The organism is Streptomyces sp. BF23-19, assembly GCF_041106355.1.
GTDB lineage: Bacteria > Actinomycetota > Actinomycetes > Streptomycetales > Streptomycetaceae > Streptomyces > Streptomyces virginiae_A.
On sequence record NZ_JBGBPT010000016.1, the window covers coordinates 55,960 to 109,886 of the forward strand.

56 protein-coding genes and 1 pseudogene (2 of these 57 only partly in view) are annotated in these 53,927 nt (G+C 71.0%); 32 read left to right on the forward strand and 25 right to left on the reverse strand.

The genetic code is table 11. The features are described 5' to 3' along the window. Positions 1-208: the 5' portion of a DUF4307 domain-containing protein gene (locus tag AB8A24_RS12095; RefSeq protein WP_369475503.1), read on the reverse strand. It extends 206 nt beyond the left edge of the window; 208 of the gene's 414 nt are visible here — the first part of the coding sequence; the start codon lies at positions 206-208; its stop codon lies off the left edge, out of view. 107 nt (positions 209-315) lie between these two features. Here AB8A24_RS12095 and mca point away from each other — a divergent pair, with 107 nt between their 5' ends. Together mca and AB8A24_RS12105 are read left to right on the forward strand one after the other, a co-directional pair. After that, complete coding sequence (gene mca, locus AB8A24_RS12100; RefSeq protein WP_161293738.1) at positions 316-1,197, forward strand: mycothiol conjugate amidase Mca; 882 nt, start codon at positions 316-318, stop codon at positions 1,195-1,197. Positions 1,198-1,199: 2 nt separating this feature from the next. Then, entirely contained in the window at positions 1,200-1,433 is a 234-nt protein-coding gene (locus AB8A24_RS12105) for a hypothetical protein (RefSeq protein ID WP_266380780.1), read from the forward strand. 162 nt (positions 1,434-1,595) lie between these two features. On the opposite strand, the gene AB8A24_RS12110 is transcribed toward AB8A24_RS12105, so the two are convergent. Continuing rightward, entirely contained in the window at positions 1,596-4,835 is a 3,240-nt protein-coding gene (locus AB8A24_RS12110) for a tetratricopeptide repeat protein (protein WP_369475504.1), read from the reverse strand. 152 nt (positions 4,836-4,987) lie between these two features. Between AB8A24_RS12110 and AB8A24_RS12115 the strand changes: the two genes are divergently transcribed. Continuing rightward, positions 4,988-5,764: a DUF4344 domain-containing metallopeptidase gene (locus tag AB8A24_RS12115; protein WP_369475505.1), complete on the forward strand. Its 777-nt coding sequence runs from the start codon at positions 4,988-4,990 to the stop codon at positions 5,762-5,764. 52 nt (positions 5,765-5,816) lie between these two features. On the opposite strand, the gene AB8A24_RS12120 is transcribed toward AB8A24_RS12115, so the two are convergent. Continuing rightward, positions 5,817-6,236 (reverse strand): PIN domain nuclease, encoded by a 420-nt coding sequence (locus tag AB8A24_RS12120; RefSeq protein ID WP_328961921.1) that lies wholly within the window; start codon positions 6,234-6,236, stop codon positions 5,817-5,819. Next, on the reverse strand, positions 6,236-6,478 hold the full coding sequence (locus tag AB8A24_RS12125) for a type II toxin-antitoxin system VapB family antitoxin (protein ID WP_266353134.1): 243 nt from the start codon (positions 6,476-6,478) through the stop codon (positions 6,236-6,238). Before AB8A24_RS12125 ends, AB8A24_RS12120 begins: the two co-directional genes overlap by 1 nt. Before the next feature lie 198 nt (positions 6,479-6,676). On the opposite strand from AB8A24_RS12125, the gene AB8A24_RS12130 reads away from it, so the two are divergent. From AB8A24_RS12130 to AB8A24_RS12155, 6 genes are all read left to right on the forward strand, one after another. Next, entirely contained in the window at positions 6,677-8,731 is a 2,055-nt protein-coding gene (locus AB8A24_RS12130) for a thioredoxin domain-containing protein (protein ID WP_369475506.1), read from the forward strand. 225 nt (positions 8,732-8,956) lie between these two features. Then, entirely contained in the window at positions 8,957-10,345 is a 1,389-nt protein-coding gene (locus AB8A24_RS12135; RefSeq protein WP_369475507.1) for a glycosyltransferase, read from the forward strand. After that, a complete protein-coding gene (locus tag AB8A24_RS12140) occupies positions 10,342-12,018 on the forward strand; it encodes an ArnT family glycosyltransferase (protein ID WP_369475508.1) in 1,677 nt (558 codons plus the stop codon). The genes AB8A24_RS12135 and AB8A24_RS12140 overlap by 4 nt, the downstream gene beginning before the upstream one ends. A 6-nt stretch (positions 12,019-12,024) precedes the next feature. Further along, entirely contained in the window at positions 12,025-13,257 is a 1,233-nt protein-coding gene (locus AB8A24_RS12145; RefSeq protein ID WP_369475509.1) for a glycosyltransferase, read from the forward strand. 23 nt (positions 13,258-13,280) lie between these two features. After that, positions 13,281-15,695: a galactose oxidase-like domain-containing protein gene (locus AB8A24_RS12150; protein ID WP_369475510.1), complete on the forward strand. Its 2,415-nt coding sequence runs from the start codon at positions 13,281-13,283 to the stop codon at positions 15,693-15,695. A 140-nt stretch (positions 15,696-15,835) separates the two neighbouring features. Next, entirely contained in the window at positions 15,836-16,375 is a 540-nt protein-coding gene (locus AB8A24_RS12155) for a hypothetical protein (RefSeq protein WP_369475511.1), read from the forward strand. Position 16,376: 1 nt separating this feature from the next. On the opposite strand, the gene AB8A24_RS12160 is transcribed toward AB8A24_RS12155, so the two are convergent. Then, positions 16,377-16,994 carry a hemolysin III family protein gene (locus tag AB8A24_RS12160; protein WP_266384822.1) on the reverse strand — a complete coding sequence of 206 codons (618 nt, stop codon included), beginning with the start codon at positions 16,992-16,994 and terminating at the stop codon, positions 16,377-16,379. Positions 16,995-17,310: 316 nt separating this feature from the next. On the opposite strand from AB8A24_RS12160, the gene AB8A24_RS12165 reads away from it, so the two are divergent. Continuing rightward, positions 17,311-19,140, forward strand: coding sequence for a phosphoenolpyruvate carboxykinase (GTP) (locus tag AB8A24_RS12165; RefSeq protein ID WP_328961914.1), 1,830 nt, complete (start codon positions 17,311-17,313; stop codon positions 19,138-19,140). 113 nt (positions 19,141-19,253) lie between these two features. Here AB8A24_RS12165 and AB8A24_RS12170 read toward each other — a convergent pair whose 3' ends face one another. The 4 genes from AB8A24_RS12170 to AB8A24_RS12185 form a co-directional block, all read right to left on the reverse strand. Beyond that, positions 19,254-19,865: a hypothetical protein gene (locus tag AB8A24_RS12170; protein ID WP_369475512.1), complete on the reverse strand. Its 612-nt coding sequence runs from the start codon at positions 19,863-19,865 to the stop codon at positions 19,254-19,256. After that, complete coding sequence (locus AB8A24_RS12175; RefSeq protein ID WP_369475547.1) at positions 19,852-21,411, reverse strand: substrate-binding domain-containing protein; 1,560 nt, start codon at positions 21,409-21,411, stop codon at positions 19,852-19,854. The genes AB8A24_RS12170 and AB8A24_RS12175 overlap by 14 nt, the downstream gene beginning before the upstream one ends. A gap of 62 nt (positions 21,412-21,473) precedes the next feature. After that, entirely contained in the window at positions 21,474-22,661 is a 1,188-nt protein-coding gene (locus tag AB8A24_RS12180; protein ID WP_369475513.1) for a toxic anion resistance protein, read from the reverse strand. Next, on the reverse strand, positions 22,658-23,752 hold the full coding sequence (locus AB8A24_RS12185; RefSeq protein ID WP_328961911.1) for a hypothetical protein: 1,095 nt from the start codon (positions 23,750-23,752) through the stop codon (positions 22,658-22,660). Before AB8A24_RS12185 ends, AB8A24_RS12180 begins: the two co-directional genes overlap by 4 nt. A 137-nt stretch (positions 23,753-23,889) precedes the next feature. On the opposite strand from AB8A24_RS12185, the gene AB8A24_RS12190 reads away from it, so the two are divergent. Further along, the gene (locus tag AB8A24_RS12190) at positions 23,890-24,318 is read left to right on the forward strand and encodes a hypothetical protein (RefSeq protein ID WP_266380747.1); all 429 of its coding nucleotides are present in this window, start codon (positions 23,890-23,892) and stop codon (positions 24,316-24,318) included. Between the two features lie 57 nt (positions 24,319-24,375). Here AB8A24_RS12190 and AB8A24_RS12195 read toward each other — a convergent pair whose 3' ends face one another. The 3 genes from AB8A24_RS12195 to AB8A24_RS12205 form a co-directional block, all read right to left on the reverse strand. Continuing rightward, the gene (locus AB8A24_RS12195; RefSeq protein ID WP_328961910.1) at positions 24,376-25,026 is read right to left on the reverse strand and encodes an RDD family protein; all 651 of its coding nucleotides are present in this window, start codon (positions 25,024-25,026) and stop codon (positions 24,376-24,378) included. Between the two features lie 210 nt (positions 25,027-25,236). Further along, positions 25,237-25,629, reverse strand: coding sequence for a hypothetical protein (locus tag AB8A24_RS12200; protein ID WP_328961909.1), 393 nt, complete (start codon positions 25,627-25,629; stop codon positions 25,237-25,239). A 123-nt stretch (positions 25,630-25,752) separates the two neighbouring features. Beyond that, the gene (locus tag AB8A24_RS12205) at positions 25,753-26,964 is read right to left on the reverse strand and encodes a pyridoxal phosphate-dependent aminotransferase (protein WP_328961908.1); all 1,212 of its coding nucleotides are present in this window, start codon (positions 26,962-26,964) and stop codon (positions 25,753-25,755) included. A gap of 300 nt (positions 26,965-27,264) precedes the next feature. Here AB8A24_RS12205 and AB8A24_RS12210 point away from each other — a divergent pair, with 300 nt between their 5' ends. Both AB8A24_RS12210 and AB8A24_RS12215 read left to right on the forward strand, forming a co-directional pair. Further along, positions 27,265-27,414 (forward strand): hypothetical protein, encoded by a 150-nt coding sequence (locus AB8A24_RS12210; protein WP_328961907.1) that lies wholly within the window; start codon positions 27,265-27,267, stop codon positions 27,412-27,414. A gap of 13 nt (positions 27,415-27,427) precedes the next feature. Further along, positions 27,428-27,661: a hypothetical protein gene (locus AB8A24_RS12215; protein ID WP_158711812.1), complete on the forward strand. Its 234-nt coding sequence runs from the start codon at positions 27,428-27,430 to the stop codon at positions 27,659-27,661. A 33-nt stretch (positions 27,662-27,694) separates the two neighbouring features. Here the strand turns inward: AB8A24_RS12215 and AB8A24_RS12220 are convergent, their stop codons facing one another. Next, positions 27,695-28,054: a hypothetical protein gene (locus AB8A24_RS12220; protein WP_369475514.1), complete on the reverse strand. Its 360-nt coding sequence runs from the start codon at positions 28,052-28,054 to the stop codon at positions 27,695-27,697. Between the two features lie 192 nt (positions 28,055-28,246). On the opposite strand from AB8A24_RS12220, the gene AB8A24_RS12225 reads away from it, so the two are divergent. After that, positions 28,247-28,798 carry a GNAT family N-acetyltransferase gene (locus AB8A24_RS12225; RefSeq protein ID WP_328961905.1) on the forward strand — a complete coding sequence of 184 codons (552 nt, stop codon included), beginning with the start codon at positions 28,247-28,249 and terminating at the stop codon, positions 28,796-28,798. A gap of 15 nt (positions 28,799-28,813) precedes the next feature. Here AB8A24_RS12225 and AB8A24_RS12230 read toward each other — a convergent pair whose 3' ends face one another. After that, entirely contained in the window at positions 28,814-29,266 is a 453-nt protein-coding gene (locus AB8A24_RS12230; RefSeq protein WP_328961904.1) for a nitroreductase/quinone reductase family protein, read from the reverse strand. A gap of 105 nt (positions 29,267-29,371) precedes the next feature. On the opposite strand from AB8A24_RS12230, the pseudogene AB8A24_RS12235 reads away from it, so the two are divergent. Further along, positions 29,372-29,599 (forward strand): annotated as a pseudogene (locus AB8A24_RS12235) (LysR family transcriptional regulator); the annotation flags it as partial. Positions 29,600-29,774: 175 nt separating this feature from the next. Here AB8A24_RS12235 and AB8A24_RS12240 read toward each other — a convergent pair. The 4 genes from AB8A24_RS12240 to AB8A24_RS12255 all read right to left on the reverse strand — a co-directional run bounded on the left by AB8A24_RS12240 (position 29,775) and on the right by AB8A24_RS12255 (position 34,095). Then, entirely contained in the window at positions 29,775-29,960 is a 186-nt protein-coding gene (locus AB8A24_RS12240; protein WP_030712263.1) for a hypothetical protein, read from the reverse strand. A gap of 208 nt (positions 29,961-30,168) precedes the next feature. Further along, the gene (locus AB8A24_RS12245) at positions 30,169-31,185 is read right to left on the reverse strand and encodes a YdcF family protein (protein ID WP_369475515.1); all 1,017 of its coding nucleotides are present in this window, start codon (positions 31,183-31,185) and stop codon (positions 30,169-30,171) included. A gap of 23 nt (positions 31,186-31,208) precedes the next feature. Further along, on the reverse strand, positions 31,209-32,792 hold the full coding sequence (locus AB8A24_RS12250; protein WP_369475516.1) for an amidohydrolase family protein: 1,584 nt from the start codon (positions 32,790-32,792) through the stop codon (positions 31,209-31,211). A gap of 10 nt (positions 32,793-32,802) precedes the next feature. Further along, on the reverse strand, positions 32,803-34,095 hold the full coding sequence (locus AB8A24_RS12255) for an alanine racemase (protein WP_369475517.1): 1,293 nt from the start codon (positions 34,093-34,095) through the stop codon (positions 32,803-32,805). 283 nt (positions 34,096-34,378) lie between these two features. On the opposite strand from AB8A24_RS12255, the gene AB8A24_RS12260 reads away from it, so the two are divergent. Together AB8A24_RS12260 and AB8A24_RS12265 are read left to right on the forward strand one after the other, a co-directional pair. Beyond that, a complete protein-coding gene (locus tag AB8A24_RS12260; RefSeq protein ID WP_369475518.1) occupies positions 34,379-35,131 on the forward strand; it encodes an IclR family transcriptional regulator in 753 nt (250 codons plus the stop codon). After that, complete coding sequence (locus AB8A24_RS12265; protein WP_030712246.1) at positions 35,128-35,538, forward strand: RidA family protein; 411 nt, start codon at positions 35,128-35,130, stop codon at positions 35,536-35,538. The genes AB8A24_RS12260 and AB8A24_RS12265 overlap by 4 nt, the downstream gene beginning before the upstream one ends. A 120-nt stretch (positions 35,539-35,658) precedes the next feature. Here AB8A24_RS12265 and AB8A24_RS12270 read toward each other — a convergent pair whose 3' ends face one another. Further along, positions 35,659-36,996: a M14 family metallopeptidase gene (locus AB8A24_RS12270; protein ID WP_369475519.1), complete on the reverse strand. Its 1,338-nt coding sequence runs from the start codon at positions 36,994-36,996 to the stop codon at positions 35,659-35,661. A 125-nt stretch (positions 36,997-37,121) separates the two neighbouring features. Continuing rightward, entirely contained in the window at positions 37,122-38,795 is a 1,674-nt protein-coding gene (locus AB8A24_RS12275; RefSeq protein ID WP_369475549.1) for a chitinase, read from the reverse strand. Between the two features lie 449 nt (positions 38,796-39,244). Here AB8A24_RS12275 and AB8A24_RS12280 point away from each other — a divergent pair, with 449 nt between their 5' ends. From AB8A24_RS12280 to AB8A24_RS12340, 13 genes are all read left to right on the forward strand, one after another. Further along, a complete protein-coding gene (locus tag AB8A24_RS12280) occupies positions 39,245-40,147 on the forward strand; it encodes a hypothetical protein (RefSeq protein WP_328961897.1) in 903 nt (300 codons plus the stop codon). A gap of 48 nt (positions 40,148-40,195) precedes the next feature. After that, positions 40,196-40,897 (forward strand): Flp pilus assembly protein CpaB, encoded by a 702-nt coding sequence (gene cpaB / locus AB8A24_RS12285; protein WP_328961896.1) that lies wholly within the window; start codon positions 40,196-40,198, stop codon positions 40,895-40,897. A 7-nt stretch (positions 40,898-40,904) separates the two neighbouring features. After that, positions 40,905-42,179 carry a CpaE family protein gene (locus tag AB8A24_RS12290; protein ID WP_369475520.1) on the forward strand — a complete coding sequence of 425 codons (1,275 nt, stop codon included), beginning with the start codon at positions 40,905-40,907 and terminating at the stop codon, positions 42,177-42,179. Between the two features lie 3 nt (positions 42,180-42,182). Continuing rightward, positions 42,183-42,554, forward strand: coding sequence for a TadE/TadG family type IV pilus assembly protein (locus AB8A24_RS12295; RefSeq protein ID WP_369475521.1), 372 nt, complete (start codon positions 42,183-42,185; stop codon positions 42,552-42,554). A gap of 1 nt (position 42,555) precedes the next feature. After that, positions 42,556-42,924, forward strand: a complete 369-nt coding sequence (locus tag AB8A24_RS12300) for a TadE/TadG family type IV pilus assembly protein (RefSeq protein WP_369475522.1) — start codon at positions 42,556-42,558, stop codon at positions 42,922-42,924. Next, positions 42,921-44,264, forward strand: a complete 1,344-nt coding sequence (locus AB8A24_RS12305; protein ID WP_301366960.1) for a CpaF family protein — start codon at positions 42,921-42,923, stop codon at positions 44,262-44,264. The genes AB8A24_RS12300 and AB8A24_RS12305 overlap by 4 nt, the downstream gene beginning before the upstream one ends. Continuing rightward, a complete protein-coding gene (locus tag AB8A24_RS12310; protein WP_369475523.1) occupies positions 44,261-45,199 on the forward strand; it encodes a type II secretion system F family protein in 939 nt (312 codons plus the stop codon). Before AB8A24_RS12305 ends, AB8A24_RS12310 begins: the two co-directional genes overlap by 4 nt. Before the next feature lie 19 nt (positions 45,200-45,218). Further along, positions 45,219-46,109 (forward strand): DUF5936 domain-containing protein, encoded by an 891-nt coding sequence (locus AB8A24_RS12315; protein ID WP_369475551.1) that lies wholly within the window; start codon positions 45,219-45,221, stop codon positions 46,107-46,109. Between the two features lie 3 nt (positions 46,110-46,112). Further along, entirely contained in the window at positions 46,113-46,799 is a 687-nt protein-coding gene (locus tag AB8A24_RS12320) for a response regulator (protein WP_369475524.1), read from the forward strand. Positions 46,800-46,909: 110 nt separating this feature from the next. Continuing rightward, on the forward strand, positions 46,910-47,110 hold the full coding sequence (locus AB8A24_RS12325; RefSeq protein ID WP_369475525.1) for a hypothetical protein: 201 nt from the start codon (positions 46,910-46,912) through the stop codon (positions 47,108-47,110). Further along, positions 47,107-47,736 (forward strand): pilus assembly protein TadG-related protein, encoded by a 630-nt coding sequence (locus AB8A24_RS12330; RefSeq protein ID WP_369475526.1) that lies wholly within the window; start codon positions 47,107-47,109, stop codon positions 47,734-47,736. Before AB8A24_RS12325 ends, AB8A24_RS12330 begins: the two co-directional genes overlap by 4 nt. A gap of 72 nt (positions 47,737-47,808) precedes the next feature. Then, entirely contained in the window at positions 47,809-48,348 is a 540-nt protein-coding gene (locus tag AB8A24_RS12335) for a hypothetical protein (RefSeq protein ID WP_369475527.1), read from the forward strand. 4 nt (positions 48,349-48,352) lie between these two features. After that, positions 48,353-48,994, forward strand: a complete 642-nt coding sequence (locus AB8A24_RS12340; RefSeq protein ID WP_369475528.1) for an OmpA family protein — start codon at positions 48,353-48,355, stop codon at positions 48,992-48,994. Here AB8A24_RS12340 and AB8A24_RS12345 read toward each other — a convergent pair. From AB8A24_RS12345 to AB8A24_RS12355, 3 genes are read right to left on the reverse strand one after another with little or no spacing between them, the layout of a single operon-like run. After that, positions 48,991-49,608, reverse strand: coding sequence for a hypothetical protein (locus AB8A24_RS12345; protein ID WP_369475529.1), 618 nt, complete (start codon positions 49,606-49,608; stop codon positions 48,991-48,993). The genes AB8A24_RS12340 and AB8A24_RS12345 overlap by 4 nt on opposite strands. Continuing rightward, positions 49,605-51,098, reverse strand: coding sequence for a hypothetical protein (locus AB8A24_RS12350; protein ID WP_369475530.1), 1,494 nt, complete (start codon positions 51,096-51,098; stop codon positions 49,605-49,607). The genes AB8A24_RS12345 and AB8A24_RS12350 overlap by 4 nt, the downstream gene beginning before the upstream one ends. Next, positions 51,095-51,496, reverse strand: a complete 402-nt coding sequence (locus tag AB8A24_RS12355) for a hypothetical protein (RefSeq protein ID WP_369475531.1) — start codon at positions 51,494-51,496, stop codon at positions 51,095-51,097. The genes AB8A24_RS12350 and AB8A24_RS12355 overlap by 4 nt, the downstream gene beginning before the upstream one ends. A 212-nt stretch (positions 51,497-51,708) precedes the next feature. Between AB8A24_RS12355 and AB8A24_RS12360 the strand changes: the two genes are divergently transcribed. Beyond that, positions 51,709-52,236 (forward strand): hypothetical protein, encoded by a 528-nt coding sequence (locus AB8A24_RS12360; RefSeq protein ID WP_369475532.1) that lies wholly within the window; start codon positions 51,709-51,711, stop codon positions 52,234-52,236. A gap of 13 nt (positions 52,237-52,249) precedes the next feature. On the opposite strand, the gene AB8A24_RS12365 is transcribed toward AB8A24_RS12360, so the two are convergent. Both AB8A24_RS12365 and AB8A24_RS12370 read right to left on the reverse strand, forming a co-directional pair. Further along, a complete protein-coding gene (locus AB8A24_RS12365) occupies positions 52,250-52,447 on the reverse strand; it encodes a hypothetical protein (protein WP_369475533.1) in 198 nt (65 codons plus the stop codon). A 10-nt stretch (positions 52,448-52,457) separates the two neighbouring features. After that, complete coding sequence (locus AB8A24_RS12370) at positions 52,458-53,309, reverse strand: helix-turn-helix domain-containing protein (RefSeq protein ID WP_369475534.1); 852 nt, start codon at positions 53,307-53,309, stop codon at positions 52,458-52,460. A 238-nt stretch (positions 53,310-53,547) separates the two neighbouring features. Here AB8A24_RS12370 and AB8A24_RS12375 point away from each other — a divergent pair, with 238 nt between their 5' ends. Then, positions 53,548-53,927: the 5' portion of an ATP-binding protein gene (locus tag AB8A24_RS12375; protein ID WP_369475535.1), read on the forward strand. The gene runs 118 nt beyond the window's last position; the window shows 380 of its 498 coding nt (coding positions 1-380); it begins with the start codon at positions 53,548-53,550; its stop codon lies beyond the right edge, outside the window.

The window sequence follows — 53,927 nt, forward strand, 5'->3', positions numbered from 1 at the left end:
CCTTCACCTCGGTGTCCGAAATCACCTGAAACTTGATCACTTCGGCGCTCACGCTCTGTCCCGCGACGTAGTCCCAGCCGATCCAGCCGACCACGCCCAGCAGCGCCGCACCCAGCACCGATCCGACGATCTTGAGCTTCCGGTCCGCACGCTCGTCCGCCGACCGGCCGTACCGGCCCTCGGGCAGTCCCTCGCGCACCGCGCTCATGATCGTTCCTCTCGCCGGGGACGGCTCGGTCACCCCTGGAATTTTCCGCCCCCCAGTTCGGTCACTATAGGAGCTGAGTGTCGCGCCGAATCGCAGAGGATCCTGTTTTGACCGAGCAGCTTCGACTGATGGCCGTCCACGCCCACCCCGACGACGAGTCGAGCAAGGGCGCGGCCACCATGGCCAAGTACGTGTCCGAGGGGGTTCCCGTGCTGGTCGTCACCTGCACCGGTGGCGAGCGCGGCTCGGTCCTGAACCCCAAGCTCCAGGGCGACAAGTACATCGAGGAGAACATCCACGAGGTCCGCGCCAAGGAGATGGACGAGGCCCGCGACATCCTCGGCGTCCAGCAGGAATGGCTCGGCTACGTCGACTCCGGCCTCCCCGAGGGCGACCCGCTGCCCCCGCTGCCCGAGGGCTGCTTCGCGCTCGCGGACGTCCACGAGGCCGCCGGCGAGCTGGTGAAGAAGATCCGCGCCTTCAAGCCGCAGGTCGTCACCACCTACGACGAGAACGGGGGCTACCCGCACCCCGACCACATCATGACCCACACGATCTCCATGCTGGCCTTCGACAGCGCGGCCGACACCGAGAAGTACCCGGAGAGCGAGTACGGCCCGGCCCACCAGCCGCAGAAGCTCTACTACAACCAGGGCTTCAACAAGCCGCGCACCATCGCCCTCCACGAGGCGCTCCTCGCGCGCGGCCTGGAGTCCCCCTACGGGGAGTGGCTGGAGCGGTGGAAGGAGTTCGAGCGCAAGGAGCGGAACCTGACCACCCACGTGCCCTGCGCCGACTTCTTCGAGATCCGTGACAAGGCGCTCATCGCGCACGCCACGCAGATCGACCCGGACGGCGGCTGGTTCCGCGTCCCGATGGACATCCAGAAGGAGGTCTGGCCCACGGAGGAGTACGAGCTGGCGAAGTCGCTCGTCGACACTTCCCTCCCCGAGTCCGACCTCTTCGCGGGCATCCGGGAGAATGCGTAGCTATGAGCGCTACGCAGGCAGCACTGACCCAGCTCCTTCCGCTGGCGGGTGACACCTTCGACAAGAACAAGGTGACGCCCGGCCTCCTCGGCTTCGTCGTCTTCGCGGCCCTCGCCGTCGGCGTGTGGGCCCTGATGAAGTCCATGAACCGGCACATGGGCCGGGTGAACTTCGAGGAGGCCCCGGACCCGGCGGCCCCGGCCGCCCCCGGCACGGACGGCACCCGGGCCCCGTAAGGCGGAGCAGGGCCCAGGGCCCGGAGCGGGGCTCGGTACGGCCCGCAGGACCTCGCGTGCACGCCGGCGCCCCGGCCGGGAGAACCGGCGGGGCGGCGGCTCCGGCGCGCACGCCGCCGGGTCCCACCGAGGCCCACCGAGGCCTCCCGGGACGTGGTCGCGTCAGGCTCGCGGGACCCCCATGACCTCCCGCGAGTGCAGGTTGGGCACCAGGCCGAGCCGCCACGCCTGCCAGCCCTCCGCCGGATCCACGCCCCGGCCCAGGATCACCCCGTACGTCTCCAGGCAGTCCTCCAGCCGGCCGTCCCGCGCCGGATGCGGCGCCTGCGCGAGGCGCCCCAGCTCCGCCCGCGCCTCCTCCGGCGCCGCCGGCACCGCGTACGGCAGCATCGTGCACCGCAGGAACCGCGCCCAGTCCTCCCCGCGCCGGTCCCCGTACGAGATGAACAGCCGCACCGCCTCCTCGCACAGCCCCAGCGCCTGCGACAGCCGGCCGTTGCCCGCGTCGATCACCGCCAGCTCCAGACACGTCCACGCCTCGCCGTGCGCCAGCCCGATCCGCCGGAAATCCGCCCGCGCGTCGACCAGCAGCTGACGGGCGAAGCCGGAGTTGCGCAGGTTCCCCGTCTGGGCCGCGCGCTGGTCCCGCGTCACCCGCCCCGAATGGTGGCGGGCGTACGCCAGCCCGTACACGTCCCGCATCCGCGAGAACATCGTCCGCGCCCGCTCCAGCTCCCGTACCGCCTCGTCGCGCTCGCCGCCCACCTCCAGCGCCTGCCCGAGGTAGTACTGCGTCCACGCCTCCCCGCGCGCGTCCTCCGCCTCCCGGTGCCGGGCCAACGCCTCCCGCAGCCCGTCCACCGCCGGCCCCGGATCCCCGTCCACCACCCGGGCCCGGCCCAGCTGCGTCAGCGCCCAGGCCTCACCGCGGTCGTCGCGGGTACGCCCGTACAGGTCCAGAGCCCGCCGCAGCTCCACCTCCGCCCGCTCCACGTCCCCGAACCGCAGGTGCACCTGCCCCAGCTGGAAATGCGCCCACGCCTCCCCGTGCACGCTCTCGCTCTCCCGGTGCAACGCCAGCGAGGTCTCCAGCAGCCGCGCCGCCTCCGCCAGCCGCGCCCGGTCCCGCTCCACCGCCGCCAGCGCGTGCAGCCCCCAGGCCCGGTCACCGGCCAGCTCCGGCGGCTCCTGCAGCTCCAGCGCCTCCCGGATCCGCACCGCCGCCTCCGGGAGATTGCCCTGGTGGTGCAAGGTGATCCCGAGCGAGATCAGGGCCATCGCCGCCGCGGCCTCCTGATCGGCCTCCATGTACTGGTCCACCACCGAGGCCAGCGTGGTGCGGGCCTTGTCCAGCTCGCCCAGCTGACGCGCGGCGATACCCGTACGCCACTGCACCGACCGCACCAGCCGTCCCTGCTGCCCCTTCAGCCCGTTCTGGCCCGCCGCGACCACCTGCGTCAGCTCATCGATCTCGCCCAGCCGGTACAGGTCCCCGCGCAACAGACAGAAATCGCACAGCGCGCCCAGCAGATCCAGCACCGCCTGCTGGTCCACGCCCTCCGAATGCCGCAGCGCCGCCGTGATGAAGCTCGACTCGTCGTCCAGCCAGCGCAGCGCCGCGTCCAGCGAGGCGAACCCGTGGACCCCGAACTGATTGGCCCGCGTCGACATCTTCCCGTCGACCATCCGGATCACCGCGTCCGCGAGCCCCGCGTAGGCGCGGATCAGTCGCTCGTGGGCCGCCGCGGCCTGCGCCCGGTCCTCGTCCGCCGCCGCCCGCGTCGCCGCGTACGAGCGCACCGCGTCGTGCATCCGGAACCGCTGGCCGCGCACCCGCTCGATCAGCCCGGCCTCCCACAGCTCCTCCAGCGTGCGCAGCGCCGCCGCCTCCGGTACGTCCGCCAGCGCGGCCGCCGCCGCACCACCCAGCGACGCCCGCCCGGCCAGCGGCAGCCGCCGCAGCAACCGCCGGGCGGGCTCGGCCAGCCGCGCGTCCGCCGCCCGCAGCGCCGCCTCCACCGGGTGCGCGGCCGTGCCGTCCGACAGGTCCCGGCCCTCGCGCGCCGGCGGAGCCAGCAGCCGCAGAGCGAGCGGGAGCCCGCCGCTCAGCTCCACCACCGCGGCCACGTCCTCCTCCGCCAGGTCCGCCGCACCCGCCGTGCCCCCCGCCCACGCCGTCCGGAGCAGTTCCGCCGCCTCCTCCCGCGCCAACCGCTCCACCGGCAGCTGGTACACCCACGCCGCCAGATCCGCGGGCAGCTCCAACGGCTCCCGCGCCGTCACCAGCACCAGGCTCTCGGAACGCTCCGGAACCAGCATCCGCACCTGCGCCGCGTCCACCGCGTCGTCCAGCAGCACCGTCACCGGCAGCCCCTGCAGATGTTGGTGGTACAACTCGCCCAGGCGCCGCACCTGCTGCTCCGCCGACGCGCCCTCACGGAACAACAACTGCTCGCGCGGGGCACCGAGCCGGTTCATCAGGTGCAGCAGCGCCTCCCGCGTGGCCAGCGGCGCCTCTCCGGACGCCTCCCCGGCCGAACCGCCCCGCAGGTCCACCACGCACGCACCCCGGAACTGGTCCCGCAGCGCGTGCGCCGCCCGCAGCGCCAGCGCCGTACGTCCCACCCCCGGCTCACCGTGCAGCACCACCACCACCGGCCGGGTCTCCGTACTGGCCCGCGCCGCCTGCACCCACTGCGCGATCCGGGTCAGCTCCGAGCGCCGCCCCGCGAACACCTCCGCCGGAGCCGGCAGCTGCCCGAAGGAATGCTCCAGCGCACTGCGCCGCCGCGCCTCCGCACTGCGATCCGTCCCCCGCAACCGCGGCGCGGGCCGCGCCGCCGCCGGCCGGGCCACGGGCCGGGCCGCCCGGGCCGCCGCGGCCACCGCGCGCTGCTGCTCCAGGAACGGCCGTATCCCGCGCACCTCCAGCGCCGACAGCCACTGCAGCCTCAACTGCTCTGGCCCGCCGGGCCGGCCCCGCTCCCCGGCCCGCCGGTTCGCGGCCGGCAGGTGCAGCGCCGTCACCTTCACCACCGTCGCCACCGCCCCGGAGATCCCCACCACGGCCCCCGCGGTCAGCGCCGTACCGGCCGCGACACCCAGCGACAGGTCCGCGCCCACGGCCGCGGCCGCCGCCACCGCCGTCACCAGCAACGCCGTGGAAGGGTTGCCCCGCCGGAAGGCCTCACCGAGCGACTGGTCCCCGGCCGCCGCCTCGTCCAGAGCCCGTACGTAGGCCTCGTACTCCGGCGCCGCACTCGCGGCGAGCGCGTCCAGGGCCTCCCGGCCCCGGGCCAGCAACGTCGCCCGGTCGATGCCCGCACCCGTTCCCCGTTGCGCCGCCTCGTCCACGGCCCGCTCCAACAGCCGCTCGGCCTCACCGCGATGGCTGTCCCGCATCGGCATCCCCCTCAGAGAGCTCCGGCAACGAGCCCCAAGTGTCCTGCGGGACTCCCCCGAGCGCGAGGGAATCTGAGCTAGTTCAGAGGGAAGTGCGCACTCTCTCCTACAGTCGGGTCGAATTCAGTCAACTGGCATATCCGGAGGGCAACATGACGCCACGTCGCTTACGCACCGCGCTGGTCTCGACCCTGTGCGCGACGGCCCTGCTGTCGGCCCTGCCCGGATGCGAACCCCCGCCGCCCGCACGGGGATTCGTGCCGCGCCACGAGAAACCGGACGAGGCCGACCGCGAGACCGCCGACCTGCTCGAAGGCCGCCAACTCGTCGAGCTCGTCACCGCCGACCTCAACGCCTACCTCGACGTCCCGCGCCGCATCGCGGTCGTCGCCCGCTCCTGCGGGGGCGAGGGCAGCGGCTACGATCCCGAGACCCGCCGGATCGAGCTCTGCTACGACGACCTGACGGAGGATCGGCAACGGTTCGAGGAAGCCGACCGCCACCCGGCCGACGGACCCCTCTCCGACATCGTCCGGGAGACCCTCCACCACGAGGCGGGCCACGCCCTCATCGACGCCCTCGACCTCCCCGTCCGCGACCAGGGCCGTGCCGAGGAGGACGCCGCCGACCGCTTCGCCCAGCTGATGCTCCTGCGCGCCCCGGAGGGCGACCACGCCCTGCTGACCGCCGCCCGCGCCTACGACCTCGCGGCTGCCGCCGACCCCACCCCGGACCCCGACGACGAACACGCCCCGGACCCGGCCCGCGCGGAATCCCACCGCTGCGCGGCCTACGGCGCGGCCCCCGCCCGCCACCCGGACCTCGCGACACCTGCCCGCGCGCACTGCGCCCGCACCTGGGCCGCCACCCGCGACACCTGGACCGCGGACCTGACCCCGCTCCTGCGGAAAGGGGCGACGGCCCGGTGACGAGGCGCACGCCGGACGGTGCGGCAGGACGGGCCCATGCCCAACCGCCCGTTCAGCCGTCGACGCTGCCCGGTGGCACGACCCACTCGGTGGGTTGGCCGGTGAGGGAGGCGATCATGTCGAAGTCGCCGTCGTAGTGGAGGACGGTCATCCGGTTCAGTTCCGCTGTGGCGGCGATGAGAAGGTCGGGGAGCGACAGTGCCCGGTGGAACCCCGCGTTGAGGGCGTGGCGCTGCACTTCCAGTGCGCGGGTGAAGGTGTCGTCGTCACCGGAAAGGTAGTCGAAGGCATGAAGCCAGGTGCTGATTCGCGTGGCCTCGGCGGTATCCCGGGCCGAGTGGACCATCTCGTACTCGGTGGGTTGGCAGACTGCAAGCAGATAGCGCTCGTGGAGAGGCTTCAATACCTCTCTCACGCCGGGCTTCGTCCAGCGTGCCAGAGCTGATTTGTCGATCAGGAAGCGCTCCTGCATCAGGCGGCCCGGCCGCCATCGCGCTTCAGGGTCCCGTCGGCGTTGCGAGGACCGGTGCTCTCGATGATCTCGCTGAAGTCGAAGTCGCCGGCGTCCATGGCGTCGAAACCCTCTTGCCTGAGGTGCCGTTTGACGGCGTCTTCCATGGCGAGCCGTACGGCCTGAGCTTTTGTCTTGGTGCCGAAGATGCGCATCGCCTCGGCGACCATGGCCTCGTCAAGGTCGATCACTGTCCTCGCCATGCCGGCCTCCTCGGATGATCAGATGCGTCAAACGATATCACCTTGCCCTTCATGGCGATATCGTTTGGCGTACGGTGCCCCACTTGGCGATCAGGCCGCCACTGCCCCGCGGACCGGGCCCGCACCCGCGACGCCTGGACCCGCGACCTGGCCGGCGTCCTTCGGCGCCGATCCGTTCCCGTGCGGCAGGATGGGCCCATGCCGAACCGCCTCGCGAACGAGACCTCTCCCTACCTCCTCCAGCACGCCGACAATCCCGTCGACTGGTGGCCGTGGTCGCCCGAGGCCTTCGCGGAGGCGCGTGAACGCGGGGTGCCCGTGCACCTCAGCGTCGGCTATTCGAGCTGCCACTGGTGTCACGTGCTCGCCGGCGAGAGCTTCGAGGACGAACTGACCGCCGCCTACATGAACGAACACTTCGTCAACATCAAGGTGGACCGCGAGGAACGCCCCGACGTCGACGCCGTCTACATGGAAGCCGTGCAGGCGGCCACCGGGCAGGGCGGGTGGCCCATGACCGTCTTCATGACCGCCGACGCCGAACCCTTCTACTTCGGGACCTACTTCCCGCCCGAGCCCCGGCAGGGCATGCCCTCCTTCATGCAGGTCCTCGAAGGGGTGCGGACCGCCTGGGTGGGGCGCCCCGAGGAGGTCGCCGAGGTCGCGCAGCGGATCGTACGGGACCTGGCCGGACGGGAGTTGGACTACGGGAAGGCCGGGACCCCCGGACCCGAGGAGCTCGCCGAGGCCTTGCTCGGGCTGACGCGGGAGTACGACGCCGTGCGCGGCGGATTCGGCGGGGCGCCGAAGTTCCCGCCGTCCATGGTGCTGGAGTTCCTGCTGCGCCACCACGCGCGCACCGGGTCCGAGGGCGCCCTCCAGATGGCCGCGGACACGTGCGAGGCGATGGCGCGTGGCGGGATCTACGACCAGCTCGGAGGCGGGTTCGCGCGGTACTCCGTGGACCGCGAGTGGGTGGTCCCGCACTTCGAGAAGATGCTCTACGACAACGCGCTGCTGTGCCGGGTCTACGCCCACCTGTGGCGCGCCACCGGATCCGATCTCGCGCGCCGGGTCGCGCTGGAGACCGCCGATTTCATGGTCCGGGAGCTGCGCACCGACCAGGGCGGGTTCGCCTCCGCGCTCGACGCCGACAGCGAGGATCCGCTGACCGGGGAGCACGTCGAGGGGGCCTACTACGCCTGGACGCCGGCCCAGCTGCGCGAGGTACTGGGGGAGGACGACGGGGATCTGGCCGCCGGGTACTTCGGGGTGACCGAGGAGGGGACCTTCGAGCACGGCGCGTCCGTACTGCAGCTGCCCCAGGACGGGCCCGCGGTGGAGGCGGGCCGGCTCGCCGGGATCAAGGAGCGGCTGCTGGCCGCGCGGGGGCGGCGACCCGCGCCCGGGCGGGACGACAAGATCGTCGCCGCGTGGAACGGGCTGGCGATCGCCGCGCTCGCCGAGTGCGGGGCGTACTTCGAGCGGCCCGACCTGGTGGAACGGGCGACCGAGGCGGCCGATCTGCTGGTGCGCGTGCACATGGACGGCCGGGCGCGGCTGTCGCGCACCAGCAAGGACGGCCAGGTCGGCACCAACGACGGGGTGTTGGAGGACTACGGCGACGTCGCGGAGGGCTTCCTCGCGCTGGCGTCCGTGACCGGCGAGGGGGTCTGGCTGGAGTTCGCCGGGTTCCTCGTCGACCTGGTCCTGGACCGGTTCACCGCCGAGGACGGGTCGCTGTACGACACGGCGCACGACGCCGAGAAGCTCATCCGCCGGCCGCAGGACCCGACGGACACGGCCGCCCCGTCGGGGTGGACGGCCGCCGCGGGCGCGCTGCTCTCGTACGCGGCGCACACCGGCTCGGAGGCGCACCGTACGGCGGCGGAGCGGGCGCTCGGGGTGGTGCACGCGCTCGGGCCGCGGGTGCCGCGCTACATCGGGCACGGGCTGTCGGTGGCCGAGGCGCTCCTCGACGGGCCGCGTGAGGTGGCGGTCGTGGGTCACCCGGAGGATCCGGCGCTGGCGCTGCTGCACCGGACCGCGTTGCTGGGGACGGCTCCCGGGGCGGTGGTGGCGGTCGGTCTTCCGCGTACGGCGGACGGCGCCGGCGGTGAGTTCCCCCTTCTTGCCGAGCGCACACTCGTCCACGACCTTCCTACGGCGTATGTGTGTCGACATTTCGTCTGCGCGCGGCCTACGACGGAACCGGTCGAACTGGCCGAGCAGTTGGGTGCGATTCGCCCCTGAAATGACCGGAGTACCGTCAATTCCGGTTGCGTGTGCATGAGTTGAGAAACGCGCTTTTTATCTGCGATGCAGCTGAGTGTCACGTTCACTGCCTAATCTCTTGGCTTCGGGAGTCACCGAGACGGCGCACCGGGGGGTGCGCGCAAGGGGGAAGCGGGGCCCGCCGTGAGCCCCCGGGGGGTTTGCTGATCGCCGCCGGGGGGCGGCGGGTCTGTGGGGGGCCTGTTGTACACATCTGTGTTCATCGCTGTCATTTCCCTGGCGCTCTTCTGGATGGCCGCATTCACGCTCTGGTGGCAGATGCACGCGTGGCGGACCCCCGAGGTGCTCGCCTCCACGCGTTTCGACCGCCCCGACGGGGAGGGCCGCCTCGCCTTCTCACTGCTGCTGCCCGCCCGCCACGAGCAGGCGGTCCTGGAGCACACCATCGACCGGCTGCTGGAGTCGAGCCACACCGACTACGAGATCATCGTGATCGTCGGACACGACGACCCCGAGACGGCCGCCGTCGCCGAACGGGCCGCCGCCCGCGCAGCGGCCCGCGTACGGGTCGTGGTCGACCACCACGAGACGAAGAACAAGCCGAAGGCCCTCAACACCGCCCTCCCGTCCTGCCGCGGTGACATCGTCGGAGTCTTCGACGCCGAGGACCAGGTCCACCCCGAGCTGCTCGCCCACGTCGACCACGCCTTCCGCTCCACCGGCGCCGACGTGGTCCAGGGCGGGGTCCAGCTCATCAACTTCCACTCCAGCTGGTACAGCCTGCGCAACTGCCTGGAGTACTTCTTCTGGTTCCGCTCCCGGCTGCACCTGCACGCCGAGAAGGGCTTCATCCCGCTCGGCGGCAACACCGTCTTCGTGCGCACCGAAGTGCTGCGCGAGGCCGGTGGCTGGGACCAGAACTGCCTCGCCGAGGACTGCGACCTCGGGGTGCGGCTGTCGTCGGTCGGCAAGAAGGTGGTCGTCGCCTACGACTCCGACATGGTCACCCGCGAGGAGACGCCCGGCTCGCTGGTGAGCCTGCTCAAGCAGCGCACCCGCTGGAACCAGGGGTTCCTTCAGGTGTACCGGAAGAAGGACTGGCAGCAGTTGCCCGGGCGCGGCCGGCGCTGGCTGGCCCGCTACACACTGATGACGCCCTTCATGCAGGCGGCGTCGGGAGTGATCATTCCGCTCAACTTCGCCGTCGCGGTCCTCCTCGACGTACCGGTCGGCATCGCGATCATCACCTTTCTCCCCATGATCACGGCGATGGTGACGTTCGTGTTCGAGATCGTCGGCCTGCACGACTTCGGCCGCCAGTACGGTCTGCGCGTCCGTTTCGTGCACTACGTCAAGCTCGTCGTCGGCGGCCCTTTCTACCAGGTGATGCTCGCGGGGGCCGCGATCCGTGCGGTCTGGCGCGAGCAGCGAGGCCGCAACGAGTGGGAGCTGACCAGCCACACCGGCGCCCACCTGACGGCGACCGCGACCGCCGCCGTGACCCCGACCGCGACCGCCGCCGTGACCCCGACCGCGACCGCCACCGAGCCCTCGCACGCGCCCGTCCCCGCCACCGCCGCACCCGGTGTCGTCTCCGCCTCCACCGCGACCCGAGAGGACAGCCGCCAGTGACCGCCACCCTGCCCACGGCCACTGATCCCCAACCCGAGACCCTCACCGTCCCGGCTCGGCGGACACCCGTCGGCGGCGGCCTCGGGGTGCGCCCGGCCGCGCCCGCCCGGCCGCTCGTGCGCTTCCGCTCCTCCCGCCCCGACCTGCTGCTGTGCGGCGCCCTGCTGCTGGTGATCGTGCTGGTCCAGGGCTGGAACATCACGAACTTCCCGACCCTGAGCGACGACGAGGGCACCTACCTCGCGCAGGCCTGGGCCGTCCAGCAGGGCGACGGCCTCGCCCACTACACGTACTGGTACGACCATCCGCCGCTCGGCTGGATCCAGGTCGCGGGCCTGACGTACCTGCCCTCGCTCCTCGTGCCCGACTGGATGACCGTCGCGCCGATGCGGTTCTCGATGCTCGCCGTCTCCGCCGCCTCCTCCGTTCTGCTGTACGTCCTGGCGCGCAGGCTGTGGCTGCCGCGCTGGGCGGCCGGGCTCGCGATGGCCCTCTTCGGGCTGTCGCCGCTCTCCGTGGTCCTCCAGCGGGAGATCTTCCTCGACAACCTCGCCGTGATGTGGATGCTGCTGGCCTTCTGCCTCGCCGCGTCCCCGAGCCGCCACCTGTGGCACCACTTCGGGTCCGGGCTGGCGGCGGCCACCGCCGTCCTGACCAAGGAGACGATGCTGGTGGTGCTCCCGGCGCTGCTGGTGACGATGTGGCGCCACACGCACCGCGACACCCGTAAGTTCGCGGTCACCGGAGCGATCACCGCCTGTGTGCTGATCGGGCTGTCGTACCCGCTGTACGCCCTGCTCAACGGCGAGCTGCTGCCCGGCTCCGGGCACGTCTCGCTCATCGACGGCATCACCTACCAGATGGGCCGCCCGGGTTCCGGCTTCATCCTCGACGCCGGGACCGGCTCGAACGGCGTGCTGCGGTCCTGGCTGTACTACGACACCGTCCTGCCGCTCGGCGGCCTGGCCGGCGCCGTGCTGCTGCCGGCCACCTACCGCTGGTCCGTCACCGCCCGGGCGCTGGCCGGCCCGGCGCTCGCCGCCGTGATCCTTGCCGTCGTCGCGATGCGGCCCTCCGGCTACCTCCCGGCGATGTACGTGATCCAGGCGCTGCCCTTCCTCGCGCTCGTCCTCGCCGGGGGCGCGGCGAGCGTCACGCACGCCGTGCTGCGCCGCCGCCGCGGTCCGGGTGAGCGCCGGTCGCGGGTGTGGGCGCGCCGGGCGGTGCTCGGCGTACTCGCCGTGTCCGCCGCCGTGTACGTGCTGCCGCGCTGGTACGACGGCAACCGCACGGCGCTCACCGTCGACGCGAACGCCCCGTACCGGCAGGCCGCGGCCTGGCTCGGCAGTGAGGTCGAAGATCCGGCGGGGACCCGGGTGCTGCTCGACGACGCGTTGTGGCTGGACGCCGTGCACCACGGCTTCGAGCCGGGCCCGGGTGCCATCTGGTTCTACAAGGCCGACCTCGACCCCGCCGTCACCAAGACCCTGCCGCGCGGCTGGCAGGACATCGACTACGTGGTCTCCTCGCCCACGGTGCGCCGCGACGCGGTGGACCTGCCCACGGTGAAGGCCGCGCTGGAGCATTCGAGCGTGGTGGCCGTCTTCGGGTCGGGCGAGGACCGCATCGAGATCCGCCGGACCGACCGCGCCGACCGTACGAGCGGGAGCTGAGCCACCATGAGCGAGGACCTGTGGCACCTCGATGCCCCGATCGACGCGGAGCTCACCGCTCCGCAGGCCCTGACCGGCAGCGTCACCCTCATCGTCCCCACCTTCAACGAGTCGGGGAACGTGGCCGAGTTGCTGCGCCGGCTCGGTGACGCGCTCCCCGACCACCTGCCCTGCGCCGTGCTGTTCGTGGACGACTCCACGGACAACACCCCCGCCGTCATCGAGAAGGCCGCCGCCGACCATCCCTTCCCGGTGTCCGTCCTGCACCGGGAGGTGGCCGAGGGCGGCCTCGGCGGCGCCGTCGTCGAGGGGGTGAAGCGGGCGGACACCGACTGGATCGTGGTCATGGACGCCGACCTCCAGCACCCGCCCCACCTGGTGCCCGAGCTCGTCGGCGAGGGCGAGCGCACCGGCGCGGACCTGGTCGTCGCCTCCCGTTACATCGCCGGCGGCAGCCGGGCCGGGCTCGCCGGGAGCTACCGGATCGCCGTCTCCCGCGGGGCTACCTGGCTGACCAAAGGGCTCTTCCCGCGGGCGCTGCGCGGGATCAGCGATCCGATGAGCGGCTTCTTCGCGATGCGCCGCTCGGCCGTCACCGCGGAAGCGCTGAAGCCGCTCGGCTACAAGATCCTGCTGGAGCTGGCGGTGCGCTGCCGTCCGCGCGAGGTCGCCGAGGTGCCGTTCGTCTTCCAGGACCGCTTCTCGGGGGAGTCCAAGTCCACCGCCCGCGAGGGCATGCGCTTCCTCGCCCACCTCGCCTCGCTGCGCTCCGCGACCCCGCCGGCCCGGATGATCGGTTTCGGGCTGATCGGGCTCTCCGGTTTCGTCCCGAACCTGGCCGCGCTGTGGCTGCTCACACACGCCGGGATGCACTACCTCCCCGCCGAGATCGTCGCCAACCAGGCGGGGGTGCTGTGGAACTTCGTCCTCATCGAGACCCTGCTCTTCCGTGACCGGCGCCGGCACCGCCACTGGGCGGACCGGGTGGGGCGGTTCGCCCTGCTGGCCAATGCCGATCTGCTGCTGCGCATCCCGTTGATCGCGGTGTTCGTCGCGCGGTTCGGGATGGAGATGCTGCCGGCCACCGCGCTCGCGCTGGTCACGACCTTCGTCCTGCGGTTCGCGGCCACCGAGGCCCTGGTCTATCTGCCGCGCCGCACCTCGGCCACCTCGGCCACCTCGGCCGCGCCGACCCACCCGGACGTCCCGTCGGAGGCGGGCCGTCACACCCGGAGTTGAGCCGCACAGAAAGGAACCTTTCCATGCGTCTGACGATCCGACGGAGGGCAGGGCGGCGGGCCGCCCTGCTCGCCGTCGGGGCGATGGCCGCGGGCCTGCTGCTCACCGCACCGCAGCAGGCCACGGCCGGTCCGCCCAATCTGCTCTCCAACCCCGGCTTCGAGACGGCCGGTCCGGCCGGCGCCGACATGCCGTCCTGCTGGTCCAAGTCCGGCTGGGGCGACAACGACTTCACCTTCGCCACCGTGGCCCAGGCGCACACCGGCACCAAGGCGATGAAGATCTCCCTCACGCGTCGCGTGGACGGCGACCGCAAGGCCCTGGTCACCGAGAACAGCACGTGCGCCCCGACCGTCGTGCCGGGGAGGCAGTACGACCTGTCCGCCTGGTACAAGTCGGACACCCCGGACGTGTCGGTGACGGTGTTCCGTCGCGACACGACGGCCGGCTGGCAGTACTGGACCGACTTGCAGAATCCGCCCGTCAGCGCCGGCTGGGCGCGTACGGAGGTCCGTACGCCGGCCGTACCGCCCAACACCGACAAGATCGCGTGGGGGCTGTCGGTCTACGGGGTGGGCACGCTCACCACCGACGACTACGCGCTGGAGGAGGTGGGCGCGGTGCCGCCGCAGCCGGTCTGCTCGGGTACGGCGGAGGAATGCGCCAAGGGCAAGTGGGAGGTGATCCCGGCCAAGAACCCGGTGCGTTCGATGCACGCCGTCGTGCTGAAGAACGGAAAGGTGCTGCTGATCGCCGGGTCGGGCAACGACATCGCCCAGTTCGACGCGGGCACCTTCACCTCGGCCGTCTACAACCCGGCGACCGGCACCTTCAAGACGATCCCGACGCCGGTGGACATGTTCTGCGCGGGCCACGTGCAGCTGGCGGACGGCCGGGTGCTGGTGATGAGCGGCAACAAGGGGTACCCGTCCGCCGACGGAAAGATCGGCTACCAGGGGCTGAAGGACAGCTACGTCTTCGATCCGGCGACCGAGGCCTACACGAGGACCAACGACATGAACGGCGGCCACTGGTACCCGTCGGCGACGATCCTCGGCAACGGTGACGTGATCTCCTTCGGCGGGCTGAAGGAGGACTCCACGGGCAATGTGACGGCGGAGAAGTTCTCGGCGGCGCAGAACAAGTGGCTGCCGATGAACGAGGTCAACCAGACCTGGTCCTACTGGGGCCTGTACCCCTCGATGATCCTCATGCAGGACGGGCGGCTCTTCTACTCGGGCAGCCACACCTTCGGCAACGGCACCCCGGGCACCGGGGCCTCGATCTACGACTACGACGCCAACACCATCACCGACGTGCCGGGCCTGCGGAACAAGGACGAGCGGGACGAGTCGGCGAGCGTGCTGCTGCCCCCGGCCCAGGACCAGCGGGTGCTGACCATCGGCGGCGGCAACAACGAGCGCAATCCGGCGGCCAACCGGCTCACCGACATCATCGACCTCAAGCAGCCCGGCCCCGCCTACACGGCCGGCCCGCCGATCCCGCAGGGCCTGGTCGACCAGGGCCAGGGCAAGCGGCCGCAGACCGGCGCCGAGGGCAAGATGTTCGTGTCGGCGGTGCTGCTTCCGGACGGCAAGGTGCTGGAGACCGGTGGCGGGCTGCACGACCGGGCCGACCCGGTCTTCGAGGCCTCCTTCTTCGACCCGACGACCAACACCTACCAGCCGGGTCTCGCCACCGACCCGATCCCGCGGACCTACCACTCGGCGTCGTTCCTGATGCCGGACGGCCGGGTCATGTCGGTCGGCGACAACCCGGGCAACGGGACGTACAACCACAACGTGTCGATCTACACCCCGCCCTATCTCTTCAAGGGTGCCCGCCCGCAGATCACCTCGGTGATCGACACGCAATGGGTGTACGGGGACACGCAGCGGATCACCGTCAACCGGCCGGTCGCCAAGGCGGAGCTGATCCGTCCGGCGGCGGTCACCCACTCCTCGGACCCGAACCAGCGGTTCGTGGACCTGCCCATGACCGTCGACGGGAACAACATCGACCTGAACGTCACCAGCAATCCCAACCTGGCGCCGCCCGGCTGGTACATGCTCTTCGCGGTCGACGCGAACGGCATCCCGTCGATCGCGACCTGGGTGCACCTCGGCGGCCCGTCCGCGCTTGCGGCCACCCAGGAGCAGCCCTCCGCGCACGAGCACACCTTCGCCGACAAGCTGGGGCCCGCCAAGGAGAACCCTGCCGAGCGGGACTCCGCCCCGGTCGGGCCGGGCGTGGCCGGCTGCGACCGGCACTACGGCACGGTCAACGTCTGCGTACCGACCCGTTTCCCGGCGGAGGTGCAGGCGACGACGAAGGCCCGCTGCGACTGGCTGGCCTCCCACGAGTACCCGAAGCGCCTCAAGGTCAACGGCAGCGATCCGCTGCGCCTGGACCCCGACCGTGACGGCTACGCCTGCTGAAGCCGGATCCGGCGACGGCGACGGCGACGGACCGGGACCCTGCCGCCCCCGGGGCGGCGGGGTCCTGGTTGCGGGCCCTCTTGATCCGCGCACACTGGGGAGGGATGTGGCTGCTGTCACCCGAGCAGGGAGGCCGAACCATGGCAAGTCCGATCAGCGCATCGCAGACCGCGCGCATCGTGCGGCTGGCGGCACGCGTCAGGCCCGAGATGGGGGACGCGATCAATCCGCACGGGCCGGTGTTCGCCGCAGGCGTGGCAGGGGTCCGTTCCCTCGACCGATCCTCCGAAGTCGCCCTCAACCCACAGCCGCTCCCGCCGCGCGAACAGCTGCGGATGGCCGTCCTGCAGACGGTGAAAGGGGTCGCCGAGACGGCGATCGGGGCGCACCAGGGGGGCCGCGACGCCCGGGAGATCCTGCAGGCGGTCGGTGACGACATGTGCCCCACGCCGCCGCATCCGAAGATCCCCTGGCCCAAGAACTGGCCGGGACCCTGGCCGCCCGGGGAGCCCTTCCCCATCGACCTCGTCGACCCGCAGTACGCGACGTCCGCCGTCCAGGCGGTGGCCGGGCTGGCGTTCCAGGGGTACGCCGACGGCATCGCCGACGAGAAGCTGAGCGCCGTCTTCGGCGAGCTGGCCGACCGGCTCTTCGGCGCGGCCCTGGCGACCTCCGACTGACTCAGTGCTGGTACGCGGCGAGCGAGATGCCGACGTAGTGGGCCACGAAGGCCGCGAGGGTCAGCGAGTGGAAGACCTCGTGGAAGCCGAAGAAGCGGGGGGAGGGGTTCGGGCGCTTCATGCCGTAGATGACCCCGCCCACGCTGTACAGGAGGCCGCCGACGATCACCAGGACCAGGACGGCGATCCCGCCGGTGCGCATGAAGTCGGGCAGGAAGAAGACCGCCGCCCAGCCCATGGCGATGTAGCAGGGGGTGTAGAGCCAGCGCGGGGCGCCGACCCAGAAGACCCGGAAGGCGATGCCGGCGGCCGCCGCGATCCACACCGCCCACAGCAGGGTCCGCCCGGTGGAGGGCGGCAGCAGCAGGACGGTCAGCGGGGTGTAGGTGCCCGCGATGATCAGGAAGATGTTGGCGTGGTCGAGCCGCCGCAGGATGGCCTCGCCGCGCGGTCCCCAGGTGCCGCGGTGGTAGACCGCGCTGACGCCGAAGAGCAGGCAGGCCGTGAGGATGTAGACGCCGCAGGCGACCCGCGCCCGGGTGGAGTCGGTGAAGGCCATCAGCACCAGGCCCGCGATGACCACGGCGGGGAACATCCCGGTGTGCAGCCAGCCGCGCATGAGCGGCTTTTCCTCCAGGGCGGTCTCGACCGCCTCGAGGGCCTCGACGACCGGTGTGGCCTCGGCGGCCGGGACGGCGGCGGCATCAGAAGTCATGCGCGCCATGCTACCTACGGGTCCGTAGGTTTCCGTCAGTGGTCTTTACGGAAGATTGACGGACGTGGCAATGCTCACGTGAGAGGCCCTCTGGACATATGCGCACATCCACCGGATGATCAGATGAGTGCGGTCGACACCGGATGAGCGGAGCGCGAAGCGTCCGGGTCGCAGCCCCCACGGGGCCTACACCAAACAAACCCCTCAACAAGGAGCAATCGTGGCGCGCGACAACGCGGCTCCCACCATCCCGACGACTCACCAGGAGCTCATCTCCTGGGTGGACGAGATCGCAGCCCTCACCCAGCCGGACCGCGTCGTCTGGTGCGACGGCTCCGAGGCCGAGTACGAGCGCCTGTGCGAGGAGCTCGTAGCCAAGGGAACGTTCAAGAAGCTCGACGAGACGAAGCGCCCGAACTCCTACTACGCCGCCTCCGACCCCTCCGACGTCGCGCGCGTCGAGGACCGGACCTTCATCTGCTCCGAGAAGGAGGAGGACGCGGGCCCGACCAACCACTGGAAGGCCCCTTCCGAGATGAAGGAGATCTTCGCGGGGCAGGAAGGTATCTTCCGCGGTTCCATGAAGGGCCGGACGATGTACGTCGTCCCGTTCTGCATGGGCCCCCTCGGCTCCGAGCTCTCCGCCATCGGCGTCGAGATCACCGACTCCGCCTACGTCGCCGTCGCCATGCGCACCATGACCCGCATGGGCAAGGCCGTGCTCGACGAGCTCGGCACCGACGGGTTCTTCGTCAAGGCCGTCCACACCCTCGGCGCTCCGCTCGCCGAGGGCGAGGCCGACGTGCCGTGGCCCTGCAACACCACCAAGTACATCTCGCACTTCCCGGAGACCCGCGAGATCTGGTCCTACGGATCCGGCTACGGCGGCAACGCCCTCCTCGGCAAGAAGTGCTACGCCCTGCGCATCGCGTCCGTCATGGCCCGCGACGAGGGCTGGCTCGCCGAGCACATGCTCATCCTCAAGCTCACCCCGCCGGCCGGCGAGGGCGAGGCGAAGTACATCGCCGCCGCCTTCCCCTCCGCCTGCGGCAAGACGAACCTCGCCATGCTGGAGCCCACGATCCCCGGCTGGACCGTCGAGACCGTCGGTGACGACATCGCCTGGATGCGCTTCGGCGAGGACGGCCGCCTCTACGCGATCAACCCCGAGGCCGGCTTCTTCGGCGTCGCCCCCGGCACCGGCGCGCACACCAACGCCAACGCCATGAAGACCATGTACGCCAACACCGTCTTCACCAACGTCGCACTCACCCCGGACGGCTCCGACGTGTGGTGGGAGGGCATGACCGAAGAGGCGCCCGCCCAGCTCATCGACTGGAAGGGCAACGCCTGGACCCCGGAGTCCGGGACCCCGGCCGCCCACCCCAACGCCCGCTTCGCCGTCCCCGCCGCCCAGTGCCCGACGATCGCCCCCGAGTGGGAGGACCCCAAGGGCGTCCCGATCTCCGCGATCCTCTTCGGCGGCCGCCGCGCCTCCGCCGTCCCGCTGGTCACCGAGTCCTTCGACTGGAACCACGGCGTCTTCATCGGCTCGAACATCGCCTCCGAGAAGACCGCCGCCGCCGAGGGCAAGGTCGGCGAACTGCGCCGCGACCCCTTCGCCATGCTGCCGTTCTGCGGCTACAACATGGGCGACTACATGGGCCACTGGGTCGACGTCGCCAAGGACAAGGACCAGTCCAAGCTCCCGAAGATCTACTACGTGAACTGGTTCCGCAAGAACGACGCGGGCAAGTTCGTGTGGCCCGGCTTCGGCGAGAACAGCCGCGTCCTCAAGTGGATCGTCGGCCGCCTCGACGGCACCGCCGCGGGCGTCGACACCCCCATCGGCATCCTGCCGACCAAGGAGTCCCTCGACCTCGACGGCCTGGACCTCCCGGCCGAGGACCTCGACTTCCTCCTCACCGTCGACAAGGAGGTCTGGCGCGACGAGGCCTCCCTGGTCCCCGAGCACCTCAACACCTACGGCGACCACACTCCCAAGGAGCTGTGGGACCAGTACCACGCACTCGTGGAGCGCCTGGGCTGAGCCAGGACGCGCCCTGAAGAAGGGCCGATGAACGTGGGAGCCCCCGACCAAGCGGCGCCCACCGCTGTGGGAGCCCCCGACCAAGCGGCGCCCACCGCAGCACATGACCGACCTCAGGAGCGTCCGCGCTCCTCCAGGTAGGCCGTGTGCGTCTGCTGACGGCGGACCTCTGCTTCGCGGAGGTCCGCCGTCACTCTTTCCGCCTCCGCGTACAGCAGGTCCAGCTGACGCTCCAGATGGAGCTCCGGGGACTCCCCGCCCGGAGTCAGCCGACTCCACCAACGCGTCCGCCGGTACGTGTCCACGCACTCCGGCACGTCCCGCCGGATCGCCCGGGACAACGCGTGCACCGCCTCCGGCTCGGTGGCCAGGACCTCCGCCACCCAACCCGACTCCAGCAATGCCCCGTACAGCTCCGACAGCCCGGCCCACCGGCCCTCCGCCGTCGCCGGCAGCTCCACCTCGCCCAGGTACTCACCGAGCCGCGTGAAGTCCGCGCGCAGTGCGCCCACCTCCTCGCTCGGGTCGAAGGGCGGCGGCGCCACCCGCTCCGGCGGGGCGATCAGCGCGCCCGCCCCGTACAGCCCGGCGACCACCAACGGCCAGTACGCGCCCGCCACCCCGGCGAGGGCCAGGCCCACCCCGACCAGGCCGCAGGCGGAGCCCGCCAGGTTCTTGCGCGACTCGAGGTACCCGAGCATCCGGCGCACCCTATTGGTAGCCACGGATCTCCTCGAAGGCTCCGGCCAGCGAACTGTTCCCACCGGTGGCGTCGAAGAGCCGCCCGCCGGTCAGCTCGGTGATGTGGGTGAGCTCCTTGCGGTCCGAGTCCCCGAACAGCACCGCGAAGACCGGCGTCCGCCGCTGCGCCGGTGGCAGGGCCGCGTAGAAGGAGTCGAAGTGCCCGGCCCCGACCCCCTCGGTGTTCTCGCCGTCCGTCATCAGCACGATCGAGGTGAAGGCGTCCGCGCCGCCCTGGCCCAGGTGCTGGTACGCCGCCTCCAGACTGCCGTAGACCGCCGTACCCCCATCCGGCTCCAGCGACTTCACGTCCCCCCGGATCGCATCCAGGGCCGGCCCCGGATTGCCGGGCTCCACGACGTGCGTCCGCACCTTCTTCACCTTGGACCCGAAGGGCAGCAACGTCACCTCCTCACGGTCGCGGAACCGCTGCCCGGTGCCCGAACTCCCCGAACCCGTCAGATCGGTGAGCGCCGACTTCAGCCGCCCGATCCGGTCCTCCTCGCTCATCGAACCCGATGTGTCCAGCACGTACACCGTCCGCGAGGGCCGGCGCAGCTCGTTCTCGTACGAGGCCAGCAGCCCGTCCGCCACCGAACGCGAGCCCGGGAAGGGCAGCTCGCGCCGCTTCTCCGCGTCCAGCCCGGCGGCCGGCGCCACCCCGGCCGCCACCGGGCGGCGCAACGTCCGCTCGGTGATCGCCTTCTGCGCCTCCGGGCCCCGCAGGTACTCCGTCAGCGCCCGCCCCGCATCACGGGCCCCGGCCGGGGCCGAGGTCAGCAGCGTCAGCGGATAGTGGGCGGTGACCACGCCGTCGCGCGGCCGGATCACCGTCAGCGGAGCCCCGGCCCCCTTCGCGTCCCGGTTCATGGACAGCAGCACCGACTCGTAGTTCACCAGCGCGTCCACGTCCCCGCGCTTGGCGTAGGCGGTCACCAGCCAGCCCGAGGAGCCCGAGGTCAGCTTCTGCCCGGCGAAGAACTCCTTCAGCCGGGGCGTCGCCGCCTTCACGTCCGCGTCGCTCAGCGCCGCCTGCGCGCCCGACAGCCCCGAGGCCACCGACACCAGCGCCGAGAAACCGGAGTTGGAGCGCACCGGATCCGTCATCCCGTACGTCAGCTTCCCGGCGGCCACGGCCTCGTGCACCGCCGGCCAGGTGACCTCCCCGGGCTGCCAGCCGAGCCGGGCCAGTGCCTCCGGTCGCACCCCGAGCGCGACCGGCGAGGACATCACCGGGGTCTCGCTGGAGAGCTTCCCGGCCGCCTCCGGCCGCAGCCGCAGGTAGTCGTTGGAGGAGAGCCAGACCGCGTCGTACTTTCCGTCCGCCGCCCCCGAGGCGACCTGCTCGGCGGCGTCCAACGTCCCGGACCAGGTCAGCTCGACACCGACGCCGGTGGCGGCCTTCGCGGCCTTCAGGATCGGTTCCATGTCGCTGAGCTCGCTGGAGGCCAGCACCCGCAGCTGGCCCTCCTGATACTTCGACCCGGCGGGCTCGGTGGGCCCGCCGGCGGTGCAGCCCGTCGCGGCCATCAGCCCGGCGAGGGCGAAGCCGATCCAGCCCCGCCGGCGTGTGCCCCGCCCGCGCGCGGCGCTCACAGCGCACCGCCTTCCAGGGCGCCGGCACCGCGCGTCCGCGCGAGGTGCGCCGAGGCGCTCTGCAGCTCTCCGGCCAACGACTCCACCGTCGCCGCCATGTTCTGCGTCGCCTGCACCTTGAACGTGTCGATCGCGTCCAGCGTCTTGTAGATCTGCGCGAACGCCGTCCGCAGCGTCTCGACGCCCACCGCCGGATCGGCCGCGATCCGCTGGATCTCGCCGCTCTGCGTGGACAGCATCTCCGCGTTGCCCCGGATCAGCTCCTCGGTGGTCCCCCTCAGGGCGCCGACCTGCTCGATCACCAAGCGCTGGTGGTCGAGGGCCGAGGCCAGCATCACGGCGATCCGCAGCGCGGACACGGTGGTGGTGGCGGCCCGGTCGACGCCCTTGATCAGCTCGTCGTTGTTGCGCCGGACCACGTCCATCGCCAGGTAACCCTGCGCGCACACGGCCAGCTGCGTCAGCAGGTCCTGGTGCTTCTGCCGGACCGGGAAGAGCAGGTCCGCGCGCAGCGCGTCGGCCGCACCGGGGTCGGTGTGCTCCGCCTCGGCGATCCGCTGCTCGACGGCGCCGTCCAGGGCCTCGGTCAGGACCGCGTACTCCTGGAGCTTGCCCATGGTCTCCCACAGGCGCGAACGCTCGGTGTGCAGCGCCGCGTTGTCGCGGCGCAATTCGTCCTGGCCGCTGCGCAGCGAGCCCACGATCTTGTTGAGGGTGACCTGCGAGGAGGCGTACTTCGCCACGTGATCGCGGAACCTGTTGCCGCCCGGCAGCTTCGCGAGCAGCTTGCGGGCTCCCTTGGCGGGCGCGTCCCGCGGGTCGAGGTCCTCGACGGTGCGCCGCAGCTCCACGAGGGAGCCGGCGACCCGGGCCTGGGCGTCGCCGCCGCCGTCGGAGCCCAGCGAACGTACGGCCCGCTCCAGCATCCGGTTGGACTGCTGGGCGGCGCTGCGGATGTCGCCGGAGCCGAGGCCGGCGATCTCGTCGATGCGCCGCGCGAACTCGGGGGAGCGGGCGTCGATCCCGGCGAGCGAGCCGACGTACTCCCCGGCCCGGCGGGCCATCTCCTCGCGGACGCCGTCCCGCAGCGGGACCAGCCCGGCGGCCTGCTCCTTGCGTACGGGGGCGACGGGCTCCGGCGGGCTCAGGCGGAAGGACGTGTCCTCGGGCGGTGTCGGTGTCATGGCGTGTCCCCCTGGCCCTTGGCGCGCTGGGCCAGCGCCATCAGGATCTTGACGGTGGGTGTGCCGACCTGGCGGATGCCGGTCAGCCCCGTGTTGAGGTAGGCGGTGTGCGGCGCCGTGGCGGCGGTGAACTCGGCCACGCCCTCCTGCGGGCGGAACCCGCGGAGCACGGCCAGTTCGCGCAGCTTCGGATCGGTGGCGAGGAGGGTGCCCAGCTCCTTCGCCTGCTCGGTGAGCGGCACGAAGGTGTGCGCCGAGTTGACGGTGGTGTCCGGGTAGAGCACGACCATGTCGCCCGGATCCTGCTTCTGCAGCAGCAACGAGGCCACCTGGGACTCGTACACCAGGATCAGCGGCTCGCCGCTGCCGCTGATGAACGCCCGGAAGGGGTCGTCGGTGCTGGGTTCCAGCGCGCCCTGGACGGAGATCAGCTTGCGCATCAGGGGCGCGGTGCGGGCGATGCCGGCGTCGTCGGCGACCACGGTGTTGCCGTTCGCCACGTTGGAGGTGGCGGCGAGGAAGAGGGCGCCGGAGTTGGAGGAGGACGGGTCGGTGGTCTTGATGAACACCGTGCCGGTCAGTTCGGCGTGGGCCGCGGAGCCGGGCAGTTGTTGCCAGGTGCGGTCCTCGCCGGAGGCCTTGAGGAAGGGACCCATGAGCAGGGTCCCGGAGTTCTTGCCGGTCATCCGGGCGAGGCCGTTGTCGGCCAGCACCTTGGCGGCGCCCTGGCGGGCGATGACGACGAGAGGGGAGAAGAACGGCTTGGTCTCCTGGACTCCCTTGAGCCCGGCGGCGGCCGCGACCTCCTTGGCGGGTTCACTGCTGCTGGGGAAGGCGAAGTCGAATTCCTTGAGGGCGAGTTGGTTCATCGCCCAGGAGCCCGAGGTCTCCGTCCTCACGGTGTAGCCCTTGGCGGCAAGGGCCTTGACGACATCGGGGTCGCGGAAGAATTCGGACTTCTCCGAGCCGATGACGCCACGCACGGTCTTCGTTGCCGTGGTTTCTGGGTGATCCTGCCCCTGGAACGCGACGACGTAGAGCACGCCGCCGATCAGGAGGAGGCCCAGGACGATTCCTAGGATGCGTCTCACGGGTGCAGCGTGCTCGCGGAAACCCACATTCCGCGCCAAGTCGAATGAACGTCAGGTGTCCAGGCGGTCCCACTTCGAAATGCTGTGTGAGCCCTCGGGTGCTGGTGGGCGGGGCGGCGGCCCGGGAGGATCAGGACATGGCTGTGAGCACGTTGAAATGGCAGGGCTGGCTGGTCGGCCTGGTGACGGTGGCCGGGCTGCTGGTGTTCGCCCCGCTGGGTCTGTACGTGTGGGCGAGCGGCGGCGATCCGCCGCAGGCGCCACCGCGGGCGGCGGTGGAGGACGTACGGGTCACCGGGTGCCGCATCGATCCGGCCAGCCGCCGGGTGGTGGCCGCGGTGGAGGCGACGGGGCGGGCCGAGGGCCCCGGCGCGTACGTCGTCACGGTGGAGTTCCGCGACCGTGCCGAACCGGACCCGCAGGGGCGGGCCGCGCAGGCGCTGGTGAAGATCCCGGGCGTGGCCCCGGGCGCGACCGAGTACGGGGAGGCGGTCGGCCCGGTGTGGCCGGTGGCGACGGTGCCCTGGTGCGGGGTCGCCGGCGCGGAGTTCGCGCGGACGACCTAGCGGACGACCCATGAGGGACCGCGCAGGGAGTCGCCACCGGTCCTCACCGTGCGGCGATCAGCCGTTCTTGTTCACCTTGATGACGACGGTGCTGCACACCTTGTCGGCGAAGGTCTGCTTCTTCTCGTCCCACAGCGGCCAGAGGTAGCCGATGTAGCAGGCGGCGCCGTCGAGGAAGTGCGCCAGCCTGCGGACGAACGCCATGCCGAAGCCGAGCGTGGCCCCGTCGTGCTCGCGGTGCACGCTGGTGCCGACGATCTTCTTGCCGATCGTCTGGCCGGTGGTGCCTTCCTTGTAGAGCTGGAAGATGCCCATGCCGAGGGCGTACAGCATGCCGATCAGGCTGAGGATGCCGGCGAGCGCCTCACCCGTCTCGTCGGTTGCGACGGCCGCCCCGACACCGATGAGCGCGTACATCGGGCCCGCGATGATCAGTGCGTCGAGCAGGGTCGCGCCCACGCGCAGACCCCAGTGGGCCAGCGGCGGCATCCCCGAGCCCGGCATGCCCGGCGCGGGCATCCCCGGCGGCGGGTACGCGCCGTACGGCGGGGCCTGCTGCGGGTAGCCGTACTGCGGGGCACCGCCCTGCGGAGGCTGCTGCGGGTAGCCGTACTGCGGGGGCACGCCCTGCGGGGCCTGCTGCGGGTAGCCGGGCCGGCCCTGCGGAGGCTGCTGGCCGTAGGGGTTGTTCGGGTCGCCGAAGCTCATGGGCGAGTCTCTCCAGAATGCTCGAACGAGGACGTAGCGGAGTGGAGGAGAGCGACCCTGCGGAGCGGCCTCCCCCGTGCTGCCGCGATCTTTCAGCCATCATCGTGTTCGGAGCATCGGCTTCTGTCCAATTTCCGCCCCTGCCGCGGATCCTCGCGCAAGGAACATGGCACCCGGTCCGGAGCCTCCGCGGCCCCGGACCGGGGCCGTCTAGAGGGCGCCGGCCAGGTCCGAGGACTTCAGGGCGGCGGCGTGCGCGTCCATGCGCTCGGCGGCGAGGATCGCGACGGTGGTGTCGGCGCGGGACGCGGCGACGAGGAGCGCGCGGGCGGCGAGGTCGTGCGCGCGCTGGTGCAGCACGGCGGTGTCCTCGGGGGAGTGGCGCGGCGCACGGGCGGGCTGGTCCCCGCGCAGTCGTGCGACCTGGGCGGCGATCTCGGCGGCGCCTTCGTCGAGCCCGAGCTCGTCGGTGACGGCGAGCAGGGCCGCAAGGTGCCCGGCGAGCTGGATGTCCAGTGCTTCGCCGCGGCTGCTGTGCGGGTAGTCGGCCGGAGTGGCGCCCATGCGGTGGACGACCGGCTTCGTGCGGATCGGCTCGTACATGAGGTGGCCTCCTGCGTGGTCAGGAGACCATCCTACATTGGATTGGTTCTAAAGTTGAGCTGAATCCTGTTGTTGCGGGGTGCGTCTCGCCGGCTGGACTCCGGCGAGTCGCACCGCTCGTGGCTACAGCTGGCTGTAACCGTCGAGGAAGTTCCCGATCCGGGTCACCGCGTCGGCCAGATCCTTGGCGTTCGGCAGGGTCACGATCCGGAAGTGGTCGGGCTCGGGCCAGTTGAAGCCCGTACCGTGCACCACCATGATCTTCTCGGCCCGCAGCAGGTCCAGGACCATCTGCCGGTCGTCCTTGATCTTGTAGACGGACGGGTCCAGCCGCGGGAAGGCGTACAGCGCGCCCTTCGGCTTGACGCACGTGACGCCCGGGATCTGGGTGAGCAGGTCGTGCGCGACGTTGCGCTGCTCCAGGATCCGCCCGCCGGGCAGGACCAGGTCCTCGATCGACTGCCGACCGCCGAGCGCGGTGGCCACGGCGTACTGCGAGGGCATGTTCGCGCACAGGCGCATGTTCGCCAGGACCGTGAGGCCCTCGATGTAGCAGGAGGCGTGCTTCTTGGGGCCGCAGACCGCCATCCAGCCGGCCCGGTAGCCGGCGACGCGATAGTTCTTCGAGAGCCCGTTGAAGGTCAGCGTCAGCAGGTCGGGGGCGATCGCGGCGGTGTTGTGGTGCACGGCGCCGTCGTAGAGGATCCGGTCGTAGATCTCGTCCGAGCAGACGACCAGGTTGTGGCGGCGCGCGATGTCCGTGAGCCCGCGCAGCATCTCTTCGTCGTAGACGGCGCCGGTCGGGTTGTTCGGGTTGATGATGACGATCGCCTTGGTGCGATCGGTGACCTTGCGCTCGATGTCGGCGAGGTCGGGCATCCAGTCGGACTGCTCGTCGCAGCGGTAGTGCACGGCCGTACCGCCGGCGAGGGACACGGAGGCGGTCCACAGCGGGTAGTCCGGTGCGGGGACCAGGACCTCGTCGCCGTCGTCGAGCAGCGCCTGCATCGACATCTGGATCAGCTCGGACACGCCGTTGCCGAGGTAGATGTCCTCGACGTCCAGGTCGATGCCCTTGGTCTGGTAGTGCTGCATGACCGCCCGGCGCGCGGAGAGCAGCCCCTTCGCGTCGCCGTAACCGTGGGCGGTGCCCAGGTTGCGGAGCATGTCCTCAAGGATCTCCGGAGGGCACTCGAAGCCGAAGGCCGCGGGGTTGCCCGTGTTGAGCTTGAGGATGCGATGACCTGCTGCTTCGAGCCGCATCGCCTCTTCGAGCACGGGGCCGCGGATCTCGTAACAGACATTGGCGAGTTTGGTTGACTGGATCACCTGCATGACGGGAGCTTACGGGCCCGGGTGCGAGCTTGACGTGTGTTTTCGAAGAGAGGCCCGAGGGGTGGTTTGTCCCACTTCGGGCAATGCGTGGGTGGGGGAGTGGTCCCCCCTTGGAATCCGGGGCGGCGCCGCGTTCCGACCTGCGGAATGAGTGGGGCGCGGGCCTGCGGGAGCGCATGGTGTTGCGCTCGTCACCCCAGGTGGCCGGGTGGATCGGGGACGGCCGGGTAGGCCGCATGAGTACCCCGGATGAGTACGCGCACTCATGTGGCCCCCGGTGCCTCGATGGAGGCTGGACGCATGAACCAGGGCGAGTGGAAGCCGGCGGACCACCGACGGCGCATCGAACGGGTCGGCACGGTCGTCGTCGCCGTGGCGGGCGCCCTCATGGCGGCAGGAGCGGTCTTCATCGCGTTCGTCCTGCTGGTGTACGTGTACAGCGGCAACTGAGGAGCGCGAGACAGTGGTTTTCGTAGTGGGTGACATGGAGATCGCCACGGTCGGCACGGATGGCGACGACCGGGCGATCGAATTCCTGGTCAGGCCGGAAGGAGTCCTGGAGGAGGCCCGCTTCGCGATCTTCCGCGAACACGACCAGGACTGGGAATCGGCCCGCCTCGCCATCGACCCCCACGCGGGCAGCGTCCCCTTGGCGGCGGTGGAATGGGCGGTGGAATTCGCCCGCGAGTATCTGTGAGGGGTGGGGGCGGGAGCGGGGGCGGGTGCGTGCTCAGCGACCGGCGGCCGGTGCGTGGCGGACCGGCCATGCCGGCTTCGGGAGCCTGGGCGCGCGGCGCCTGTGGGCTTCGAAGGCGAGCCAGGCGGCTCCTGAGGCGACCGTCGTGAGGAACGGCAGCGCCCAAGCGGCCAGCTGCCAGACGGCCGCGACGTCCAGGGTGCTCACCAGCGCCGCCGCCGGAGCGGCGGCAAGGGTCAGCAGCAGCGTGATCCTGGCCCGGAGCGGCAGCCTGCGGCTCGCCGCGGCGGTCGCGAGGCCCAGGCCCGCGCTCGCCGTGAGGATCACGGCGAGGGCCACGAGGGCGACGGCGAGGGCGACGATCAGGGCGAGGAGTAGCAGGATCAGGCCCATCTCGTGCCCACCTCCGGTCTCGGGGCGACCCGTCGCGAGGTCGGGCGGATCCGCAACTCCGCTGCTCCGGCAGGTTCACCGGAAGCCATACTGTCAGAGGTATTGAACGTGTTCAACGCCGCCTCGGGTGTCACCCGTAGGACGTGGTGTCGGCGGCGGGGTCCGGTGGTGGTGGCGTGGCACGATCGCGGGATGCAGTACCGGTACGCCACCGAGGCCGACGCGCCCGCCATGGCCGAGCTCTTCGCCGCCAACCACCACGACGCGCTGACGGAACGGCAGCGGGCGGAGCAGGGGTTCGTGCAGGGTCGCTTCGACGTCGGCGCGCTGCGGGCGATGGCCGGTGCGCGGGAGTTGCTGGTCGCGGACGACGGGGGCCGGGTCGCCGGGCTGCTCGCACTGTCGGATCCCACGGCCCTGGCCGACCCGTCGCCGCCGGTCGCGGGCCTGCTCCGGGCGCAGGGGGCGCTGGAGTGGCAGGAGCGTCCGCTGGCCCAGGCGCGGTGGCTGCTCTACGGGCCGGTGGTGGTCGCCGCCGCGTACCGGGGGCGTGGTGTGGCCCGGGCGCTGTTCACGATGGCCGTGGCGGCGGCCTCGGAGCGCGCCGAAGCCGTGGTCGCCTTCATCGAGGCCGGGAACGTTCCGTCCTGGAAGGTGCACGTCGACGGCTTCGGCATGGTTCCGCTGGGCGACTTCGTCGCGGGTGGACGTACGTACAGCGCGGTCGCCGCGCCGACGCACTAGCCGGTCGGGCCCCGGTCAGCCCACGCGCTCCAGGATCACCAGGGGGATCTCGCGGGGTCGGGCCGCGGCGCGGTCGTCGTCGAACGGGGGCCACAGGGCCGTCATCATCTCCCAGTACACCTCCCGCTCCTGGGGCGTGGCGGTACGTGCCAGTGCCGTGAAGGTGGCGGAGCCGACCTGGAGGCGCACCTCCGGGTGGGCGGTGAGGTTCCGGTACCAGTGGGGGTGGTCCGGGGCGCCGTAGGCGGAGGCCAGGACGATGTGGCGGCCGGCGTCCTCGCAGTAGATCAGCGGGGTGCGGACGGCGCGGTCGGTCGCGCGGTCGAGCGTGCTCAGCAGGAGGGTGGGAACCCCGTGCCAGAGGTGCCCGTCGGCCCCCGCGGTGCTCACGTAGGCGCGTACGTGGTCGAGCCGTGGGCCGGGCCGCGGGTCGGTGGGGTGGTCCCAGTCGACATCGAGTGCGTGCATTTTCCTGTCCTTAGGGTCGTGTCCCCCTTGCGGCTAACGAGCATTAACGATTCTGGATGCGCCCGACCTGTAGCGCATGCCCACAGGTCTGGACCAGCTCGTCGTATGGATCTGGAGCTGAGGCACCTCAAGATCGTCAGGGCCGTCGCCGTCGCCGTCGCCGGGAGCCTGACGCGGGCCGCCACCGCGCTCGGCCTCGCGCAGCCCGCGCTCAGTACGCAGCTCAAACGCATCGAGCGGGCACTGGGCGGGACGCTGTTCCTGCGCGGGCGCGACGGCGTACGGACCACCGCGCTCGGTGAGCTGGTGCTGGAACGGGCCAGGGTGCTGCTGCGTTGCGGCCGGCCGCGCCGTCGCCTGCGGCGTAGCGCGTGGCGGGCGGATGCGGCGCCGTTGCGGGGGCGCTGCCCCCGAGCCCCCGCGCCTCGAATGCCGGCGGGGCCGGGGTGTGGGGGCGCCCCCGGCGGGGCCGGGGGCGGTTGCGGCAGTCCTCGAGTGCGTGCCGTCGCTACGGCAGGTAGCGCTCGATGACCTGCGGGCCCTCCTTCTCCATCAGCTGACGGGCCTTTTCGATCCGCTCCGGAGTCGGGTCGTGGCCGGTCACCATCACGAGGTCCTCGGGGTCGTACGGTCGCTCGCCGCCCGTGAAGAGCCGGTCCGACCGTGTGGGCTGCTCGTCGGGTTCACTGACCATCGCGTACCTCCTACGGTTTTCCCCTGGCCCCATACTCCGGCCGCCGCCCCATGAACGCACCTCGACCGCGCGTGGGCCGCCGAACGTCCCCGCGCTCTGGCAGCGGGGGTAGCGGTGTAGCGGTGTAACGGGTGCGGCCGACGCGTACGCGCGGACCGGTGCCGTGACTGCCAAGGGGGGAGTCACGGCACCTCCGGGTGCGCGCGGGTCAGACGAGGACCGCCGCCAGCGTGCCGAGCGCACCGAAGACGGTGAGCAGCGCGCAGATCGACAGGTTCACGACCCGGTGCTCCCAGAAGATCGCGACGAACTCGCGGATGGTGGCGCTCGGCCAGTAGTACTTCGCGGTGGGGGAGCCCAGCACCTGCCCGTTGACGCCGGTCTTGCGGGCCAGCATCGCCGCCCGGAACGCGTGGAAGTTGTTGGTGACCACCACGCACCGGTAGGCCGGGTCGTGGGCCGTCATGATGTCCCGGCTGAAGAGCATGTTCTCCTCGGTCGTGGTCGAGCGGTCCTCCAGCACGACGTGCGGCTCGGGCACGCCCTGCGCGATCAGCCAGTCAGCCATCGCCCGGGCCTCGGAGACCTTCTCGTCCGAGCCCTTGCCGCCCGAGACGAGGAGCACCGGCGGCCGACCGCCGCGGGCCAGCTGGGCCTCGTAGATCTGCTGCCCCTTGCACAGGCGGGAGGCCAGCAGGGGCGGCACGCGGTCGCCGCCGACCAGGCCCGAGCCGAGCATGACCACGTGGTCGACGTCGCCGCGCACCTTGATCCGCCCGTAGAGGAAGGCGTAGCCGAGGAAGCAGAAGAAGACGAAGGAGACGTAGCCGGCGACGACGGTGAGCGTTCCGGCGATCCCGCCGAGGAGCGGGGAGCCGACCACGCCGACGAGGACCAGCAGCGCGATCAACGCGAAGATGGTGAGGCCCGCGAGCATCGACAGCAGGTTGGCCGGACGGAAGCCCTCCTTGCGGATCATGACCATGCCGTTGCGGACGAGGAAGATGCCCAGGGCCAGGGTGGCGAACGCCGGTGAGGCGAAGGCGATCACGACGACCGTGACGGCCGCCCAGGTGGGCAGCTTGCCGACCTGGAGGAACAGCGCGGAGAACGCGCTGAGGAAGGTCAGTCCCAGGAGCACGGCGTTGCTGAACCGGCGCCGGTCCTGCCGGACGCTTACGCAGAACGCGAGGAAGAGCAGGGCGGCGAGGGCGAAGGCGACCATGCCGACCATCGTAGATGTCCGATCTACCGAAGATCGCGGGCGGTTCGGCGCACCGAACGCCCGGCCAGCACGTCCGTCCGGCGCCCGTCGCGCATGACGAAACGCCCGTCGATCAGCACGTGCGGGACACCGGTCGGCAGCACGCGGGGCCGCTCGTACGTCGACCCGGCCGCGACCGTGTCCGGGGCGAACAGCACGAGGTCGGCGCGGTACCCCACGCGGACCAGGCCACGGTCGGGCAGCCGCAGGCGCGCGGCGGGCCGGCCGGCCAGATGGGCCACGCACTCCTCCAGGGAGAGCAGGCCGAGTTCGCGGACGTAGTGGCCGAGGTAATGGGGGAAGGTGCCGTAGGCGCGCGGGTGCGGTTTCGCGCCCTGGAGGATGCCGTCGGAGCCACCGGTGTGGACGCGGTGGCGCATGATCGCCCGGACGTTCTCCTCGTCCCCGACGTGCTGGAGGATCGTCGGCGCGAGCCGGTCCTCCAGCAGGAGCCGGCGGGCGGTCTCCCAGCCGTCCAGGCGCCTGCCGACGTACGCGCCGTGGGCGGGGTCCGCGGTGCCCGAGATCTCGATCGTCGACCAGTCGACCGGGACGCCGTGACAGCCGTCGGCGCCCTCGACCTCCAGCGCGTGGCGGATCCGCTCGGCCTGGGCGTCGTCCCGCAGTCGGGCCAGGACCGCCTCCGGGCCGCCCTCGTTCGCCCAGCTCGGGAGCAGTGCGACGAGGGTGGTGCAGCCGGGGGTGTACGGGTAGCTGTCGAGGGTGATGTCGGCGCCCTCGGCCAGGGCCGCGTCGAGCAGGGCGAGCAACTCGGGGGCCCGGCCCCGGTTCTCGCCGAAGTTCATGGTGGCGTGCGCGAGGTGCAGGGCGCAGCCGGCCTCCCGGGCGAGGGCGACCATCTCGGCGTAGGCGGCCAGGGCGCCGTGGCCGTAACTACGGTGGTGCGGGCAGTAGTAGCCGCCGTACCGGGCCACGACCCGGCACAGCTCGGTCAGTTCGGACCCGGTGGCGTACATGCCGGGGGTGTAGGTGAGGCCGGAGGACAGGCCGACGGCGCCCTGGGCGAGGCCCTCGGCGACGAGCCGCCGCATCCGGGCCAGCTCGGCCCCCGTCGCGGGCCGGTCCGCCCAGCCGAGGGCGTACGCGCGGACCGTGCCCTGGGGGACCAGGTAGGCGGCGTTGACCGCGATGCCCTCACCGCCGAAGCCGCGGTCCAGCCGGTCGAGGTACTCGCCGACCGTGCGCCAGTCGAAGTCGATGTCGTCGCCGGGGCCGTTCCAGCCGGCGATGGCGGCCCGCACCTCGCCGAGGGTGCGGTCGTCGACGGGCGCGTACGACAGACCGTCCTGGCCGAGGACTTCGAGGGTCACGCCCTGCGCGGCCTTCGCGCCGTGGTCCGGGTCGCGGAGCAGCGCGAGGTCGCTGTGGGCGTGCATGTCCACGAAACCCGGGGCGAGGGCGAGGCCGTGCGCGTCGAGGGTGCGGCGCCCGCCGCCCGGGAGCCGGCCGATCTCGGCGATCCGGCCCTCGTGGATCCCGACGTCGGCGGTGTACGAGGGCCCGCCCGTGCCGTCGACGACGCGGGCCCCCCGGATGACCAGGTCCACCGGCCGGTGCCTAGAAGAAGGTGCGCACGTAGTCGGTGACGGTGCCGTCGGCCTCCACGACCGGGATCAGCGGCCACTTCTCGAAGATCGTGCAGGGGTGGGACATGCCGAGCGCCACCCAGTCGCCCACCCGCACGTCCTCGGCCGAGTCGGTCTCCAGCCAGGCGTGCTGGTCGGACAGTTTGACCACGCGGACGCCGGCGGCGGGGCGCTCCTCGCCGGTGAGGGCGTCGCGGACCAGCTCGGCCTCGGGCAGGCCCAGGTCGTAGGCGATGTCGCGCTTGCCCGCGTTGACGAAGGCCTGTGTGGGGGAGGGGCGGGAGACGACCTGGGTCCACAGCCGGAACGCGGGGCGCAGGCCGCCCTCCTCCGGATGCCGGTTGAAGGGGGTCAGCCGGGTGTACCAGCCGTGGTCGTGGGAGACGTACGCGCCGGAGCGCAGCAACTTGAGGACGGGGCGGGAGAGCTCCGGGAGCTCGGCGAACACGTCGGCGACCGCGTCGAACCAGGCCGAGCCGCCGGCGCTGACGACGATCTCGTCGAGGTCCGCGGAGAACCGGCCCGCCTTGTCGAACTCCACGGCGAGCGCGGTGAGCCGGCGCAGGTACGCGTGGACGGAGTCGGGGTCGGCGCCCGGCACCTCGGCCTCGTAGCCGGCGACGCCGACCAGGCGCAGGGTGGTGGTGGCGGCGACGGCGTCGGCGACGGCGCGGCAGTCCTCGTCGGTACGGGCCCCGGTACGGGCGCCCTCGCCGGCGCCGAGCTCGACGACGACGTCGATGCGGGCGCCCGGGGTCCGGCCCTGGAGGGCGCGGTCCATGAGCTCGACCCCGCGCACGGAGTCGACGTAGCAGACGAAGTGGAAGCCGGGGTCGGTGGCGAGCTCGTCGGCGACCCAGCGCAGGGCGGCGGGATCGACGAGCTCGTTGGCGAGGAAGATCCGCTCGATGCCGAAGGCGCGGTAGACGCGGGCCTGGTGGGGGACGGCGGCGGTGATGCCCCACGCGCCGTACTCCAGCTGGCGCTGGAAGAGCTGGGGGGACATGCAGGTCTTGCCGTGCGGGGCGAAGGCCAGGTCGTGCCGGGCGGCGTAGGCGCCGAGCGCGGCGAGGTTGTGCTCCAGCGCGTCCGCGTCGAGGGTCAGGACGGGGGTGGTGAAGCCGCCGGTGTACAGATCCCGGCGCTCGGCGGCGAGCCGGCCGACGGTGAGGCCGTGCGTCTGGGCGTCCGGGGGGAGGCCCTTGAACCGGTGGTCGACCGGTTCGTCGGCAAGGTCCTTGACGGGGTCGCTGTCGCTGGCCATGCGGGGTGCCTCCCGGGGTTGCGCGTTGTGCAACGGTCGTTGCGTATACCACTGCACGCTGTCTAACATCCCGGGTGACGGCGGGTCAACGTCGCTCGGTGCGGCGCCGTTCCGGGGGCTCCGCCCCAGACCCCGCGCCTCAAACGCCGGCGAGGCTGGATGTTTCAGCCTCGCCGGCGTTTGAGCAGGGGGCACCTCCCAGCGGTAGCTGGGGGAAGGTCCGGGCGGAGCCCGGGGCGCCGGCGGAGCCGGTGGTCGTCGTGACCGTACGAGAGGACGCGGGATGAGCCAGTCCGTCGAGAGAGCACTCGGCATCCTGCCCCTGCTCGCGCGCGGCCCCGCCACGCTCGGCGAGGTCGCCGACGAGCTCGGCGTGCACAAGAGCACCGCGCTCCGCCTCCTGCGCACCCTGCACGAGCGCGGCTTCGTCTACCGCCGCCCCGACGGCCGCTACCGCCTCGGCGCGCAGCTCTTCGCCCTCGCCGCCGAGGCCATCGAGAACCTGGACGTCCGGGAGATCGCGCACCCCTACCTCGTCGAGCTGAACCGGGCCACCGGCCACACCGTTCACCTCGCCCTCCACCAGGACGACGAGGTCGTGTACGTCGACAAGGTCGACAGCCGCTACCCGGTCCGCATGTACTCCCGCATCGGCAGGCCCGTGCCCCTCACGGTCGCCGCCGTGGCCAAGCTGCTCCTCGCCGACCTGCCCGAGGCCGAGCTCCGAGCCCTCGCCGACCGGATCGAGTACCCCCGCTACACCGCCCGCTCCACCCCGGACGCGGCGGCCTTCCTGCGCGAACTGGACCTCGTACGGGCGCAGGGCTGGGCCACCGATCTCGGTGGGCACGAGGAGTCCATCAACTGCCTCGGGGCGCCCGTGCACGGGCCGGACGGGCGGGTCGTCGCGGCGCTGTCGGTCTCCGCGCCCGGCGTCGTGGTCCCCGCCGAGGGGCTGCTCGAACTGCTGCCGCAGGTGCTGCGTACCGCCGAAGCCATCAGCCAGGACTACTCAGGAACCCAGGAGCGCACGTGAGCGAGAAGATCGCCGTCACGCCCGACACCCACACCACCCCGCCCGCGAAGTTCTCGCACGGCGTGCGGAAGGGGAACATCCTCCAGGTCGCCGGCCAGGTCGGCTTCCTCCCCCACGTCGACGGGCAGCCGCCCACCCCCGCCGGTCCGACCCTGCGCGAGCAGACCCTCCAGACGCTGGAGAACGTCCGTTCCGTTCTGGAGGCCGGCGGTGCGGGCTGGGACGACGTGATGATGATCCGCGTCTACCTCACCGACACCGGGCACTTCGCCGAGATGAACGGCATCTACAACGCCTACTTCGAGGAGCAGGGTCTGAAGGAGGCCCCCGCCGCCCGCACCACCGTGTACGTGGGCCTGCCGGCCGGGCTGCTCATCGAGATCGACGCCCTCGCCGTCCTCGGCTGACGCGAGGTCGCGGCCGGACACGCGGCCCGATGCGCGGCCGGACGCGCGGCCGGACGCGTAGGTGGGGCGCCCCCCTGGCGGTGGGGCGCCCCCTTTCACACGGTCACGTGCCCCACAGGGTCACGGCGTCGCGCAGTACTGGGCTTCCTTGCCGATCGAGCGGTACATGCAGTCCGCGTTCTCCAGCAGCTGGAGCACCGCGTCCTTGTTGCGCGCGGTCTCGCGGTCGATGACCTCGTCCGGCGGGTAGAAACCGCCGCCGCCGCTCTCCGGGTACATCTCGAAGGTGTAGGAGAAGATCTTCTGGTCGCCCCACAGCCAGTCGTCGATCGTCCCGTCCGTGATGTACAGGTCGCTCGACTGCTCCGGCGTGTAGCCGTTGCTGGCCGCCATGCTGGTGCCGATCTTCTTGTAGACGGCGAGGTCGTCGGCGGTCAGGCCCGGGGCGGTGTCGTTGTAGGTGTAGCCGAAGGGCCACAGGACGAGCTCGCTGTAGGTGTGGAAGTCGATGCCGGCCTTGATCTGCTGCTTGCCGCCGACGATCCGGCTGCGGACGAAGTCGGCGACGACCTTGACCTCGGGCGCCGACTCGCCGGCCGCGCCCCGGTAGGTCTCGGAGCTCTTGCTGCTGCTGGAGCCGCCGCAGCAGCCGAACTTGTAGTTCCAGTTGCGGTTCTCGTCCGTGCCGACGTAGGAGGAGCCGGCGTTCGGCTGCCGGTTCTTGCGCCAGGAGCGGTAGGAGCCGGTGGCGATGTCGTACTCGCCGCCGTCCGGGTTGAGGTCCGGGATGATCCAGATCTCGCGGCCGTTGACCGCGCCCGCGACCCGGGAGTCGCTGCCGTACTTGGAGGTGAACTCCTTGAGCAGGTACAGGGACATCTCGACGGTCAGGTGCTCGCGCGCGTGCTGGTGTGCGGTGAAGAGCACCTCGGGCTCGGCCTCGTCCGTCGCGACGTTGTCGCTGATCTTGATGGCGATGAGGTCCCGGCCCTGGTGCGACTTTCCGATCACCCGCTTGCTCACGATCGCGGGGTACTGCGCGACGATCTGGTTGATCTCCGCCGTCGCCTCGGCGTAGTTGTGGTACTTCGAGTCCGCCGAGGGGAAGTCCATCGGGCTCGCCGCGATGCCGGGCAGCGAGCGGTCCGGGGGGCCGGGCAGGGCCGTCAGCCGGTAGCCGAGCTCCTTGAGCTTCTTCGCCTGCATGGTGTCGGCGCTGACCACGACGGTGTGGTCGTCCACCTCGTCGATCGAGACGCCCGTGCGGAGCAGGGCGGTGCGGTCGGCGGCGGTGGAGGGGCCGTGGATCCGGTACTGGACGATCGCCTCGTCCTGGGTGGCGGTGGAAGGGGTGGGTGGAGGGGAAGCCGTCGCGCTCATGCCGTAGGCGGGTGCGCCCAGCGCGAGCGCCAGCAGGGCCGCCGTGAGGGCGGCCCTTCGGCGGGTATGGAGCCGCATGCGTTCTCCTGGGTAGGGAGTGTGGGGGTAGCCGTGCGGACGCGCACAGCGTGCTCTCGTGGCATGTCCCGGTCAAGGACACGCTGTGCAGGCCGTACCGATCCGGCCACCCCCAGACGTACCGCCTACGGGAGCCCGTGGACCTTGGGACCCACCGAGTTCGACCAAGCACTACCCGCCTTGGCGTCCCAGTTGGTCGACCAGGTCATCGCACCTCGCAGCCCCGGGTAGGTCTTCGACGGCTTGAAGGAGCCGCAGTTCGTCCCCCGGGCCAGGCAGTCCAGGGCGTTGTTGACGACGGTCGGGGACACGTAGCCGCTGCCGGCGCCGCTGGGCGAGGCCGGGACACCGATGCCCACCTGCGAGGGATCGAGGCCGCCCTCCAGCTGGATGCAGGCGAGCGCGGTGAGGAAGTCGACCGAGCCCTGGGAGTAGACCTTGCCGTCGCAGCCGTTCATCGAGCCGCTGTTGTAGTACTGCATGTTGACGACGGTGAGGATGTCCTTGATGTTCAGCGCCGTCTTGAAGTAGCCGCCCTGTGTGGACTGCATGTCGATCGTCTGCGGGGCCATGGTGATGACGAGCGAGGAGCCGACCTTTGACGACAGCGAGCGCAGGGCCTGCGTCATGTAGGTGGGGTTCAGGCCGTTCTCGAGGTCGATGTCGATGCCGGTGAACCCGTACTCCTGCATCAGGGCGTACGCGGAGTTCGCGAGGTTGTTCGCGGAGGTCGAGTCGTTGACCGAGATGGTCCCCTTCTCGCCGCCGATCGAGAGGATGACCGACTTGCCGGCCGCCTTCTTCGCGGCGATGTCGGCCTTGAACCGGTCGACCGTGTAGCCGCCGAGGCCGGCCGAGTCGAGGTTGAAGGTGATGGCGCCGGGCGTGGTGGTGGCGTCGGCGAAGGAGACGGCGATGATGTCGTACTGCGCCGAGACGTCGGAGATCTTCTGGACCGTCGCGCCGTTGTCGAAGTTCTGCCAGTAGCCGGTCAGGGCGTGCTTGGGGACGCCCGGGCCGGGGCCCGGACCCGGGTCGGTGCCGGTGGTGGTGCCGGTCACCGGGGCGGACTTCGGGCCCTCGCCCGCCGCGTTGTACGCGCTCACCTGGAAGGAGTACGAGGTCGAGGCCGTGAGCCCGGTGATCTGGGTGGAGGCGGCGCCGCCGGTCACGGTTCTGACGCGGACGCCGTCCTGATACACGTAATAGCCGGTGGCCGAGCCGACCGCGTTCCACGAAAGGGTGAGGGCGTTCGCGCTCTGGCCGGAAACGGCCGCCCCGGCCGGGGCCCCGGGGACCGACGGGCCGGGGTCGGTGCCGCCTCCGCCGTCCGGACCGAAGACGCTGAACTCGTCGACGACGTAGGCCGGCTGGCCGTACCAGCCGTGCGTGTAGACGGTGACCTGGGTGGTGCCGGGGCCGGTGGTGAAGGTGGTGGAGAGCTTCTGCCAGCCGGAGCCAGACCCGGGCGTCCAGGTGGAGACGTCCTGGGTGCCGGTCCCGGTCGCGCCGAGATAGACGTAGCTGCCCTGGACCTGCGTGCTCAGCGTGTACGTCGAGTTCGGCTTGACCGTGACGGTCTGGCTGCAGCGGGCATTGTCCTGGCCCGCCGGGGTGGCCTTCAGGGCGCCGGATCCGGCGTAGACGGGCGAGGAGACGGAGGCGCCGGTTCCGCCGGTGCAGGACCAGTTGGCCAGACCCGACTCGAAGCCGCCGTTGCGGGCGACGTTCACGTCGGCGGCCTGTGCGGTACCGGCGGCGAGGGCGGACAGGGCGCCCGCGGTCAGGGTGACGGCGATGGGGAGGGCGAGGGAGCGTATCCGGTTCACGTGGGCTCCGGTGGGGGGAGGAAGAGGGGTGTGGGAAGAGGCGGACCGAGTGGGGTGGGTCCGACTCAAGGCGTTGGCTGCCAAGTTGGTCCAGACCAATCCCCGTGTCAAGGGTCTTCGCGATGTGGCTTGAAATGGCCCGCTATGCGATCCCTGTTGTCCGGGTTTCCGCCACCTGTGACACGTGCTGGTAGCACGGGAATCTTCAAGGCCCTGCCCCGCCAGGGGCGACGCGGATATGGTGCTGGAGCAAGGGGGAGCGGGTCGATCGGATGCGGTCGCGCAGTGTGGGCGCGGACGCGGGAAGTCCGTGACGACTCCGCGTCGAGTCCGCGTCAGGTCCGTGTCGAGCGCGCGTCGGGCACGTGAAGTGGCCGCGGCGTAAGGGGCGTACGGGATGTACGTGGGGGAACGGGGGAATGCGCGTGCCGACCGCCATCGCTGTCACCAGCGCCGATCTGGTACTTCCGGCCCCTGACCGGCACACGCCCGGGGCCGCCTTGCTGCACCCGCCCGAGCAGCTCGACCTGGAGGCCGCGCTCGCCGAGACGGGCGCCCTGCTGGAGCGGCACGGCCACCTCGTGGCCCTCGTACCGCCGTGGCTCCCGCGCTCCACCGTCCAGCGGCTGCACACCGTACGCGCCATCCTGGAAACCGACCGGATCGCGCTCCTCGGCATCGATCTGCCGCCGCTGGGAACGGCTCTGCTGGCACGTCAGCTGCGCCAGCTCAGCGTGTGCGACTTCAGCCCCGGAATCATCGCGTCCGCGGCCCGGCTGCTGTCCCACTACATCTACGCGGGCGCCCTGTTGGGCTCGGTCGCCAAACTCGACCGGGTCCGGGTGCCGGTCGGCCTCGGGGCGCACGCCAGGTCCTGGTCGCCGAGCGCGCAGTTCGCCGTCATGGCCCACCCGAAACCGCACCTGGCGAAGCTGAGCGGGGGCTCCCAGGGCGCGCACGGCCCCCGCAGCGGGGTGCTGCCGGCCGGGCCCGAGTTCGCCACGCACCTCACCTTCGCCCGCGGCCAGCTCACCTCCGACTGGGTCACGGCCGAACTGGCCCCCGCCTGGCAGGTCCAGGGCGTCCTGGAGAACCCGCTGCCGGCCTCGTCCCCCGGCTGGTGGGGCACTCCGAAACTCGTCGAGTTCGCCGCCGGCATCCCGGACCTGTCCGTGCTCTACCAGCTGGTCGCCTCGGTCCGCCGGGAGGAGTGCCGCTGGTGCGGCCTCGAACTCATCGGCGACCGCTGCGGCTTCTGCGCGGCGCCGCTCACCGCACCGCCGCCGCCCGCGCCCGCGAGCACCGCCCGTTCCAGACCCTGATCACTCGAACGCACGAATGAATGAAGAACGGCGAGGTAGGTAAGGCCCATGAACTCACGCCAGCGCCGCGGCGTCATCCTGCTGCTCCTGTCGGTCCTGTGCGCACTGGGGGCCTTCGCCGGAGTCCTCGTGGTGATCGGCGACGTCAACTCCAAGGTCGGCGCCGAGGTCGTCGCCTACCGGGCCAAGGGCGACATAGCCCCGTACAGCCCGCTGTCCGCCGGGCAGTTCGAGGAGGTCAGGATCCCCGAGCGGTGGCTGTCCGACACCGCCGTCTCCGACCTCGGCACACTCAAGGACAAGATCGCGCTCACCACGCTGAAGAAGGGCTCGCTGCTCCAGGCGGACATGTTCGTCGACCGGCCGCAGCTGCAGCCCGGTGAGCAGGAGATCGCCATCATGATCGACGCGGCCACGGGTGTGGCCGGCAAGATCACCTCCGGCGCCAAGGTCAACATCCTCGCCACCTTCAAGGGCGCCAAGGACACCGACCCCTCGCGGTCGGTGATCATCGTCGCCAACGCCCGGGTCCTGGGCGTCGGCAAGCTCACCGCCCTGGACAAGGACAGCGACCGCAAGGGCCCGGCCGAGGCCGTTCCGATCACCTTCGCCCTGAGCACCAAGGACACCCAGCGCGTCGCGTACGCCGAGTCCTTCGCGGAGCACGTACGCCTGGCCCTGGTGGCCCCCGGCACCGATTCGGCGCCCGCCCCGGGCGACCGCACGTACACCCTCGACGGGGACAGGTGAGGCCCGGATGACCACCCGAATCCTCCCCGCGGTCGGCGACCCGGACGCCGCGCGCGCCATCGTGACCCTGCTCAGCCAGCTCCCGGCCGCCGAGCCGGCCGCCCCCGTCCCGGACGCGACCACGCTCCTGGACACCCTCGCCCGGCTGGCCGCCGACTCCATCGACGAACTCCCCGAGGTCGTCCTCGTCCACGAACGGATCGGCCCGGTCCCCGCCCTGGAACTCATCCGGGAGGTCGCCCTGCGCTTCCCGGCGGTGGGCGTCGTCCTGGTCTCCTCGGACGCCGGCCCCGGGCTCTTCTCCGCCGCCATGGACTCGGGCGCGCGCGGCCTGATCGGCCTCCCGCTGTCCTACGAGGAACTGGCCGCCCGCGTCCAGGCCGCCGCCCAGTGGTCCGTGGGCGTACGCCGCCACCTGGGACGGGGCGCCGCCGCCGACGTCTTCACCGGTCCGGGCGGGCGGGTCGTCACCGTCACCGGGGCCAAGGGCGGCGTGGGCACCACCTTCACCGCCGTGCAGTTCGCGCTGGCCGCGGCCGCCTCGGGGCGGCGTACCGCACTGGTCGACCTGGACCTCCAGGCGGGCGACGTGGGCTCGTACCTCGACGTGCAGTTCCGGCGCTCCATCGCCGACCTCGCCGGGATCCAGGACATCTCCCCCCGGGTCCTCCAGGACGCCGTCTACGAGGACGCCTCGGGCCTGGCGCTCCTGCTGGCCCCGGCGGACGGGGAACGCGGCGAGGAGGTCGACGACCGGGCCGCCCGGCACATCGTCGCGGCCCTGCGCAGCCGCTACGAACTCGTCGTCGTCGACTGCGGGACCCAGGTCACCGGGGCGAACGCGGCGGCCGTGGAGATGGCGGACGTGGCGGTGCTGGTCACCACCCCGGACGTGGTCGCGGTCCGGGCGGCGAAGCGGATGGTCCGGATGTGGGAACGGCTCCAGGTGCGCAAGGCGGAGGACACGGCGATGGTCGTGAACCGCTGGAGCAAGCACACGGAGATCCAGCCCGCCCTGATCGAGAAGATCACCAAGACCCGCGCCACCCGCACCCCGGTCCCGGCCGCCTTCAAGGAACTCCAGGCCGTGGTCGACGCGGGCCGCGTCCAGGACCTCGACAACCGCTCGACGGTCAAACAGGCCCTGTGGACCCTGGCGGGCGAACTCGGCCTCCTGTCGACCCCGGACCCCACCCCGACCACCGCCACCACCCCGAGCGCCTCGCTCGCGGTCCGCGCGTCGGGCCCGGTGGCCCGCCTGCGCCGCGGCCGGGAGGGCTGACGGATGCCCGCCCGCAGACCGGGGCGCGGGGACCGGGGCCAGGTGGCGATCGAGTTCGTGGGCACGGTGCCGCTGATCCTGCTGCTGGTGGCGGCGGTGTGGGAGTGCGTACTGATCGGCTACGCCTTCTCCCTGGCGGGCAACGCGGCGGACGAGGCGGCGCGGGCGGGGGCGGTGCACGGGGATGCCGCCTGTATGGCGGCGGCGCGGAAACACATCGGGGAGGCATGGAACATGCCGCCTGCCGAATGCGGCAAGTCGGGCGACATCTACAAGGCGAAGGTCACCCTGGGCATCCCGGTCTTCTTCCCGGGCCTCGACTTCGGCGAGATCGACGGCACCGGCGGCGCCGCGCTGGAGAAGGAGGCCGAGTGACATGAGGCGGCGCATCCGTTCCGACCGGGGCCAAGTGGCCCTGGAGTACATCGGCTTCGTGCCGATCCTGCTGTTCGTCGCGCTGTGCGGGATCCAGCTGGGCTGGGTCGCGTACGTCCACGAGCAGGCGGACACCGCCGCCCGTACGGCGGCGCGCGTGGAGGCCCAGCACCCGGGACGGGGGGAGGCGGCCGGGCACGCCGCCATCCGCGAGGGGCTCCCGGCGACGGTGGTCGTGCCCCCGGGCGGCGACGCGGTGACCGCGACCGTGACCATCCGGATCAACTCGATCATCCCCGGGCTCAAGATCGAGGACGCCAAAGCCACGGCGGTCATGCCCAACGACGACCCGAAGGTGACCGGACCATGAGCCTGCGTTCCCGGGTCAACACCCCCGACGACCGCCACAGCCCGCGCGAGGACGGACGGCTCGTCTCCTCCTACCGCGCCAAGCTGCTGGAGGAGATCGACCTCGCCGAGATGTCCGCGCTCGCGCCCGCCGAGCGCCGGGCGCGCCTGGAGCGCGTACTCGGCCACATCATCAGCCGGGAAGGGCCCGTCCTCTCCACGGTCGAGCGCGCCCAGCTGATCCGCCGCGTCGTCGACGAGGCCCTCGGGCTCGGCGTGCTCGAACCGCTCCTCGAAGACGCCTCGATCTCCGAGATCATGGTCAACGGCCCCGACCACATCTACGTGGAACGCGCCGGCCGGGTCGAACAGCTCCCCATCCGCTTCGCCTCGCACGAGCAGCTGATGCAGACCATCGAGCGCATCGTCTCCACCGTCAACCGGCGTGTGGACGAGGCCAATCCGATGGTCGACGCGCGCCTCCCCAGCGGCGAGCGCGTCAACGTCATCATTCCGCCGCTCTCCCTGACCGGCGCCACCCTCACCATCCGCCGCTTCCCGCGTGCCTTCACCCTGCACGAGATGATCGCGCTCGGCTCGCTCGACGAGCAGATGCTGCTCCTGCTCTCCGGCCTGGTCGCGGCGAAGATGAACGTGATCGTCTCCGGAGCCACCGGCACCGGCAAGACCACCCTCCTCAACGCCCTCTCCGGCCTGATCCCGGAGGGCGAACGCATCATCACCATCGAGGACTCGGCCGAACTCCAGCTCCAGCAGGCCCACGTCATCCGCCTCGAATCCCGTCCCGCGAACGTGGAGGGCAAGGGCCAGATCACCATCCGCGACCTGGTCCGCAACTCCCTGCGCATGCGCCCCGACCGCATCATCGTCGGCGAGGTCCGCGGCGGCGAGACCCTCGACATGCTCCAGGCGATGTCCACCGGCCACGACGGCTCCCTGGCCACCGTCCACGCCAACAGTTCCTCGGACGCCCTGATGCGCCTGCAGACCCTCGCCTCCATGTCGGAGGTCGAGATCCCCTTCGAAGCCCTACAGGACCAGATCAACAGCGCGGTGAACGTCATCGTCCAGCTCACCCGCTTCGGCGACGGCTCGCGCCGCATCACCGAGATCTCCGTCCTCGAATCGCACGGCCGCGAGCCCTTCCGGATCACCACGGTCTGCCGCTTCGGGGCCCAGCCGATGGGGGCGGACGGCCGCGTCCGCGGCTACTTCGAGTACTACCCACTGCCCCGCCGGATCGCCGAACGCCTCTACATGAACAACCAGCCCATCCCGCAGGCCTTCGGCGTCGCGCCGGAAGACCCCCTGACCGCCCGCATCACCCGGACCGCCCTGTGAACCCACTCGTCCTCGCCACCCTCGGCGCCACGCTGCTCGCCTGCGTACTGGTCGTCGCCGGCCTCCAGGCGTACATGGCCGGCCGCGCCCAGCGCGCCGCCCTCATCGAACGCCTCTCGGCGAGCGGTGTCCCAGAGCCCGCCGGCCGGCGCCGCCGCTTCCCGTCGGTCGACCGGCGGCTGCGCAAGACGAAGCTCGGCCGCCGGATCGAGCTGAAGCTGGCGACCACCGGCCTGGACCTCACCCCCGGCGAGTTCTTCGTCTACATGCTGGGCTCGATCGCGGGGGTCTGGCTCATCGCCTCCTCCCTCCTCGCACCGTTCTTCGGCCCGGTGGCGGGCGCCATCGGCATCTGGGCGGCGAACGCCTTCCTCAACTGGCAACGGGCGCGCCGTACGGAACGGTTCATCAACCAACTCCCGGACCTGGCCCGCATCCTCGCCAACGCCACCCAGGCCGGACTGGCGCTGCGCACGGCCATCGGTATCGCCGCCGAGGAGCTGGAGGCACCGGCCGGCGAGGAACTGGCGCGCGTCGCCGACCGCCTCGCGGTCGGCCATTCGATCGACGACTCCCTCGGCGAACTCACCGAGCGCCTGCCCTCCCGCGAACTAGTCGTCCTCGTCTCCACGCTCGTCCTCTCCGCCCGCGCGGGCGGCGCGATCGTCGACAGCCTGCGCAACCTCACGGTGACGCTGGAGCAGCGCAAGGAGACCCGCAGGGAGATCCGTACCCAGCTGTCCCAGGTGACGGTGACGGCGTACCTGGTCCCCGCCATCGGCCTCGGGTCCCTGCTGCTGGTCGACCTGATGATGCCGGGCGCCCTGGACCGGATGACGGGCGCGTTCATCGGCCAGACGGCGGTACTCATCGCCCTCGGTCTCTTCGCCCTGGGGTTCATCCTCATCCGCCGCCTGTCGAAGATCGACGTGTGAGGGGGCGGACGGGACGATGATCGGACTCCTTCTCGCACTGGCCGTGGCCCTGTCGGTCCTCGGCGCGTTCCACGGCATCCGCCTCTACCGCGCGGACGTGAAGCTGCCCACGGACCTCGCGCTCGCCCTGGAGGTCGGTGCCACCCGTACGACGGCGGTCGGCTCCCTGGTGGACCGGATGGGCATCCGCTGGGCCCCGGCGGTGCTGCGCCTGATGGGGCCGGCGCGGGTGGCCCGCAAGCGCCGCCAGATCGACATGGCGGGCAACCCGGCCGGCCTCACGATCGACCGCTACGCGGCCCGGCGGGCGGTGTACGGGGCCCTGGGCGCCCTCGGCGCCTTCTCAATGCTGATCAACGGGCAGCTGGTCGCCGCACTCCTCATGGTGGCCTTCGGACTCTTCTGGATCGAGGCCGGCCTGTGGTCGGCGATCCGGGTCCGCCGCGACCACATCGAGCGGACCTTGCCGGACTTCCTGGACGTGCTCGCGGTCGTCGTCAGCGCCGGGCTGGGCTTCCGGCAGGCGCTGGAACGGGTGGCGGACAAGTACGAAGGCCCCTGGGCCGACGAAATCCGCATCACACTGCAGCAGATGAACATGGGCGTCAGCCGCCGCCAGGCCTTCGACGAGTTGCGACGGCGCAACGACAGCGAACAGGTCGCGCAGTTCGTGACGGCCCTCCAGCAGGGCGAGGAGCTCGGCTCGCCGATCGTCGAGACCCTGATCGCGATCGCCGAGGACATGCGCCGCACCGATACCCAGAACGCCCGCCGCCGCGCGGCCCGGGCCGTCCCGAAGGCTACGTTCGCGGTGACCATGTTCATGCTCCCCGGCACGCTGATCCTGCTGGTCTGCGGCTTCGTCTACGGCGCGAACGTAGACTTCGGCGCGCTCTTCGGGGGTGGCTGAGCGATGGCGCGGCTGAGCGTGCTCATCGCCGACGGCAACCCGGTCATCAGGGCGGGCCTGGCGGCCCTGCTTCGCACGGCCGAGGACCTCGACGTCATCGCCCAGGCGGCGGACGGGCGCGAAGCACTGAGCCTGACCCGCCGGCACGCCCCGGACGTGATCCTGCTGGACGTCCGGATGCCGGGGGTGGACGGAATCTCGGCGCTGCCGCACCTGGTGCAGCTGGCTCCCGTACTGATGCTGACGTACAGCAGGGAAGCCGAAATCATCTGCGAGGCACTGTCGTTGGGGGCCGGCGGCTACCTCGTACACGGCGAGTTCACCGCGGACGACCTGCTCCGGGCGGTACGCGACGCCCCACTGGGCCGCCCCCACTTCACCCCGACGGCGGCGAGCGCGCTTCTCGCGGAGCTCCGGTCCTCTTCGCATCCGCAACGAGTTGTGGCACAGTCTTCTGAGCGGATGCACAACTCTGTTGTCTTTGGGCTGAGTTCCCGGGAGGTAGAGATCATGGATCTGATCGCGTCCGGGATGAGCAACCAGCGGATCGCGGCGGCCTGCTTCATCAGCGAGAAGACGGTCAAGAACCACATCAACCGCATCTTCGCGAAGCTCCAGAGCGCCACGCGCAGCGAGGCGATAGCCCGCTGGCTGGGAACCGCCCGTCCAGGAGTGACCGGTCATGGGTAGACGGAGTGCGCAGTGGGTCCGTAATTGGGCCCCGGGACCCTTGGTGACGGCTGGTGACTCGCCGTACCGTCCGCAGATCGACACCGGTACCGGCCCGGGAGGGAACCCCCATGTTGCAGAACACCGTGGCGAGGATGTGCAAGCGGTACGAAGGCAAGGGTGCGAGAGATCGAGGCCAGACGGCATTCGAGTACCTGGGGATCATTCTGGTGGTCGTCGTGATCATCGGTGCGATCATCGGTACCGGCATCGGCCAGGCCATTACGACGAAGATCACTGCTGCCGTCGCGAGCATCACGGCAGGAAGGTGACATGGAGCCGATTCGGCGGTGACCGCGGGCAGGCCTTCCCCATTTACGCCGTGGTCGTAGCGGGTCTCCTCTTCGCTGCTCTGGCGTACTTCACCATCGGCAAGGCGGCGATCGTCCGCAGCGATGCGCAGGGAGCTGCGGACGCCGCCGCACTCGCGGCGGCTCGCGAGGCCAGAGACACCCTGGTGCCAGGCCTCGACCTCGCCACCCTCTCGCCGGAGGAGTGGGAACAGGTCCTGCTGGGCAATCGATTCGACCCGTACGGAGATGCCTGTGGGGCCGCGCAGGACTTCGCCGCCATGAACGAGGCGACGGTGACGTGCGAGCGGTCGGGCACCCGGTTCAGCGTCCGGTCGAGGACGAACGGAACGGTGGGGGACTCTGTCGTCCCCGGAACGAGCGGACAGCACGGCGAAGCGGATGCGAGAGCGGAGATCATTCCTCGCTGTCACGTCAAACCTGGGGGGTCGGGGAGCGGCGGCTCGGCGCCGACACCAGCACCGGAGCCGCCCGGTCCGATCAAGTTCTCCTGCACCAAGGGGCTCGTCGTGGACTACGACCCCGCCCGACCGCGCGCGTGGCGTTCGCTGGCTGCGGCTCTGTTCGATATACGCCTGATCGACTGATGACCGAGAGACAAGGAAGCCAAGTACATGAGTGTTCGGCGGCGCGCGGCCCACGGGAAGGCGGCTGTGGGGATGGTGGCGGTCCTGGCCTTTGCCCTGACCGGGTGCGGGGGTGAGGGTAAGTCGGACAAGCCTGCTGTGTCGACGTCGGCGAAGCCGAAGGGCGGTGGCGAGACGTCCCCGTCCGGAGCGGTGAAGAGTGCCGATGCCCCGCCGACTCAGGTCATCGCCACGGTGAACGGCGAGGCGGGCATGGTGCTGACGATCAACAAGGCCGCCCGGGACGCCGGAGGATTCCTCACCGTCGAAGGGCAGTTGAAGAACACCGGCAGTGCCGCGTACGTGAACACCGCGCCCTGGCGCGGCAACGAGCTTAACTCCAGTGGAGTATCCGTGGCCGGCGTGACCTTGGTCGACAAGGTCGGCAAGAAGCGGTACTACGTTCTCAGGGACACCGATGGCCGGTGCCTGTGCACGACTGGGCTGAACATCATCGAAGCTGGCCAGACCATGCCGTTCTTCGCGCAGTTCCCCGCTCCTCCGACCAGCACCGTTGAGGTGGACCTCAGCCTCCCCACCTTCGCCACGGCGACCGTCAAACTCTCCGGGTGACCCCATGACCAAACGCCACCGCGTCCTCGCCGCAACAGCCGTCGTCGGGCTCCTCATTGCCGGTGTTCAATCAGTGGGTGCGGCGGCCGCCCATGCCGACGACGTCAAGCCGTCCGTACCTCCGGGCTCCGAGCCGTCCGCCTCCGCACCGGTGCAGATCGACTCCAACGCCCCCGGGCTGAAGATCCCGCAGGGTGGGACGCTCGCGCCCGTCAAGGTGCTGGACATCGCCGAGGTCGTCGAAGACCTCGGCGGGGAGCAGCGGCGGCAGGAGACCAATCAGACCGTCATGATGGCGCTGCAGTCCGAGGTGCTGTTCCCGGAGAACAGCGCCGTCTTCAACGCGCAGGCCGCCGCCCGGATCCAGGCCATCGCCAACGAGATCAACACGCAGAAGGCGACCCGCATCCGCGTCTTCGGGTTCACCGACGACCAGGGCAGCTACGAGCACGGCAAGGAGCTCTCCAAGCAGCGGGCCGACGCCGTGCAGGCCGAGCTGGCCAAGACCGTCACCAACCCCAGCGTGGTCTTCGACGTCCGCGGCTACAGCGAGGACTACCCGATCGCCGACAACGGCACGGAGGAAGGCCGCAAGAAGAACCGCCGCGTCGAGATCACCTTCCCCCGCAGCGCAGGCGACGGCTAGGGAGCCGGCGGCTTCCCGACGTCCCCCTCCAGCCCGGCCCAGAGGTAGATCCGGGTGGTGCCGGGCTGGAACTCGTGTGCGTAGACGGTCGTACAGAACTGGACGGCCTTTGCTTCGGGCGTTTCCACGTCACCACGGCAGACGTCCCTGACACGCATTCCGTCAGCGAAGGTCTCGGGCTCGGGCAGCCCGAGGTGACTGAAGCCGTCGCTGCGGGTGTATCCCGGAGCCTTCGGCTTGTCATTGGGGAACATCTTCTTGCCCGGCGGCACCAGCGGCTGCAGGAAGCTGTTGGCCTCCGCCGTCGTCACCGTGAAGGTGAGCAGCCCGACGTCGTACTGCGAACTGGTCTTGAATCCGACCCGGCGGTCCGTCGCCGCCTGCGGCACCTGGAACCCCATCACCCCGGCCATCCACTCGGGTGTGGCGTTCTCCTCCCAGCAGCACTTCGTGTCGTGCTCCATCAGCCGCTGCCAGGTGATCGCACCCAGCACGAGCATGACGGCATATCCGAGGCCGCACAGCCCGGCGAACACACCCGCACCGACCGCGAGACGTCGCCTCCAGGACCACTTCTGCTTCCGGGGCCCGACCTGGGCAAGGGAATCGTTCATCGTCCGAGCTCTCCTTCCCCGTCTCTCACATGGCGACCTGGATCGCTTCGCTCGCCTGTCCGGCCGGGGTCGTCGGGTCCGGGCAATGCCGATCCGGTGCCCAGAAGCTCGTAGTGCTTGACCGAACTGCTGCCCGCCATGTCGAACTCCTGGGCCAGGCCGACCTTGTGCTGTTGGCCCATCTCGCCGTCGGGAATGTATACCGGCCCGACGTCGACGCCCTTGCCCTCGTCCCAGTTGTACCGGTCCCAGACGTTGACCTGGTAGTCCAGTCCGACCACCGGCTGACCGTCGGACCCCGGTACGACGGTCACCACGCCCGTCACGTTCGACCGGGCGGAGCCGACCGCGTAGAACCAGTTCGGATCAGTCTCCTTGGTGAAGGAGTAGTCCTTGCCGCTCGGTGTCTCGACCGGTATGGCGACGGGTCGCCCACCGTTCCTCTGGAACTCCGCCAGCGCCTGCTCGCGCCAATCAGTCTCGTTGTCCAGTAGGTGCTTACGGTCTATGTGTGTCTGGAAGCCCTGGTTGTCGTTGAGCATCTTGTCGACCGGGAGCTTCATGAACTCGCCCCCGTTGGCGAGGTAGTGGTGCATGTGCCGTGAGGCATCGGTCAAGCCGAACATGTCCGCGCCGTCGACGAGCGCCCCTGCCTTCGCGTGGTTGGCCCAGTCGCCCAGCCCCGGATCCTTCTCGCCGTGCTTGCCGGAACCCCGGTCCGTAGCCACGTTCTTGACCGACGGATTGAAGAGTCCGGCGGCCAGGAGATCGTCCTTGTGCGCCGTCCACAGCTGTGCACGGGCGTCAGGGCTGAGCGACTGCCACAGCCGGCGCAGCTCGGCCTCCTGGGCCGGCTTCGCGTCTCCGCCCAGAGCGGCCAGTTTCATGGCCCGCGGCAACTGGTCCTGGTCCAGCGAGGTGTAGGTGGCGTGGCCTGCGTTGTGCGGGTCGGCGCCGTGGCTGGAGCGCAGGGCGCGAGTCGTGGCGGCGTCCACCTCGGCCGCGTGGGTGACCAGGCTGGTGAGGGTGTCGGCGTACCAGCGCATCATGTCCTGGGTCCGCTGGGAGGTGCCCCTGGCGTCGCAGATCGAGGACTCCACCCGGACCTTGCCGCCTCCGGCATCGGACACCAGCAGCCCAGGATCGGGCTCGGAGTCACGTAGGGGATCCCCCGCGCGCGCCTCCTCCGCAAGGTCCTTCGCCCGCTTCTGGAGCCGTGTCAGTTCCGCGTGCGCGTCGGCGAGTACGGCGTGGATGCTCTTGGCCTCGCTCTGGAGGTCGGCGACCTCCTTGGTGGCGCTGCGTACGAACTCCCGGGTGACCGTCGCGTTGACGCCCTCCCAGCGGGCGGCTTCCGATTTCTTCAGGAGGCCGTCGCGCACCGTGCCCTGCAGTTTCCCAAGCTCTTCCTCGGCCGTCTTCCACTCCGTGACGGCTTCGTTCAGCTTGCCGAGGTCGAGCGTGATGAGGTCGGTCCACGTGAAGGTCACTTCACGTACCCCTGTATCTCGGAGACCGACATCGCGGAGCCGTTGCGATGGCGCAGGCTCGCGGCGATCGCCTCGTCGTTGTTCGCGTGGGACTTCTTGGAGAAGTCGAGGTGGTTGGAGATGTGCGCGTACATCTGCAGCACCGTCTTGGCCTGTGAGTCCCAGGTGGACAGGGTCGCCGACAGCTCCGAACCCATGGTCAGGTTGCGGGCGGAGCATTCCGTAGCCGCCCGGGAGGTCGCGCCGGACCCCGCGATATCCGTCCTCTTGCGCAGCTGGTCGTGGAGGATGAAGGCCTCGTGCCCCACCGCACCCAAGTCGTCCTGCGTGACTACCAAGTCGTGCGAGGAGCCGCTCGCCGACGCCTTGGCGTCCGCCCATTCCTTGTCGAATGTCACTGGTCCGCCCCCGGGTATGCAACGTGGAAGCGTTCACCCTAGCAATGGATCAAGCCTGCAGTAGCTGATCATTCCACCAACTCCCTTGGCCCGGTGCCGTTGCTTCGCCTGAGGCCCGGTGCCGGCCGGGCGCTCCTTCGCAAACGCGGCCGCCCCCGAAACCCCGTCGGCGCCCCGTCACACGACAGCCGGGTCTGCCACGCCGAGGTGCCATGACGGCGTACGAAGTGCTGCTGATCGGCAGCGGATCGGGTGTGGGGAAATCCACGCTCGGCTGGGAGGTCTCGGAACTGCTGCGCGGCCGTGGGACGGCGCACCGCTGCATGGAGGGCGACTTCCTCGACCAGATCCATCCGGCCCCCGAGGGCGACCCGGACCGTGCGGCCATCGCCGAGCGGAACCTCGCCTCGATCTGGGCGAACTACTCCGCCCTGGGGCAAGACCGCCGCGTCTACACCGACACCGTGAGCATTCCCGACCTCCCGCTGATCCACCGGGCCATGGGTGGTGACGGCCCGATCCGTACGACGTGCGTGCTGCTCACGGCATGCGAGGAGACCGTGCGGGAGCGGTTGGCCCGGCGGGAGATCGGCTCGCAGCTCGCGGTCCACGTCACGCGCAGCCGGCGGGCCGCGGCCCTGCTGGGGCGTGACGCGCCGCCGGGGACGGTCCGTGTCGCCACGGCCGGCCGGTCGGCGCCGTGGATCGCGCGGCGGGTCGTGGAGGCCGCGGCCTGGTGAGGCCGGGCCGGCCTCAGTCGGCCAGCAGGTGGTCGGCCTTGCCCGCCTTGATGTCCCGGATCAGCTGGCGGAGGGCGTCGGCGGTGTCGGTGAGGTACGTGGCTTCCGCGCCCGCGACGGCGATGTAGCTCTTGCCGTCCCCGTCCACCCCTATTCGGTAGCAGTTGTTTCCTTCGCCGCAGTACGGGTCTTCCCAGGTGACGTCGGCCATCTGTGGCTCCTCAAAGGTCGCGGGCGATCGTGTGGATGAAGTCGCGGGACGCGTCCTCGGACAGCGCGTGCTGGTCCATCCAACGGAGATGGGAACGGTACTTCGCGAGCTGTGACGCGTCGTGGGTGAAATCCGGGCCGTGCGCCGAGTCCAGCTGCACCGTGTCGAGCAGGCGCACGGGGCCCTCGGCGTAGAGCATCGCGTGGCCGGCGCCGGGGAAGGCCCCAGCCTCCACGGACAACACGCGCAGCGTGATGTTGTCCCGCTCCGACACCGTGCACAGGTGTTCCAGCTGCTCCCGGGTGGCCCGGCGGCCGCCGAACTGCATGCGCAGGGCGGCCTCGTGTACGTACCCCGTGTATGGCCGGGCGCCGTCGCCTTCGAGCACCTGCTGCCGCTGCATGCGGTGGGCCACCCGCAGTTCGACCTCCGATGCCGGGGGTGCCGGGATCACGGAGCCGAAAACGGCTCGGGCGTAGGTGCCCTGGTGCAGCAGCCCTGGAAGGTGCACCGTCTGTACCGTGTGCAGGCGCTTGGCGTGCCATTCCAGCTCGGAGACGTCCAGCAGCCCGGCCGGGATCGTTCCCCGGTAGGCCTCCCACCAACCGCGTTCCGGCGGATGCGCCAGAGCGGCCAGGCCGGCGACGTACACCTCGTCCGTCATGCCGCAGTGGCTCGCGAGGGTGTGCAGCCGCTCCGCGCTGACGGCCCGTAGGCCTTGTTCGATCGCGGACAGCTGTGAGCGGCTGACGTTGAGCACCCCGGCGGCCGCCTCGGCGGAGACGTCTGCCGCGGCGCGCATGCGGCGCAACTCCGAGCCCACACGCCGCTGTCGTGCCGTCGGGGAAGTCCTGGCTGTCATGCCTGCAGTCTGCCGGTTGCGGTGCCACCTGACGAAGGTCCGGCAATTTTCGCGACTAGGGGTGCAATTGTGCCCGCGTCGCCTACATTAAGTGATGCATCGCTCACGCAGCGGGAGTTGAAGTGCATCGCCGCAGCATGCCTCGGGCCTCGGCGACGAGCCACGCTCCCGGGCCCCGCGTCAGCCATCCGTGCGCGTCGAACTCGCCGTAGTCACCTCCGACCTCAGGGAGTCCGCGATGTCCACCCACCCCTTCATCGTCTGTCCGTTGTCCCCGCCCGAGCCCGCTGGGGACGGGCCGCCTGCGCTCGACACGCTCACGTGCAGCCTCACCGTGCCCGGGGCTCCGCACAGCGCCCAGATCGCGCGGGCCGCCGTAGGGTCCGTCCTGCACGCGTACCGGCTCGATCCGCTGGTGCCCGCCGCCGGGCAAGTCACCGGGGAACTGGTCGCCGCAGCATGGAAGTTGGACCCCGGGCGGAGTCTCTACCTGTCCGTCCGCTACCGGGACGACTCGCTCCGGCTGACCGTCTACGACGGCCACGCGCCCCATGCCCACCCTCGCCTCGCCGCCCACTGCGAGGCCCGGCGGCGGACGGCGCTGCGGCTCATGGGTGC

What these genes read in the sequence shown, in the direction of transcription:
- AB8A24_RS12260 (WP_369475518.1), top strand. Translation starts at nt 34,379, where the DNA reads ATGAGCCAGTCCGTCGAGAGAGCACTCGGCATCCTGCCCCTGCTCGCG.
- AB8A24_RS12125 (WP_266353134.1), bottom strand. Translation starts at nt 6,478, where the DNA reads ATGGCGAGGACAGTGATCGACCTTGACGAGGCCATGGTCGCCGAGGCG.
- AB8A24_RS12255 (WP_369475517.1), bottom strand. Translation starts at nt 34,095, where the DNA reads ATGGCCAGCGACAGCGACCCCGTCAAGGACCTTGCCGACGAACCGGTC.
- AB8A24_RS12110 (WP_369475504.1), bottom strand. Translation starts at nt 4,835, where the DNA reads ATGCGGGACAGCCATCGCGGTGAGGCCGAGCGGCTGTTGGAGCGGGCC.
- AB8A24_RS12225 (WP_328961905.1), top strand. Translation starts at nt 28,247, where the DNA reads ATGCAGTACCGGTACGCCACCGAGGCCGACGCGCCCGCCATGGCCGAG.
- cpaB (WP_328961896.1), top strand. Translation starts at nt 40,196, where the DNA reads ATGAACTCACGCCAGCGCCGCGGCGTCATCCTGCTGCTCCTGTCGGTC.
- AB8A24_RS12200 (WP_328961909.1), bottom strand. Translation starts at nt 25,629, where the DNA reads ATGTACGAGCCGATCCGCACGAAGCCGGTCGTCCACCGCATGGGCGCC.
- AB8A24_RS12345 (WP_369475529.1), bottom strand. Translation starts at nt 49,608, where the DNA reads ATGAACGATTCCCTTGCCCAGGTCGGGCCCCGGAAGCAGAAGTGGTCC.
- AB8A24_RS12270 (WP_369475519.1), bottom strand. Translation starts at nt 36,996, where the DNA reads ATGCGGCTCCATACCCGCCGAAGGGCCGCCCTCACGGCGGCCCTGCTG.
- AB8A24_RS12335 (WP_369475527.1), top strand. Translation starts at nt 47,809, where the DNA reads ATGGTGGCGGTCCTGGCCTTTGCCCTGACCGGGTGCGGGGGTGAGGGT.
- AB8A24_RS12145 (WP_369475509.1), top strand. Translation starts at nt 12,025, where the DNA reads ATGAGCGAGGACCTGTGGCACCTCGATGCCCCGATCGACGCGGAGCTC.
- AB8A24_RS12340 (WP_369475528.1), top strand. Translation starts at nt 48,353, where the DNA reads ATGACCAAACGCCACCGCGTCCTCGCCGCAACAGCCGTCGTCGGGCTC.
- AB8A24_RS12180 (WP_369475513.1), bottom strand. Translation starts at nt 22,661, where the DNA reads ATGACACCGACACCGCCCGAGGACACGTCCTTCCGCCTGAGCCCGCCG.
- AB8A24_RS12320 (WP_369475524.1), top strand. Translation starts at nt 46,113, where the DNA reads ATGGCGCGGCTGAGCGTGCTCATCGCCGACGGCAACCCGGTCATCAGG.
- AB8A24_RS12245 (WP_369475515.1), bottom strand. Translation starts at nt 31,185, where the DNA reads ATGGTCGCCTTCGCCCTCGCCGCCCTGCTCTTCCTCGCGTTCTGCGTA.
- AB8A24_RS12365 (WP_369475533.1), bottom strand. Translation starts at nt 52,447, where the DNA reads ATGGCCGACGTCACCTGGGAAGACCCGTACTGCGGCGAAGGAAACAAC.
- AB8A24_RS12120 (WP_328961921.1), bottom strand. Translation starts at nt 6,236, where the DNA reads ATGCAGGAGCGCTTCCTGATCGACAAATCAGCTCTGGCACGCTGGACG.
- AB8A24_RS12370 (WP_369475534.1), bottom strand. Translation starts at nt 53,309, where the DNA reads ATGACAGCCAGGACTTCCCCGACGGCACGACAGCGGCGTGTGGGCTCG.
- AB8A24_RS12195 (WP_328961910.1), bottom strand. Translation starts at nt 25,026, where the DNA reads ATGAGCTTCGGCGACCCGAACAACCCCTACGGCCAGCAGCCTCCGCAG.
- AB8A24_RS12105 (WP_266380780.1), top strand. Translation starts at nt 1,200, where the DNA reads ATGAGCGCTACGCAGGCAGCACTGACCCAGCTCCTTCCGCTGGCGGGT.
- AB8A24_RS12290 (WP_369475520.1), top strand. Translation starts at nt 40,905, where the DNA reads ATGACCACCCGAATCCTCCCCGCGGTCGGCGACCCGGACGCCGCGCGC.
- AB8A24_RS12115 (WP_369475505.1), top strand. Translation starts at nt 4,988, where the DNA reads ATGACGCCACGTCGCTTACGCACCGCGCTGGTCTCGACCCTGTGCGCG.
- AB8A24_RS12210 (WP_328961907.1), top strand. Translation starts at nt 27,265, where the DNA reads ATGAACCAGGGCGAGTGGAAGCCGGCGGACCACCGACGGCGCATCGAA.
- AB8A24_RS12175 (WP_369475547.1), bottom strand. Translation starts at nt 21,411, where the DNA reads ATGGCCGCGACGGGCTGCACCGCCGGCGGGCCCACCGAGCCCGCCGGG.
- AB8A24_RS12150 (WP_369475510.1), top strand. Translation starts at nt 13,281, where the DNA reads ATGCGTCTGACGATCCGACGGAGGGCAGGGCGGCGGGCCGCCCTGCTC.
- AB8A24_RS12295 (WP_369475521.1), top strand. Translation starts at nt 42,183, where the DNA reads ATGCCCGCCCGCAGACCGGGGCGCGGGGACCGGGGCCAGGTGGCGATC.
- AB8A24_RS12230 (WP_328961904.1), bottom strand. Translation starts at nt 29,266, where the DNA reads ATGCACGCACTCGATGTCGACTGGGACCACCCCACCGACCCGCGGCCC.
- AB8A24_RS12190 (WP_266380747.1), top strand. Translation starts at nt 23,890, where the DNA reads ATGGCTGTGAGCACGTTGAAATGGCAGGGCTGGCTGGTCGGCCTGGTG.
- AB8A24_RS12155 (WP_369475511.1), top strand. Translation starts at nt 15,836, where the DNA reads ATGGCAAGTCCGATCAGCGCATCGCAGACCGCGCGCATCGTGCGGCTG.
- AB8A24_RS12220 (WP_369475514.1), bottom strand. Translation starts at nt 28,054, where the DNA reads ATGGGCCTGATCCTGCTACTCCTCGCCCTGATCGTCGCCCTCGCCGTC.
- AB8A24_RS12360 (WP_369475532.1), top strand. Translation starts at nt 51,709, where the DNA reads ATGACGGCGTACGAAGTGCTGCTGATCGGCAGCGGATCGGGTGTGGGG.
- AB8A24_RS12160 (WP_266384822.1), bottom strand. Translation starts at nt 16,994, where the DNA reads ATGCGCGGCTGGCTGCACACCGGGATGTTCCCCGCCGTGGTCATCGCG.
- AB8A24_RS12130 (WP_369475506.1), top strand. Translation starts at nt 6,677, where the DNA reads ATGCCGAACCGCCTCGCGAACGAGACCTCTCCCTACCTCCTCCAGCAC.
- AB8A24_RS12325 (WP_369475525.1), top strand. Translation starts at nt 46,910, where the DNA reads ATGTTGCAGAACACCGTGGCGAGGATGTGCAAGCGGTACGAAGGCAAG.
- AB8A24_RS12300 (WP_369475522.1), top strand. Translation starts at nt 42,556, where the DNA reads ATGAGGCGGCGCATCCGTTCCGACCGGGGCCAAGTGGCCCTGGAGTAC.
- AB8A24_RS12205 (WP_328961908.1), bottom strand. Translation starts at nt 26,964, where the DNA reads ATGCAGGTGATCCAGTCAACCAAACTCGCCAATGTCTGTTACGAGATC.
- AB8A24_RS12305 (WP_301366960.1), top strand. Translation starts at nt 42,921, where the DNA reads ATGAGCCTGCGTTCCCGGGTCAACACCCCCGACGACCGCCACAGCCCG.
- AB8A24_RS12280 (WP_328961897.1), top strand. Translation starts at nt 39,245, where the DNA reads ATGCGCGTGCCGACCGCCATCGCTGTCACCAGCGCCGATCTGGTACTT.
- AB8A24_RS12240 (WP_030712263.1), bottom strand. Translation starts at nt 29,960, where the DNA reads ATGGTCAGTGAACCCGACGAGCAGCCCACACGGTCGGACCGGCTCTTC.